General features: G+C 70.4%; 56 protein-coding genes, 1 tRNA gene and 2 pseudogenes. 40 read left to right on the top strand and 19 right to left on the bottom strand.

Going from position 1 to position 57,671, the window contains the following annotated elements:
- The first annotated feature begins 54 nt into the window (after positions 1-54).
- From STRAU_RS41935 to STRAU_RS32850, 5 genes are read left to right on the top strand one after another with little or no spacing between them, the layout of a single operon-like run.
- On the top strand, positions 55-867 hold the full coding sequence (locus STRAU_RS41935) for a hypothetical protein (RefSeq protein WP_158692183.1): 813 nt from the start codon (positions 55-57) through the stop codon (positions 865-867).
- Entirely contained in the window at positions 864-1,670 is an 807-nt protein-coding gene (locus tag STRAU_RS32865; protein WP_016644734.1) for a zinc finger domain-containing protein, read from the top strand. Before STRAU_RS41935 ends, STRAU_RS32865 begins: the two co-directional genes overlap by 4 nt.
- Positions 1,667-1,993 carry a hypothetical protein gene (locus STRAU_RS32860; protein ID WP_016644732.1) on the top strand — a complete coding sequence of 109 codons (327 nt, stop codon included), beginning with the start codon at positions 1,667-1,669 and terminating at the stop codon, positions 1,991-1,993. The genes STRAU_RS32865 and STRAU_RS32860 overlap by 4 nt, the downstream gene beginning before the upstream one ends.
- The gene (locus STRAU_RS32855; RefSeq protein WP_016644733.1) at positions 1,990-2,334 is read left to right on the top strand and encodes a hypothetical protein; all 345 of its coding nucleotides are present in this window, start codon (positions 1,990-1,992) and stop codon (positions 2,332-2,334) included. Before STRAU_RS32860 ends, STRAU_RS32855 begins: the two co-directional genes overlap by 4 nt.
- Positions 2,331-3,119, top strand: a complete 789-nt coding sequence (locus tag STRAU_RS32850) for a hypothetical protein (protein WP_016644731.1) — start codon at positions 2,331-2,333, stop codon at positions 3,117-3,119. Before STRAU_RS32855 ends, STRAU_RS32850 begins: the two co-directional genes overlap by 4 nt.
- 73 nt (positions 3,120-3,192) lie before the next feature.
- Here STRAU_RS32850 and STRAU_RS32845 read toward each other — a convergent pair whose 3' ends face one another.
- The gene (locus STRAU_RS32845; protein ID WP_052029385.1) at positions 3,193-4,566 is read right to left on the bottom strand and encodes an ATP-binding protein; all 1,374 of its coding nucleotides are present in this window, start codon (positions 4,564-4,566) and stop codon (positions 3,193-3,195) included.
- Between the two features lie 58 nt (positions 4,567-4,624).
- The gene (locus tag STRAU_RS40925) at positions 4,625-5,530 is read right to left on the bottom strand and encodes an SRA domain-containing endonuclease (RefSeq protein WP_259300045.1); all 906 of its coding nucleotides are present in this window, start codon (positions 5,528-5,530) and stop codon (positions 4,625-4,627) included.
- A 318-nt stretch (positions 5,531-5,848) separates the two neighbouring features.
- Here STRAU_RS40925 and STRAU_RS39365 point away from each other — a divergent pair, with 318 nt between their 5' ends.
- From STRAU_RS39365 to STRAU_RS32705, 31 genes are all read left to right on the top strand, one after another.
- Positions 5,849-6,295, top strand: a complete 447-nt coding sequence (locus tag STRAU_RS39365; protein ID WP_016644729.1) for a helix-turn-helix domain-containing protein — start codon at positions 5,849-5,851, stop codon at positions 6,293-6,295.
- On the top strand, positions 6,295-7,527 hold the full coding sequence (locus STRAU_RS32835) for a PBSX family phage terminase large subunit (RefSeq protein ID WP_037663464.1): 1,233 nt from the start codon (positions 6,295-6,297) through the stop codon (positions 7,525-7,527). The genes STRAU_RS39365 and STRAU_RS32835 overlap by 1 nt, the downstream gene beginning before the upstream one ends.
- Before the next feature lie 44 nt (positions 7,528-7,571).
- Complete coding sequence (locus STRAU_RS32830) at positions 7,572-8,015, top strand: HNH endonuclease signature motif containing protein (RefSeq protein ID WP_016644727.1); 444 nt, start codon at positions 7,572-7,574, stop codon at positions 8,013-8,015.
- Entirely contained in the window at positions 8,002-9,480 is a 1,479-nt protein-coding gene (locus tag STRAU_RS32825; protein WP_037663461.1) for a phage portal protein, read from the top strand. The genes STRAU_RS32830 and STRAU_RS32825 overlap by 14 nt, the downstream gene beginning before the upstream one ends.
- Positions 9,481-9,840: 360 nt before the next feature.
- Positions 9,841-10,170: a hypothetical protein gene (locus STRAU_RS42625; protein ID WP_158692182.1), complete on the top strand. Its 330-nt coding sequence runs from the start codon at positions 9,841-9,843 to the stop codon at positions 10,168-10,170.
- Between the two features lie 25 nt (positions 10,171-10,195).
- Positions 10,196-12,427, top strand: a complete 2,232-nt coding sequence (locus tag STRAU_RS32820; protein ID WP_037663458.1) for a phage minor capsid protein — start codon at positions 10,196-10,198, stop codon at positions 12,425-12,427.
- Positions 12,428-12,445: 18 nt separating this feature from the next.
- Positions 12,446-12,634: an Rmf/CrpP fold protein gene (locus STRAU_RS44545; protein ID WP_078621681.1), complete on the top strand. Its 189-nt coding sequence runs from the start codon at positions 12,446-12,448 to the stop codon at positions 12,632-12,634.
- A 181-nt stretch (positions 12,635-12,815) separates the two neighbouring features.
- On the top strand, positions 12,816-13,334 hold the full coding sequence (locus tag STRAU_RS42620) for a hypothetical protein (RefSeq protein WP_158692181.1): 519 nt from the start codon (positions 12,816-12,818) through the stop codon (positions 13,332-13,334).
- A 100-nt stretch (positions 13,335-13,434) separates the two neighbouring features.
- Complete coding sequence (locus STRAU_RS39360) at positions 13,435-14,142, top strand: hypothetical protein (protein WP_016644724.1); 708 nt, start codon at positions 13,435-13,437, stop codon at positions 14,140-14,142.
- A 16-nt stretch (positions 14,143-14,158) separates the two neighbouring features.
- On the top strand, positions 14,159-15,010 hold the full coding sequence (locus STRAU_RS32810) for a phage major capsid protein (protein ID WP_016644723.1): 852 nt from the start codon (positions 14,159-14,161) through the stop codon (positions 15,008-15,010).
- 167 nt (positions 15,011-15,177) lie between these two features.
- The gene (locus STRAU_RS32805) at positions 15,178-15,567 is read left to right on the top strand and encodes a hypothetical protein (protein WP_016644720.1); all 390 of its coding nucleotides are present in this window, start codon (positions 15,178-15,180) and stop codon (positions 15,565-15,567) included.
- Positions 15,564-15,881, top strand: coding sequence for a hypothetical protein (locus STRAU_RS32800; protein ID WP_016644721.1), 318 nt, complete (start codon positions 15,564-15,566; stop codon positions 15,879-15,881). Before STRAU_RS32805 ends, STRAU_RS32800 begins: the two co-directional genes overlap by 4 nt.
- Complete coding sequence (locus tag STRAU_RS32795; protein WP_016644719.1) at positions 15,878-16,228, top strand: hypothetical protein; 351 nt, start codon at positions 15,878-15,880, stop codon at positions 16,226-16,228. The genes STRAU_RS32800 and STRAU_RS32795 overlap by 4 nt, the downstream gene beginning before the upstream one ends.
- Positions 16,225-16,656: a minor capsid protein gene (locus tag STRAU_RS32790; protein ID WP_016644718.1), complete on the top strand. Its 432-nt coding sequence runs from the start codon at positions 16,225-16,227 to the stop codon at positions 16,654-16,656. The genes STRAU_RS32795 and STRAU_RS32790 overlap by 4 nt, the downstream gene beginning before the upstream one ends.
- 12 nt (positions 16,657-16,668) lie before the next feature.
- On the top strand, positions 16,669-17,214 hold the full coding sequence (locus STRAU_RS32785; protein ID WP_016644717.1) for a phage tail tube protein: 546 nt from the start codon (positions 16,669-16,671) through the stop codon (positions 17,212-17,214).
- Positions 17,214-17,684, top strand: a complete 471-nt coding sequence (locus STRAU_RS32780) for a DUF7426 family protein (protein ID WP_016644716.1) — start codon at positions 17,214-17,216, stop codon at positions 17,682-17,684. Before STRAU_RS32785 ends, STRAU_RS32780 begins: the two co-directional genes overlap by 1 nt.
- Before the next feature lie 53 nt (positions 17,685-17,737).
- Positions 17,738-17,878, top strand: a complete 141-nt coding sequence (locus tag STRAU_RS32775; protein ID WP_016644715.1) for a hypothetical protein — start codon at positions 17,738-17,740, stop codon at positions 17,876-17,878.
- A 55-nt stretch (positions 17,879-17,933) separates the two neighbouring features.
- Entirely contained in the window at positions 17,934-19,991 is a 2,058-nt protein-coding gene (locus tag STRAU_RS32770) for a phage tail protein (RefSeq protein WP_016644714.1), read from the top strand.
- Positions 19,988-22,147, top strand: coding sequence for a hypothetical protein (locus tag STRAU_RS32765; protein ID WP_158692180.1), 2,160 nt, complete (start codon positions 19,988-19,990; stop codon positions 22,145-22,147). The genes STRAU_RS32770 and STRAU_RS32765 overlap by 4 nt, the downstream gene beginning before the upstream one ends.
- A gap of 898 nt (positions 22,148-23,045) precedes the next feature.
- Positions 23,046-24,641: a right-handed parallel beta-helix repeat-containing protein gene (locus STRAU_RS32760; RefSeq protein WP_016644712.1), complete on the top strand. Its 1,596-nt coding sequence runs from the start codon at positions 23,046-23,048 to the stop codon at positions 24,639-24,641.
- A gap of 67 nt (positions 24,642-24,708) precedes the next feature.
- Entirely contained in the window at positions 24,709-25,575 is an 867-nt protein-coding gene (locus STRAU_RS32755; protein ID WP_016644711.1) for a peptidoglycan-binding protein, read from the top strand.
- 51 nt (positions 25,576-25,626) lie between these two features.
- Positions 25,627-25,860: a hypothetical protein gene (locus STRAU_RS32750; protein ID WP_016644709.1), complete on the top strand. Its 234-nt coding sequence runs from the start codon at positions 25,627-25,629 to the stop codon at positions 25,858-25,860.
- Entirely contained in the window at positions 25,857-26,114 is a 258-nt protein-coding gene (locus STRAU_RS32745; protein WP_037663452.1) for a hypothetical protein, read from the top strand. The genes STRAU_RS32750 and STRAU_RS32745 overlap by 4 nt, the downstream gene beginning before the upstream one ends.
- Before the next feature lie 112 nt (positions 26,115-26,226).
- Positions 26,227-27,411 (top strand): helix-turn-helix domain-containing protein, encoded by a 1,185-nt coding sequence (locus tag STRAU_RS32740; RefSeq protein ID WP_037663449.1) that lies wholly within the window; start codon positions 26,227-26,229, stop codon positions 27,409-27,411.
- 281 nt (positions 27,412-27,692) lie between these two features.
- Positions 27,693-27,929 (top strand): DUF7848 domain-containing protein, encoded by a 237-nt coding sequence (locus STRAU_RS32735; protein ID WP_106968120.1) that lies wholly within the window; start codon positions 27,693-27,695, stop codon positions 27,927-27,929.
- The gene (locus STRAU_RS39355; protein ID WP_016644705.1) at positions 27,926-28,498 is read left to right on the top strand and encodes a hypothetical protein; all 573 of its coding nucleotides are present in this window, start codon (positions 27,926-27,928) and stop codon (positions 28,496-28,498) included. The genes STRAU_RS32735 and STRAU_RS39355 overlap by 4 nt, the downstream gene beginning before the upstream one ends.
- Positions 28,495-28,791 carry a putative ATP-grasp-modified RiPP gene (gene tgmA, locus STRAU_RS32725; protein WP_016644704.1) on the top strand — a complete coding sequence of 99 codons (297 nt, stop codon included), beginning with the start codon at positions 28,495-28,497 and terminating at the stop codon, positions 28,789-28,791. The genes STRAU_RS39355 and tgmA overlap by 4 nt, the downstream gene beginning before the upstream one ends.
- A 7-nt stretch (positions 28,792-28,798) precedes the next feature.
- A complete protein-coding gene (tgmB, locus tag STRAU_RS32720) occupies positions 28,799-29,764 on the top strand; it encodes an ATP-grasp ribosomal peptide maturase (RefSeq protein WP_037663447.1) in 966 nt (321 codons plus the stop codon).
- Positions 29,761-30,942 carry a methyltransferase domain-containing protein gene (locus tag STRAU_RS32715; protein ID WP_259300044.1) on the top strand — a complete coding sequence of 394 codons (1,182 nt, stop codon included), beginning with the start codon at positions 29,761-29,763 and terminating at the stop codon, positions 30,940-30,942. Before tgmB ends, STRAU_RS32715 begins: the two co-directional genes overlap by 4 nt.
- An 87-nt stretch (positions 30,943-31,029) precedes the next feature.
- Complete coding sequence (locus tag STRAU_RS39350; RefSeq protein ID WP_016644701.1) at positions 31,030-31,332, top strand: hypothetical protein; 303 nt, start codon at positions 31,030-31,032, stop codon at positions 31,330-31,332.
- Positions 31,333-31,534: 202 nt separating this feature from the next.
- Entirely contained in the window at positions 31,535-32,317 is a 783-nt protein-coding gene (locus tag STRAU_RS32705) for a hypothetical protein (protein ID WP_037663445.1), read from the top strand.
- Positions 32,318-32,320: 3 nt separating this feature from the next.
- On the opposite strand, the gene STRAU_RS32700 is transcribed toward STRAU_RS32705, so the two are convergent.
- On the bottom strand, positions 32,321-32,488 hold the full coding sequence (locus STRAU_RS32700; RefSeq protein ID WP_016644699.1) for a hypothetical protein: 168 nt from the start codon (positions 32,486-32,488) through the stop codon (positions 32,321-32,323).
- Between the two features lie 365 nt (positions 32,489-32,853).
- Between STRAU_RS32700 and STRAU_RS32690 the strand changes: the two genes are divergently transcribed.
- Positions 32,854-33,642: a hypothetical protein gene (locus tag STRAU_RS32690; protein WP_158692179.1), complete on the top strand. Its 789-nt coding sequence runs from the start codon at positions 32,854-32,856 to the stop codon at positions 33,640-33,642.
- Positions 33,639-35,393, top strand: coding sequence for a tyrosine-type recombinase/integrase (locus STRAU_RS32685; RefSeq protein WP_078621679.1), 1,755 nt, complete (start codon positions 33,639-33,641; stop codon positions 35,391-35,393). The genes STRAU_RS32690 and STRAU_RS32685 overlap by 4 nt, the downstream gene beginning before the upstream one ends.
- 42 nt (positions 35,394-35,435) lie before the next feature.
- Here STRAU_RS32685 and STRAU_RS32680 read toward each other — a convergent pair.
- The 11 genes from STRAU_RS32680 to bldG all read right to left on the bottom strand — a co-directional run bounded on the left by STRAU_RS32680 (position 35,436) and on the right by bldG (position 52,286).
- A tRNA-Thr gene (locus STRAU_RS32680) sits at positions 35,436-35,509 on the bottom strand.
- A gap of 131 nt (positions 35,510-35,640) precedes the next feature.
- A complete protein-coding gene (locus tag STRAU_RS32675; protein ID WP_016644696.1) occupies positions 35,641-37,242 on the bottom strand; it encodes an alpha/beta hydrolase in 1,602 nt (533 codons plus the stop codon).
- Positions 37,243-37,447: 205 nt separating this feature from the next.
- Complete coding sequence (locus STRAU_RS32670) at positions 37,448-38,653, bottom strand: DNA polymerase III subunit delta' (protein WP_016644695.1); 1,206 nt, start codon at positions 38,651-38,653, stop codon at positions 37,448-37,450.
- Positions 38,654-38,900: 247 nt separating this feature from the next.
- Positions 38,901-42,107 (bottom strand): dTMP kinase, encoded by a 3,207-nt coding sequence (gene tmk, locus STRAU_RS32665; protein WP_016644694.1) that lies wholly within the window; start codon positions 42,105-42,107, stop codon positions 38,901-38,903.
- A 141-nt stretch (positions 42,108-42,248) separates the two neighbouring features.
- Positions 42,249-45,080, bottom strand: coding sequence for a type I DNA topoisomerase (topA, locus tag STRAU_RS32660; RefSeq protein ID WP_016644692.1), 2,832 nt, complete (start codon positions 45,078-45,080; stop codon positions 42,249-42,251).
- Positions 45,081-45,476: 396 nt separating this feature from the next.
- Positions 45,477-45,674: a hypothetical protein gene (locus STRAU_RS32655; RefSeq protein WP_016644691.1), complete on the bottom strand. Its 198-nt coding sequence runs from the start codon at positions 45,672-45,674 to the stop codon at positions 45,477-45,479.
- Positions 45,675-45,881: 207 nt separating this feature from the next.
- Complete coding sequence (locus tag STRAU_RS32650) at positions 45,882-47,411, bottom strand: DUF7059 domain-containing protein (RefSeq protein ID WP_016644690.1); 1,530 nt, start codon at positions 47,409-47,411, stop codon at positions 45,882-45,884.
- A 201-nt stretch (positions 47,412-47,612) separates the two neighbouring features.
- Positions 47,613-48,203 carry a hypothetical protein gene (locus tag STRAU_RS32645; protein ID WP_016644689.1) on the bottom strand — a complete coding sequence of 197 codons (591 nt, stop codon included), beginning with the start codon at positions 48,201-48,203 and terminating at the stop codon, positions 47,613-47,615.
- 217 nt (positions 48,204-48,420) lie between these two features.
- Entirely contained in the window at positions 48,421-50,823 is a 2,403-nt protein-coding gene (locus STRAU_RS32640; protein WP_016644688.1) for a sodium-translocating pyrophosphatase, read from the bottom strand.
- A 548-nt stretch (positions 50,824-51,371) separates the two neighbouring features.
- A complete protein-coding gene (locus STRAU_RS32635) occupies positions 51,372-51,791 on the bottom strand; it encodes an ATP-binding protein (RefSeq protein ID WP_016644686.1) in 420 nt (139 codons plus the stop codon).
- A gap of 153 nt (positions 51,792-51,944) precedes the next feature.
- Positions 51,945-52,286, bottom strand: coding sequence for an anti-sigma factor antagonist BldG (gene bldG, locus STRAU_RS32630; protein ID WP_016644685.1), 342 nt, complete (start codon positions 52,284-52,286; stop codon positions 51,945-51,947).
- A gap of 81 nt (positions 52,287-52,367) precedes the next feature.
- On the opposite strand from bldG, the gene STRAU_RS32625 reads away from it, so the two are divergent.
- Positions 52,368-54,821: a DEAD/DEAH box helicase gene (locus STRAU_RS32625; protein ID WP_037663436.1), complete on the top strand. Its 2,454-nt coding sequence runs from the start codon at positions 52,368-52,370 to the stop codon at positions 54,819-54,821.
- 74 nt (positions 54,822-54,895) lie between these two features.
- On the top strand, positions 54,896-55,108 hold the full coding sequence (locus STRAU_RS32620) for a hypothetical protein (protein WP_016644684.1): 213 nt from the start codon (positions 54,896-54,898) through the stop codon (positions 55,106-55,108).
- Positions 55,109-55,148: 40 nt separating this feature from the next.
- Here the strand turns inward: STRAU_RS32620 and STRAU_RS40915 are convergent.
- From STRAU_RS40915 to STRAU_RS32595, 5 genes and pseudogenes are all read right to left on the bottom strand, one after another.
- Positions 55,149-55,364 (bottom strand): annotated as a pseudogene (locus STRAU_RS40915) (Rv3654c family TadE-like protein); the annotation flags it as partial.
- A gap of 107 nt (positions 55,365-55,471) precedes the next feature.
- Positions 55,472-55,868: pseudogene (locus STRAU_RS32610) on the bottom strand (TadE family type IV pilus minor pilin).
- Positions 55,846-55,983, bottom strand: coding sequence for a DUF4244 domain-containing protein (locus STRAU_RS44130; RefSeq protein WP_016644681.1), 138 nt, complete (start codon positions 55,981-55,983; stop codon positions 55,846-55,848). The pseudogene STRAU_RS32610 and the gene STRAU_RS44130 overlap by 23 nt, the downstream one beginning before the upstream one ends.
- Positions 55,984-56,275: 292 nt before the next feature.
- Positions 56,276-57,163 (bottom strand): type II secretion system F family protein, encoded by an 888-nt coding sequence (locus STRAU_RS32600; RefSeq protein ID WP_016644680.1) that lies wholly within the window; start codon positions 57,161-57,163, stop codon positions 56,276-56,278.
- A partial coding sequence (locus tag STRAU_RS32595) for a type II secretion system F family protein (protein WP_037663434.1) occupies positions 57,160-57,671 on the bottom strand: 512 nt, incomplete at its 5' end. The genes STRAU_RS32600 and STRAU_RS32595, both read right to left, overlap by 4 nt.

Here is a 57,671-nt window from a genome sequence, read left to right as displayed (position 1 = left end):
TCGCCGGACATCCCGAGACGCCCGGGGCACCAACACCAGTGAGGAGACGGGTCGTTGAGCCGCGCCGCGACGGATTGGGTGTGGGACCACGCCACCGCCCGAGGCACCGCTCGCACGGTGCTGCTCGCCATAGCTGACAAGGCGAACACGGACGCCGTCGCCTACGCCGGTACCGCGATGCTCGTGCAGCGCACCCGTGCGGCCCGCTCGACCGTGCGCGACGCTGTCGACGCGCTGCTCGACTCGGGCGAGCTCGCCGTCGTCCAGGGTGTCACGGGGCCCCGCGGAGAAACGGTTTACCACCTACCGCTCGTCGCAGACCACACGCGCACAGACGGGGCCGAAAAACGGTCCGGGCCGGATTCTGGCCCGGACCGAGGACCGGCCCCCTGGGGGCCGGAATCCGGTACGGAAGAGGGCTGGAATCCAGCCCGAGGGGGAGCGGGAACCGGCCCCCAGAACAAGAAGAACAGGAAGGAACGAGAAGCACAGCAGCAGCCGCGCGCGAACGCTCCTGCCTGCTCCCTGCTGATTTCCGAACTGCACCCCCTCGGCGCCGCCCTCGCCTCCGCTGGCGTCGCCGTCCGCTGGTCCCTCGGACTCGGCGAGCAGCGCGACGTCTGGCGTCTTGTCCAGCAGCACGGCGTCGAGGCCCTCGTCGAGCTCGCCGCCCGGCGCACCCAACCCGGTACCGAGCCGAAACCGGCCCGCTACTGGATGCGCGTGTGGGGCGACCTCAACCGCGCACCGTCCGCCCACCCCGGCTCCAACGTCGTGGCGCTGCGCTCCCCGGGCCCCGCCGCCTACACCGACAACCTCGCCGCCGGCCTCGCCCTGCTGAAAGCCCAGAAGGAGGGCACCTCATGATCGACGAACACATCGCCGCCCTACTCGCCTACGCCGGCCGCCTCGACTCCCGCGTGCGCCGCGCCCTCGCCGACCCGCAGCAGTCTGCCCGCACCATCGCCGATTGGACGACCGTCCTCGCCGACGTGCCCGCGACCCTGACGGACACCGGTTGGGACGCCTCGCAGGCTGTGCGCCGCTACTACGAGCAGCGCGGCGGCGACCGCTCGGCGCAGTTCCGCGCGGTCGAGCCACACGACGTGCTCGCCGCATGGGCGCCCCACCGCGCCGAGCTCATGAACCGGCACACCGACCCCGTACCGGCCGCCGACCCCGACGACCCGGAAGCGTGGCGCGAGGAACTGCTCGGCACCCGGGCCGCGGTCGCCCACGGGCACACCCCGCCCGCGCAGTACCGCGCGGTGATCGATCCCGCAGGGCAGAAACGTCTCGCCGTCCTCATGGCCCAAGGCGACCACGGCCCCCGCCGCTACCTGCCCGAGCACGTCGCCGCCGAGCTCGCGCCGTTCCGCCCCGCCCAGGCCCGGCGTGAGGCACTCGTCGCAGAGGGACTGCCCGACCCACTCGGCGCCAAGTGCCCGCACTGCCGCGCCGAGACCGGCAAACGCTGCCGCAGCGGCTACCGCCGACACCGCGAGATCAGCGGCGTGCACCCCTCTCGCATCGAGGTCGTCGTCGCCCAACTCGGCGACCAGGACGACCAGGACGACGCCGAGCAGGTCCGCCTCGCCCGCCTTATGTGCCAGCCCCCCACCCCGCGCGAACGCCGCGCCCGCCACACCTCCGGAGGCACCCACCGATGACCCCGGCCGCAGCGCGCGCCACGATCGCCGCCCACCTCACCGACGAACTCGACGTGCCACCACACCTCGCCACGCTCACCGCCGCATCCCTCGCCGACCGCCTCGCCATCGAGGGATGGGAGATCACCAGCACCACGCAGCCACGACCGGTCGCGCCTCGCGCGCGGGAGACCTCGCGCGCTCGGCGCCTCGCCGCCCACCTGACCCGCCGTGCCCGCGCGGACCGCTCAGGACTCCGACGACCGCACGCGTCCGGCACCCGCGGCGCGTGCCCGCCGCACTGCGCCACCTGCACCGCACTGAACGAGGGGGACGCACGATGAACACCCACGCCCGTACCGATTCCCGCCGCGGACGCCGCGAGCAGCGCGACAGCCAGCGGGAGGCCCGACGTGCCCGCTTGCACGTCCTGCTCACCCGGGCCGATCGGGGCGTGCTCACCGCGGAGGAAGCCGCTCGACTGCGCGCAGACGTCGAGGCCGAGGTCGCCGAGTGCGACACCTACCGCCGTAGTGCCGGCGGACAGCAGGCAGCAGCCATGCGCTTGCTGCGCCGGGTCGAGGCCGCCGAGCAGTGCATCGCCGAGACCGAGGTCGAGCGCGACGAGTACGCCGCCAAGGCCGAGGACCTGCGCGGCCACACGGCTATGGCGGGGCGCCGATGAGCTACGCCACCGCCGTACACGAGACCGTCGCCGCCCTGCGCACCATCCGTGAGCAGTGGGGCGAGTTGCTGCTGGCCATCGAGACCCCGCCCGCGGACGTGTGGCCGCCGCGGCAGCTCGCGCACACCCTGCGCACCGCAGGTGACGAGCAGCTCGATGTCGTCGACCGTGACCCGCTCGTGCTGCGCGAGCACCCCGCCCCGCTGAACGTGGATGCGCTCGACACCGGCCTCGCTATTGAACGCGCCGTGTTCGCCCTCGCCGACACCCTCGCCGCCGGCGTCCAGCACGCCGAGCACGGCGACCCGCGCCGGTGGGAGTTCCAGAACCCGGGCGCAGCAGGCGCGCGGAGCGCGGCAGGGTCGCGGGCACACGGGGTGCACTTCGCGTGCGTGTGGGTCGAGGGCCGTGTGCGTGACGAGGACACCGGACCCGAGCGGCAGCTCGACGGCGCCCTCGGCGCGCCGCCGTTCGCTCCCCTGCCGCCGCATCTGCTGCACGAGGCGCGGCGTACGGCACGGGTCGCGGAGGGTCGACTGCTGCGGACGCTCGGCCTCGACCCACGCAGCACGCCCCTACCGGGTCGAGCATGTCCGTGGTGCGCCGGCGAGCTCGAACTGCACACCGGCCCCCAGCAACCTCCGACTGTGACCTGTTCGACCGGGCCCGATTGCACCGCGACAGTGGGCCTCGACGAGCACGGTCGGCGCAACTGGCCCTGGCCTGACCTGCTGCGCCTCCTCGCCGCTCTCGACACGGGGTATCACCAGGGAACCAACATCTGAGCAACTTGAGTGGCTGAGCGGTAGATGCCCACGAGCTAGTGACGGACTTCTATCGCTGTCCGCTCTGGCCTCGCTATTTCCGGCGGATCTGATATGCGTAACCGCGACCTGCCGTTCCAGGCTTGTGCTCAATTTCCTTCGCCTTAATTAGGCTTTCGAAGATTTTTTTCATTTTGCTCTCACTATCAACACCCGTCATTTTACGAGCCTGCTCGTTGCGAATGGAGTCATTCGACTTTAGGAAGTCGACCACCTGCTGAGCGGGCGACGCGAGGCTCTCGTGCCGAACCACCACTAGGACAGCGTTGTCCGTCTCGCTGATTTCGGGTGATTTAAGATTCAGCTTCTTCATGGACTCGAACGCAGTATTGAGCCCTTCGCCGACATCTTTATTCGGGGGGTTCGGAAATCGGTTCAGGTGGCGGACCAAGTAGGGGTTCCGACTGAGCCGCTCGTCCAGAATGTTATCTACGGTGATATGCCCAGGGAGGCGCCCCGGGCTTTGAATTTCGATCCTATTCTCGAAGATCCGAACGTGCACGTCGTCCGTGATGGAGTAATCACGGTGCAGGACAGCATTAGTGATGATCTCGTGGAGAGCTTCATGCGGATACCGCACGCTGCGCAGGCCGTCTTCATCGAGGAAGGCGGCAGCAGCTACGATATCAACGGTTCGATCAACAGCGTCGTAGATCTGCTTGTACAGAGGACCTTCGATCGTGGCCGGATCTTCAACGAGGCGATCGCGAGATTGCTCCTCGCTACTGTACCGATAGATCTTGATCCCACACCGCTTAGGAAGGCATGCCTGCGGCTCGTCCGCGAACAGCAACGCAGCTGCCACAATAGGCTTCCCGGCCACGGTGAGGTGCTGCTTGTGGAGGTACGTTTCCGGCTCTCCGACCGGGACGGCCGTAAGGAGGTACTCGATGATCGCCTCAGAGTTGGTGACGACCCTCAGGTCGATCGGCAGCGTCTCGGTCTCGAAGGACTCGATTCCCTTCTGGCGGCGGAGGGCAAGCACTTGCTCATCCGACACAACCGGAACGTTCTGCGCACCAAGACGCTTGTAGATCTTCCCGTCCGGGGCCCTCCTGATGACGCGAGACTTACGGGAATTAACATGCAGGACGAATCCACTCTCGCCTTCGACACTGAGGAACTCCCCATCGATGTCTGTACCGAATGGAGAGACCTCCTCCAGTACGTGCACAAGCTGATTTGCGTCTTCAGGATCCGGGAATCCGTCCCACGTGAAGCTTCCACCGGCAGACGACTCAGAAACCCCGATGTACAAGTCGCCACCGTCTGCGTTACAGAACGCAGAGACCGCCTTCGCAACCTTGGCTGGAGCAATCCTCCGATCCTTGAAATCAAGGAAATGCCCCTCGTGCTGGCTGAGTAGACGCTGCTTCTCGTCCAGCGAGATGTTTACCGCGTCGAACACCGATCCCCCTCTTTGGCAAATTCCCCTGAATTGCCGATTCGTTACCCTGGTGGCCCACTCAACCAGAGGAGCTTACGTAGTTGTCTCCATCCGGCCAGATCACAGAAATTTGCACATCGCCGCACAAGTTAATCAAATCCTGCCTTGGCCTTGACGGAACAAGCAGTTCAAGCGATGGGCGGGGATTAATATGTCGGCGATAGTCGAAGAGTTGTCCGATCGCTGTCCGCACAGCCTCTCTCGTCACCGACCCTTTAGCCTCAATCAAGACATTTTCGGTCGCATCAAAGATGTCCGTATACAGTGGCTTGAGCTCGCCCGGGGGAGTAATCCGCTGCCGCACAATCTTGTGGCCCAGCAACCGAAGATGTTCTGCATAGGCGAGGGCTAGCGCCGCTTCTCGACGCTCGGCCTCATACGGCTCTCGTGCCGGGTCTACGAGAGATCGCTCTGTGTGCTGCTGTTCAACATCCACTTCGTCCACTCGCAGTTCAGGCGGCGGCGTGTATGGCAACTGCACCCCTTCCCGGGGTGCGGCATCGATGGGCCGCAAGCGGAACATGATCACGCTTCGAACCGGCCCATCGCCCGTTTCTGGAGCGTCAGTTAGGTACCACGGACGCTCGGCAGGCAGGGTGAACTGTCCCAGGTACTGACACACGCCAGACGAGACTCCGCGGAAGAGGCGCAGAGCACGGCCGTCCCGCTCGTGATTGAAGATCGCAAGGTTCCCTTGCGTCATCTTCTGGTCGCCCACCTGCCCCTCACCTGCGTAGTGGTAGCAACCGTCATCTCCCCATCCGTCGAAGTAGCCATGCCTGTGCCCCTTGGCCGGATCAGTGAACAGCAGGACGTTCGGCGTGACACGCGACGGTCCGATCCCCCCTTGTCTGCGCCCGCCGTACTCCTCATGGATCGCCACCCGTTTGAGCTGCTCTCCGACCTCGATGTTCCAATCCGTCACGCGCAAGCCTCCGAAAATTTTAGGGCAGATTCCGACCCTAAATATGGAGGCTACCGCCCATCGCGGCGCGGGGTCCACCACTTTGCGCGCCGAAACCCTGAGCCAAGGGGGTTTGCCCCAGCGGTACGCCTGCCCCCGGGTCAGCGAACCGCCCCGCCAGCACGAGAGGCGCGACCCCACGGTTGCGCCGTTATTGTTTCGTGACCTAATGTTGGGGGCGCCTCCGGCGTGCCCGGAATCAGGCCCCTCCTCTCGCCCCGCCGCGCTCCCCCCTCCTGCGGCGGGGCCTTTGCATGTCCGCCCGCGGGAGGTGATCTCGTGGCCGAGCCGATCACCGACCGCGACCGCACCCGGGTCCGGGAACTGCACAGTCAAGGCAAGACCCGTAACGCCATCGCCCGCGCCATCGGCCGCAGCCCGTCGAGCGTCTCGAAGATCGCAGCCGACCTCGGCCTCGCCTTCGCCGGTGGCGCCCGCGTCGCCGCTGCGACCGAGGCACACCGGGCCGATGCCGCCGCACGGCGCGAGCAGCTCGCCGACGACGCCCTCGACGGCGCCCTCGGCCAGGTCGAGCGCACTACGGCCGCGGACAGCGCACGCGATGCCCGCGACCACGCCACCGCTGCCCGCGCTCTGACCGAAGTACACGCTCGCGTCGCCGAACTCGCCCGCCAGAGCGGGACCGGCAGCAAGGGCACCGCGATGCTCGACCGCCTCGCCGACGCCCTGATCGGTCCGGCCGGAGGTGACCGCGAGGGGGAGTGATGTCCGCCCCTCTCCCCCTGTCCGACAAACAGCTCGACTCCATCCGCCAGGCCCGCGCGCGCATCAACATCTGGCACGGCTCGGTTCGCTCCGGCAAGACCATCGCGAGCCTGTTGTGCTTCGTGCTGCTCATCCGCCGCGCGCCCGCAACGGGCCTGATCGTCATCTGCGGGCGCAGCCTGCAAACGATCGAGCGGAACATCATCGAGCCGTTGCAGGATCCCGCCCTGTTCGGGGACGTCGCCGACGAGGTGCGCCACACCCGCGGTGCGACCACAGCGGTCATCATGGGGCGCGTCGTCCATCTGATCGGCGCGAGCGACGCACGGGCCGAGGGGCGGCTGCGCGGCCTGACGGCCGCGCTCGCCTACGTCGACGAGATCACCCTGCTGCCGGAGCCGTTCTTCGTGCAGTTGCTCGCCCGTCTTTCCGTGCCCGGCGCCAAGCTGCTCGGCACCACGAATCCGGACTCGCCGCGGCATTGGCTGCGCACGGACTACCTCGACCGCGCGAACGAACTCGACCTCGCCGCCTGGCACTTCAAGCTCGCCGACAACCCGTCACTGTCACCGGCCTATGTCGCGTCACTGACCGCGGAGTACACAGGTCTTTGGCGCCGCCGCATGATCGACGGGGCGTGGGTCGTGGCCGAGGGCGCGATCTACGACATGTACGACGAGGCCCGGCACGTCGTTGACGAACTGCCCACCGTGACCCGGCACTGGGTGGGTGTTGACCACGGCACGTCGAACCCCTTCGCCGCCGTACTGCTCGGCCTGGGCGACGACAACCGGCTGTACGTCGTGGCCGAGTGGCGCCACGAGGCGCGCAAGGTGCACCGACAGATGACCGACGCGCAATACTCCGCCGGCCTACGCGCGTGGCTGGCCGACCTCGGCGTCGAGCCGGAGTGGACGTTCGTGGACCCCAGCGCCGCCGCCTTCTCCGTGCAGCTCTGGCACGACGGGCACCCCGGCATCGCCAAGGCCAGCAACGCCGTCATCGACGGGATCTGCTCGACCGCGACCGCCCTCGACTCCGGTCTGCTGCGCATCCACCGCTCATGCACGGGCCTGCTCGACGAGCTGCCCGGCTACGTGTGGTCCGAGGAGGCCGCCGAGCGCGGCGAGGACAAGCCCGTCAAGCGCGACGACCACAGCCTCGACGCCCTGCGCTACGTGGTGCACAGCACTGCCCAGGAGTGGCGTCCCCTGCTGCCGCAGGCCGCCTGACGCCGGCGCACCGGCGCCCGATCTGAGATAGCCGCGGGGGGGCCGTGCCGGACCTGTGGACCGACCGATTCCTCGCCCGCCTCATCGGCACCGACAGCGGATGCTGGCAGTGGACCGGCCATATAGCCGCCAACGGCTACGGGCAGTTCTGGCTCGACGGCCGTACCCAGTACGCGCACCGCGTCGCGTACACCGCTGTCCGCGGGCTGATACCGGCTGAGCTCGAACTCGACCACCTGTGCCGCAACCGGGCGTGCGCCAATCCCGACCACCTCGAAGCGGTCCCGCACCGCACCAACGTCCTGCGCGGCGTCGGATTCTGCGCCCACAAGGCACGACAGACGCACTGCATTCACGGCCACGCATTCACCACGGCCAACACCTACCGCGACCCCGCCAACGGCACCCGCAAGTGCCGCACCTGCCGGGCCGCCGCACGTGCCCGCTCACGACACCGACGACGGGGGGTGCACCGTGCCGCTGCCTGACTCTGGCACCCCGTGGCCACCCCCTGAGTTCGCCGCCCAGCTCGCGGAAATGCGCATCAACGACGCGTGGTACACCGGCGACGCCCGCCGCCTGGCCCGCGTCTACACCCACCACCAGCGGCCCGCCGAGCGGCGCCGTCTGTGGGGCAGGAAGTCGGCCGAGCACCGCGTCGGCCGCAGGGACCACCGCTTGCACGTCCCACTCGCCGGCGACATCGCGAGCACCTCCGCCGACCTGCTGTTCGCGGACATGCCGACGATCACCGTCGGCGACACGGCGACTCAGGCCCGCCTCGACGAGCTGCTCGACGAGGGCCGCGCCCAACAGACGTTGCTCGGTGCCGCCGAGCAGGCCGCCGCCCTGTCCGGGGTGTTCCTGCGCGTCACCTGGGACCGCGAACTCGCCGACCGCCCGCTCATGACCGTCATGCAGCCCGACGCAGCGTTGCCCGAGTTCCGGTGGGGCATGCTGCGGGCCGTGAGCTTCTGGCGGGAGCTTCCCGGCAGCACCGACGCGACCGTGTGGCGCCACATCGAGCGGCACGAGCCGGGCCTCATCCTGCACGCCCTGTACGAGGGCACCGCCGACAACCTCGGCCGCGCCGTCCCCCTCACCGAGCACTACGAAACCGCGAGCCTGGCCGACTCCCTCGGCCAGGACGGCGTCAGCATCGCCACCGGCATCCGCGACCTCACCGCCGCGTACGTGCCGAACATGCTGCCCAACCGGCTGCACCGCGGCTTCGACATCGGCCGCAGCGACTACGCCGCCCCGATCTACGACCTGTTCGACGCGCTCGACGAGACATGGACCTCGTGGATGCGCGACATCCGCCTCGCCCGCGCCCGCCTGATCATCCCGGACGGGTACATGCGCGACGAAGGCCCCGGCAACGGCGCCTCGTTCGACGACGACCGCGAGGTCTGGCAGGCCCTGAAGATGCCGCCCAACGACGGCGCGAGCATCACCCTGGCCCAGTTCGCGATCCGGGTCGAGGAACACCGCGTCACGGCCGAGTCCCTGACCCGGCAGGCAGCCCAGGCCGCGGGGTACTCGCCGCAGTCGTTCGGCCTCGACGGCGAGGGCCAGGCCGTGACCGCGACCGAGGTCGACAGTCGCGACCAACGGAGCATGGTCACCACGCGCAAGAAGGCCGGGTACTGGCGTCACGGCATCGCCGACATGACGCACGTGCAATTGCAGCTTGATGCCGTCCAGTTCGGCCGCCGCATCACACCCGAGCGTCCACACGTGGAGTTCGGCGACGGAGTCACCGAGTCCGAGCAGGCCCGCGCGACCACACTCGACCTACTCAGCCGCGCAGGCGCCGTCTCCACGGGCACGAAGGTCAAGATCCTGCACCCCGACTGGGACGACACCGCAGTCAAAGCCGAGGTCTCCGCAATCCTCGCCGAAACCGGAGCAGCCGTGCCCGACCCCGTCGGAACTTTCCCGCACATCTAGCGTGCGTTCGGCTGTACTTTGCGCCACCCTGCGCCATCATCGTGAATGACGCTCGTCACTGGGGGGCTCCATGGAGTGGTGGCAGTGGATCATCAGCACCGTACCTGGAATGGCGATCTTGCTACTCACAGGGCGCCGTTCGGTGGTCCGTTGGATCGCACGCGAATCACTAGAAAGCCCGCGCAGCAGGTCTCAGGCCAATGTTGCGCTAGGTGACTCGTCGACCGGCATAAAATTCGGCGAAGTTTCCGGCACAGTTCGCATTCACCAATCGGGCAAGGAAAGTCACAGAGACGGCGCCCATGACCCATTACCCCCAAAGCCGGGTGGTTCAGCACGCGGCCAGGGCGGGGAACCAGAATGACCTCGCCGTCGGGCCCTCAGCCCCAGCCAGATGAAACAACTGGTAGCTCTGCGCCTACCGGTGAACAGCTTCCACAACCAGGACCGAACGGCGACCCAACCGCCGGGGCACTCATTGCCATCGACGCCCACTTCAAAATGATCTTCATCGTCGTCGTAGCCTTTACCGCGGCATTCTGGTTGGGCTACTACGGCTTGATTATTTTCGGCTCCGAGAGCGAGACAACAAAGAACGCCGCAGACACCCTCAAAACGGCGGCTAGCTCAGGTGTTGGCAGCATATTTGGGCTACTCGGTGGAGCCGCAACCGGACGTGGCGGCGCCTGAACCAGCATCATCAGGGGGTGAGCGGGTGCCGATTCACCCCGGCATGGTCGAACCCCTCGCCGAACGCGCCCGCGCCCTGTACGAGCAGGCAGAGCTACGGCTACTGGGCATCATTGCGCGCCAGTTGGCCGACGGCCTCGATGCTCCGGGGTGGGTCGAGCGAAAGCTCGCCGCCGTCCAGTCACTGCGCCGCGCCTCTCAGGGTGTAGTCGATGAGTTGGGCAAGGCCATGCAGCTCGGTGTGTTCGACGTGGTCGCCGAGGCGTACAACGTCGGGCACCGCGCCGCAGTCGCCGAGCTCGGCGCCCTGTCCGACGAGGCGCGCGCCCTGGTCGACGACGTCACGCCGAATGCACAGGCTGTGGACCGGCTCGCCGCCGAGACCATCGACCGCGTCACCTCGACACACCGCTCGATTCTGCGGGCCGTCGTCGACACCTTCCGCGCCATCGTCGCCGAGGTCACCGCCACGCCCCTGCTCGGCATCGGCACCCGCCGCCGGGCCACCCAGGACGCCATGCGCAGGTTCGCCGACGCGGGCATCCGCGCGTTCACCGACCGAGCCGGCCGCCGGTGGCAACTCACCTCCTATGCCGAGATGGCTGTCCGCACGAGCGTCGGCCGCGCGGCGACCGAGGCGCACATGCGGACCCTGTCCGACGCCGGTGTCGAGTTGGTCGTCGTGTCCGACGCGCCGCGCGAGTGCCCCCTGTGCCGACCCTGGGAAGGCCGCGTGTTGGCCATCGAGGGGCCGACCGGTGAGCGCACGGTCGAGGTCGAGCACGCCCTCAACGACGGCCGCATGATCCCCGTGCGCGTGGCCGGGACGCTCGACGAGGCCCGCCTCGCCGGATTTCAGCATCCCAACTGCCGCCACAGCGTCAGCGCCTACACCCCGGGCCTCACCCGCACTGAGGCCGCCGAGAGCGACCCCGCCGGGTACGAAGCCGGGCAGCGACAGCGCGCCATCGAGCGCCGCATCCGGCAGTACAAGCGGCGCGAGGCCGCCGCGATCACGCCCGAGGCGCAGCGCGCGGCCCGCCTCAAGGTCCGCCAGTGGCAGGGCGCCATGCGCGACCACCTCGCCGCGCACCCCGACCTTCGCCGTCTGCGCCACCGCGAGCAGCCCGGCGCATCGAACTTGCCGGAGCCGCGCCGCGAGGCCACGCCCGAGCAGGTGGACGCCGCCCGCCTCTGGTCAGGCGACGAGCGGACGCCGCGGGAGATGAGCGACGAGCAGCTCGCCGCCGCCGAAGGCTCCCGCCTGCTCGACGACCGGGCCCGCGCACGGGTGGAGGCCGAGGCCGACCGGCGCGACCTCGACGACCTGCTCGCCCGCATCCGCCTCGGCGGCAGGCTCGCCGGCGACCTGCTCGCGTTCAGCGACCACGAGCTCGCCACCGTCTTCGGACACCTCGACGACGGCGACACGCTACGGGTCATGGCGGAGATGGACCGGCGCGACGTCGCCGCCCGCCTTCCCGAGGCCCGCGCGGACCTGGTCGGCCTGTCCGAGGCGCAGCTCGCCGACCGTGCCCGCAACGTCGACGACGAGGCCGAGCGCTTGGCCATCGCCACCGAGGCCCACCGGCGCCGCCTGCTCGCCGACCTGTTCCCCGGCGGGCACCTGGCCGCTGATCTGTCCGGCGTCGGCGACGAGGTCCTCGGGTGGGCGCTTCGCTACACGCAGCCGCACGAGGCCGAGCGCATCGCCGCCGAGCTCGACCGCCGGTATCCTGCGGAGCTGCCCGAGCCGAGCAACGCGACCGGGCCCGAGGCACAGCTCGCCGACGCCCGTGCGATCGACGAGGCCCTCGCGCCGGCGCCCGGCGCCGCCGCGTGGGCCGTGGTCTTCTCTGACCCGCCCGACGACCCGTACGTGGGCATGACCGCCACCGAGCGTTGGATCGCCGAGCGGGAAGAAGCACAGCAATCGGCGCAGGCGGCATACACCCGGGCGGAGATACGGGAGTTGTACCGGGAGCACTGCTATCGGCAGTGGCTTGCTGCCGAGGACTGGTGTCGCGGGTACCTGCTCAATCGACGCGCCCAGGCGCAGGGGATCGACCCTGAGTCGTTGTTCTCGGGGCCGGCGCACGTCGCGTTTGCGCGGGCCTCGGAAGAGCTCAGACGGTATTGGTCCGAGGTCGAGCCGCGGCTCACCTTGGCCGAATACACTGAGAAGCTCACCGGGGTACGTACCGCTGAGGGCGACCGTGCACGGCGAAGCCTCGGCGATCAACAGAACCGATTTTGAGCAGGAGGCACCCGCTCTATGGGACCGCGGCAGCAGCTCGTACACGCGATCAACGAAGGCCAGCAGGCCGGACGCGACCGGCAGCCCGTGACCGCTTGTCCCTACCCGGCCAGCGACTTGCGCCGCCCCGCGTGGGTGCGCGGATACACCGCGGGCCGCCGGTCATCGGTAGCTACGAGCTCTCAGATCCCACGCCCGAGGGCGTGAACGAATCCGACAAGCACAAGCCACAAGAGGCCGGGAAACCGTAAGTTAAGTGGTCATGACCATGGACCCTGGTAGCTCCGCGTCGCGCACTCCTCCCGCGCCGCCTGCGCCCCCGCTTCCTTCTCCGCCCCCGCCGCACCAGCCCCGGTGGGCATGGTGGTTTATCGGGATCGTGATTCCCGTGGTGGGAATCATCGTGACTGTACTGGTCAGCCGGGGGTCGTCCTCTGCGGACTCGGAACCGTCCGGCGGGAGTGCCCCAGGCAAGCAGGCAACGCCTTCTGCAACGGTCAGCAACGAGGATGAGGGAGCCGCTCCGAAGGTCAGGTACACAGGAGGCATCCGCATCGCGTTAGACAGCGGTGGCGGAGACATCGACCTCGATTCCAAGCCGCCTCTAGTCGGCCCGTCTAACGAGGGTTCAGACATTTTCATCGGCGCTAACACTGACGGGCCGGACATCGGCACCGAAGACAGCTCCCTGACCATGGCACTGCTTCCCGGGTCTGGTCCGGCTCCCAGTGAGCGGGAGTGCAACGAGAAGATCGAAAAGAACGGCATCTACAACACCCCATTGGCCCGGGGCGCCCGGTTGTGCATCCAGAGCAAAGAAGGCCGAACTGCTTATCTGCGCACCGTGGCCGCTCCGACAGCTGGCCCTGTGCAGTTCGCCGTAACCGTATGGGAGCAGCCAAGCTAGTTTCCGATCTCCATGTAGGGCCCGCCGCTGGCGGGCCCTTTTGCATACCCGCACGCGCCCGCGAGGAGCGGGCGCCCACTCGCACCAGGAGTGCACCCGCATGAGCGACACCTCGACGAGCAGCACCCCCGCCGGCGCCCCGCAGGGAGCTCCCGCCGCCCCCAGCGGGCCGGATCCGACGCCCGCCACACCGCCGACATCGGCGCCCGATCCGGCCACGCCCCCGGCACCGGCCGAACAGGGGCACAACGACAGCGCGGCCACCATCGCCCGTCTCGAATCTGAGCTCGCCGCCGCGCGCGCCGAAGCCGGCAAGAGCAGGGTCACGGCCAAGCAGAAGGCCGCCGACGACGCGGTGCAGCAGCTCACCCAGGACATCGGCAAGGCCCTCGGCCTGATCAAGGACGACGAGCAGGCCACGCCCGAGCAGCTCACCCAGCAACTCACCACCGCGCAGGAGCAGGCCCGCGCGACCGCCGTCGAGCTCGCCGTCCACCGCACCGCGCCGAGCGCCGGCGCCAACCCCGACGCACTGCTCGACTCCCGCGCGTTCGCGACGGCGGCCGCCACCCTCGACCCCGCCGACACCGACGCCGTCACCGCCGCCATCAAGGCCGCCGTGACGGCGAACCCGCGCCTTGCCGCCGAGGCCCAGCACACCGGCGCGCCCCGCGGCGGCGCCGAGTTCACCGGCCCCCCGTCCGGGGGCGTCACCCCGGCGCAGTTCGCCGCCATGGACTACGCCGCGCGCGCCGCGCTGTTCCAGTCCGACCCCGACACCTACCGGCGCCTTGCCGGTACCCCGTAGCTAGGAGAGCCCCTCAGTGCCCACCACCATTGCCGCCAACCTGATCGTGCCCGAGGTGTGGGCCGACCTGGCTCAGGCCAAGTTCACCGGCGCCGTCCGCGTCCTCAACTCCGGTGCCGTCCTGACCGACGAGACCCTCGTCGGCCAGCCCGGCGACTCCATCGACTTCCCCAAGTGGACCGCATTGGGGGAGCTCGATGACCTCGCCGAGGGCACCGCCATGGGCACCACGGTCATGGGCCAGGAGTCCAGCAAGGCCACCATCAAGGAGGCCGGCAAGGCCGTCGAGATCACCGACAAGGCCCTCTTGACCGGTCTCGGCGACCCGCGCGCCGAGGCCCAGCGACAGTTCGGCATTCTGGCCGCCCGCAAGGTCGACGCCGCCCTGATCGTGCAGGCGCAGGCGGACGAGACCGCCCAGGGCGGCGGCCTGCCGTACAAGTACGCCGCCCCCGCGGGCACGACCAAGTTCTCCTGGCCGACGCTGGTCGCGGCCATCGCGATGTTCGGCGACGAGTGGGAACCGTCGGAGTTTGCCGGCGTGTTCCTCAACTCCGCCCAGCAGGCCGAGGCTTACGCCGACCCGCAATTCATCGATGCCTCAAAGCTCGGCGCCGAGACCCCCGTCCGCACCGGGCAGATCGGCGCGATCGCGGGCGTGCCGGTGTTCGTCACCAACCGCATTGCCGCGAAGACGTTCATGGTGCTGAAGAACAACAGCCTCGGCGCCCTGTACAAGCGGCGTCCGATCGTCGAGACGGACCGCGACATCCTCAAGCGCACCACGGTGATCACCACGAACGTGCACTACGCCGTCAAGCGCCTGGACGACAAGGGCGTCTGCGTCGGCACCCTCGCCGCCACCTAATCAGAAAGGGGGCGCGCGTCATGATGTTGCGCCGCTACCACCAGCCCGCCCCGGGCAGCGATCCGGATACCGCATCCGAGCCCGACCAGGACGCCCCGCAGCCACCGGCCGCGGGGCGTTCGTCGTCCCGGGGCAAGACAGCCACCAAGCGACGAGAGGGGTAGCCGTTGGGCCGCGTCTACGCCACCCCCGAGCAGCTCGCAGCGTGGACCGGCCGACCGGCCCCGGCCGATGCCGAGCGGCTGCTCGCCCGCGCGTCCGAGGACGTCGACGACACCCTGCGCACCGCCGTCTACCTCACCGACAACGCGGGCATGCCCACCGACCCGCCCACCGTTGCCGCGCTCCGGCACGCCGTCTGTGCTCAGGTCGAGTACCAGCTCGCCACGGGCGACGACGGCACCGGAGCGTCCGGCCGCTGGGACTCCGTGAGCATCGGCCCCGTTTCCCTCTCCGGCCGCAAAGACGGCCCCCAGACACCCGACGACCTCCACCTCGCCCCGCGCGCGCTCCGCGCCCTCACACGGGCCGGACTGCTTCCGGGGGTGATCTGGTGAACCGCGTCCCCGGGTGGCTGCTCCGCCACGAGGTGACGGTCGAGCCCTACCTCGGCACCTCCGCCTACGGGCCCCGCTACGGCCCCGCAGTCACCGCCCGCGCCCTGGTCGCCGCAACCGTCAAACGCGTGCGCGACCGCACGGGCGCCGAGACCGTCTCCACCGCGCAGATCATCGCCGCCCCCGATCTGGCCTGCCCGAACGGCTCACGCATCACGCTGCCCGACGGCCGCCGCACCACCGCGCTCACCGTCGCCCACCACACCGCGCCGGGCCTGCCCGTGCCCGCCAGTACGGAGGTGATGTGCGAATGACCCAGCGCGCACGCCTCCGCTGGAACGGCGACGCCGCCCTCGCCGCAACCCGCCAGGGCGCCGCCCGCGGTCTGCGGCTCGCTGCCGAACACGCCCTCGAAGTCTCACGCCGCCGCGTCCCGATCGAAGAGGCCACCCTCGAACGCTCCGGGACGGCGACCGTCGACGAGAGCGCCCTCACCGCCGCCGTGTCCTACGACACCCCGTACGCGGTCCGCCAGCACGAGGAGATGACCTACCGCCACGACGCGGGGCGCACCGCGAAGTACCTCGAAGGCCCCATGGTCGAAGAGGCCGACACCGTCGCCGAGATCATCGCCGCACAGGTCCGGCGGTCCCTGCGGTGACCTTTCTCCCCGACGTCGTCGAGGGCCTGGCCCGACTGCTCGACGAGCACGGCGTCGGCACATACCGGCCCGACGGCGTATACGCCGCAAGCGAGACCGCCATCACCGACACGGTCATGCCCGAGGCGCCCGACCGCGCCATCGTGCTCACCGCGTATCCGATCGACGAGTCGGCCGCGCTCACCGACACCGTGCTCGCCGTGCAGGTACGCACCCGCGCCGGACCCGACCCGCGCGAGGTCGCCGCCCTCGACGACGCGGTATTCGCCGCCCTGCACGCCAGCGGCCGGCTCACCCTCGGCACCGCCCGAATCACGCTCATCTACCGCTTCTCGGCTGGCTCGCTCGGCGCCGACGCCAACGGCCGCCAGGAGCGCACCAGCAACTACCGCGTGCGCGCCAACCGCCCACACCCTCACCTCGATTAGGAGGGCCCGCCCTTGAGTACGCCCACGCCCCCGGCGGAGACCGAGACCGCACTCGCGAGGCGCTACCGCCTCGAACTCAACACCGGCACCGACGCCACCCCCGCATGGAGCCTGGTCCCCGGCATTCAGGAATTCGCCCCCAAGGTCGAACCGACCCAGCAGAAGAGCACCACCTATGACGACGAGGGGTGGGCGGACTCCACCGTGACCGAGCTCGCGTGGTCCGTCGAGATCAAGCTCGCCCATCGCTGCCACCCCACGACCGGGGCTTTCAACGCCGCGCAGGAAAAGCTCAGGCTCGCGTCCGAGAACTTCGGCAGCGCCTCGCGCGTGCACGTGCGCTACTACGACCGTGAGGGCCGCGACGAGGCGTACGAGGGCCGCGCCCTGGTCACCTGGGAGGCGGACGGCGGCGCCGCCGACGACCTCGACACCGTCAAGGTCACCCTGACCGGCAAGGGCAAGCGCACGAAGATCGCCAACCCGGCTGCCTCTGCGGGCGGCGGCACGCTCGCCCTCGCCGTCACCGACAAGCCCCTCAAGGAGGTGGCCGCGTAATGGCGTTCGAGGCCCTCGACGAGCTGCTCGACGAAACGCTCATCCTCCCCATCGGCGGACGCCGCTACACAATCCCCGCGCCCTCCGCGGACACCGGGTTGCGCGTACAGACCATCGTGCAGGCCGCCGCGGTCGCCGCGTCCGGCGGACAGGTCGACGAGGAAGCCCTCGGCGACGCCGCCGAGGGCGACCTGTACCGCGACCTGCTCGGCGACGCCTACGACGAGATGCTCGACAACGGCGTCACCTGGCCCGCCCTCAAGCACGCGGCACGCACCGCCATTGCGTGGGTGGTGCAGGACAAGGCCGCCGCCGAGCGCGTGTGGTCCTCCGGTGGCGACCCTTCTCGGCTGGCCCCGAACCGGCAGCAGCGCCGATCGGGCGGGGCGAATACGACGAAGTCAGCGGCCTCTTCGAGTGGTACGAGTGGCCGCCCGGCACCGGCCCGCGCACGGCGCAAGCGTCGCTGACCTGGCCCCAACTCCTCGACCAATGGCCGCTCATCGAGGCTGATCTCCACGAGGTGTACGGCGTCGACGTCGGCGACCGGCGCCTCATGCGCAACCGCTCCTGGCGATGGCTGCGCGTACGGATCTTCGGCCTGCTCTCGGCCGAGAGCAGGCTCGTGCGCCACTTCGCACCACCTGACACACCCCCGCGGTAGTCCGCCGCTGTAGCGGCCCGCGCCCACCACCGAGCACGACAGGAGGTGGGCACCTGTGGCACTGCGCGTCGGCGAGCTGGTCGGCTTCATCGACCTTGACGACTCCCGGGCACAGGGGGGCATCACCCGTACCGAGGCGGGCCTCGCCGGTCTCGCCCGCACCACCGATGGCCGCTTGCGTGACCTGCGCGGGCGTTTCGTCGCCCAGTCCGCGGCGATGGGCGGGGCGCTCGGCGACGGCGTCCGTTCCGGGGCTGTCCGCGCGGCCAAGGGGCTGGCTCTGGTCGGCGGTGCGGTCCCGCTCGTGGCCGCCGGAACGGCCGCGCTCGGCGGTCTGGCCGCGGGCGCCGCCGCGGCGGCGCTGGCGGTCAAGGCGTTCTCTGCTGCGGTCGGGCCGCAGATGGAGGCCGTTAGCGAGGTCGCCAAGCTCGCCGAGGAAGCGGAGAAGGCCGCGGCCGAGGGCGCCGCCGACGCGGCCGAAAAGCAGGCCGCGTACACCGACACGCTCGCCCAACTCCCGCCCGCTACACGGGATGCGGCCACCGCGTTCATCGGCCTGAAGAGCGATTATCAGGCGTGGTCGGACTCGCTTTCGACCACGACCATGCCCGTGGTTACCAAGGGCATTCAGCTCTTGCGCGATTTGTTGCCCACTTTGACGCCTTTCGTCGAGGGCGCGGCGACCGCGTTCGGCGCGTTCTTCGACGACGTCTCGGCAGGCATCAAGTCGGCGGAGTTCAAGGAGTGGGCAAGCGAGGCGAGCGCGGTCGCCGGGCCCGCGCTGCGCGACATCCTCGACATCGTCAAGAACTTCGCGGTCGGCTTCGGCGGTCTGCTGCAAGCGTTCCTGCCTGCCTCCGCCGGGGTCACGGGCGGTCTGGTGACCATGTCCCAGGCGTTCGCCGACTGGGGCAGCAACCTCGACGACAGCGAGGGGTTCGCGCAGTTCCTCGACCTGGCCGACCAGGGCGGCGAGACTCTCGCAGACCTCGGCGGCGCGGCGATCGCGCTCCTGGTCGCGCTGTCGCCGTTGATCGGTGTCGGGACACAGCTCGTTCTGGTCCTCGCGCAGATCATCAGTGGCATCCCCACCCCGGTACTCACCGGGTTCGCGATCGTGCTCGGATCGGTCACCGTGGCCACGAAGGCATGGGCCCTGGCCCAAGCGGTCGTGGCCGCCCGTAACCGCATCTGGACGGGCACCCAATGGGCCCTGAATACCTCGATGTTCGCAAGCCCCGTGTTCTGGATCATTGCCGCCATCGTCGCCCTGGTCGCCGTGGTCGTGCTGATCGCTACCAAGACGACGTGGTTTCAGACGGCCTGGTCCACCGCGTGGGGCTTCATCAAGTCGGCCACCGATACGGCTGTGTCCGGCATCGGCACCGCGCTGAACTGGTTTGCTTCCCTGCCCGGCAGGCTCGGTGGTTGGTTCGGCAGCGCCAAGGACGCGGCCATAGCCAGGCTGAGTGAGCTGCGCTCCTGGCTCGCCGGGTTCCCCGCCCGTGCGGGCGGAGCTCTGGCCACGCTGCCGGGCGCGTTGCGGCAGCGTGCCGTTGCCGGCTTCTCCGCCTTCCGCAGCGCCGCCGGACAGCAAGCCGCCACCTTCCTTGCCTGGGTGCGCGGCTTCCCCCGCCGCATCGCAAGCGGCGTCGGCAGCCTGGGCGGTCTGCTCACCGGCCACGGCCGCGACGTCGTGCGCGGTCTGTGGGCGGGCATCCGCTCCATGGGCGGATGGCTCAAGAGCACGATCACCGGATGGGCCAAGTCCGTCATCCCGGGCCCGGTCGCGCGCGCCCTGCGCATCGGCAGCCCCTCGCGCCTGATGGCCGATGAAGTCGGGCAGTGGATTCCCGCGGGCATCGTCGAGGGCATCGAGTCGGGCCAAGGCGCGGTGGACCGCACCATGCGCAACCTCGTCACCACCCCCACCCCCGGGCAGGCCACTGCCGCCGCCATGGCCGCACAGACCAGCACGCCCACCGGCGGCGCGGGCGGCGGCGGGCGCCTGGTCCTGGACGTGACCGGCGCCGACGCCGAGTTCAAGCGCCTGATCCGCCGCATGGTCCGCGTCGACGGCCGCGGCAGCGTACAAACCGCCTTCGGCACATGAGCGGGGGTGAGCCTGTGGCCTTCCCCGACACCCCGCTCGGCGTCCGCGTCGAGCTGCTGCTCGACACGGTGTGGGTGGACATCACCGCCGACGTCTTCACCCAGTCACCCATCGCCATCACGCGCGGGCGCCCCGACGAAGGCGCCCGCACGGATGCGAGCACCTGCTCGTTCGTCCTCGACAACCGCACCGGACGCTACAGCGCTCGCAATCCGCGCTCGGACCTGTACGGCGTGCTGGGCCGCAACACCCCCGTACGCGTCTCCATCCAGCCCGACCCCGCGGGCGAGCGCCTGGTGCGCTTCGTCGGCGAGGTCCCGGCCTGGCCAGTGCGCTGGGGCACCCCGCACGACGTCACCGTGTCCGTTCAGGCCGCGGGCATCCTGCGCCGCCTGGGCCAAGGCGCCGCGCCCTTGCACTCGACGATGCGCAGGGAGTTCACCCACCCGTCCCGCACCAGCATCGTGGCCTACTGGCCCTTGGAAGACGGGTCGGGAGCAACCGAGTTCGCCTCCGCGTTCCCCTCTGCCCCGCCCATGCGAATCACCACGGCGGGCGTGCGCCCGGCCGCGTACAGCGCCTACGCGGCATCCGACGCCCTGCCTACCCTCGGCACCGGTTCGCTGACCGGCGTGGTGCCCCGCTACCCGAGCACCGGAGAAGTCTCCCTGCGCCTGTTCGTGGCCATCCCCGAGACCCCGCCCGAGGCCGAGATCCCGCTGTGCACGCTCGCCGGCACCGGCCTGATCTCCCGCTGGACCATCGCCCTGCGCACCGACAACCGTCTGACCCTGTACGGGCGCATGACCAGCGGGCACGAACTCGTGCGCGTGATCGGCGGTGGTGACTTTCTGGGCGGGCGGCGCCTCAGCCTGGGCCTGGAACTGACCGAGGGCGCGGTCGCCAAGTACCGCATGTACTACCTCGACATCGACGCCTACACCCTCACCGGCGGGGGCCTCATGCCGAACTGGGAGGGCTCCGTCGTAGGCGGCGCGGTCGGCCGCATCACCCACGTCACCGTGGGCGGCGGCACCTCCGGCGAGGTCGCCGTCGGACACGTCACCCTCGCCAACCGACTCTCCGCCTACGCCAACACCGGCTCCGCGATGATCGGATGGCAGAGCGAGAACGCCCACTCTCGGATACGCCGCCTGGCCAGCGAGGAACAGATACCGCTCGCCTACACCGGCAACCCCACGGCGACGCCCACGAGGATCGGCGCGCAGTCGGTCGCCACCCTGCTCGACCTCATACAGGACGCGGCCGACGCCGACGAGGGCCGGTTCTACGAACCGCGCGACCGCCTCGGCCTGGCCTTTCGTACCCGTGCCACCCACTACACCCAGGCCACCACGCTCACGCTCGACTACACCGCGCGCGAGGTCGTCGCCCCGCTTGAGCCCCTCGACGACGACCAGGCCGTACGCAACGACATCACCGTGCAGCGGTCTGGCGGCTCCTTCGCCCGCGCGGTCTGCGAGAGCGGACCGCTGTCCGTGCAGGCCCCGCCCAACGGCATCGGCCGCTACGCCGAGCAGGTCACCACCAATCTCGCCACCGACGAGCAGTGCACCCCGGTGGCATGGTGGCGCCTGCACCGCGGCACCTGGGACGCCCCGCGCTACCCCGCCGTGACCGTCGCCCTGCACGAGGCCCCGCACCTGACCGGGCCCGCGGCCGCGGTCGACGTCGGCCATCGCCTCGCCATCACCAATCCGCCCCCGTGGCTACCCCCTGAGCGCGTCGAGCTGCTGGTCGAGGGCTACACCGAAACCCTCGGCATCCGAACCTGGGAGATCACATTCGGATGCTCGGCCGGCGGCCCGTGGCTGGTGGCCACTACCGACCACGCCGAGTACGCCACCGCCGGACCCGACGACTGCGCCCTCGCCGCGCCGCTGGACGCGGACGCCACGACGGCCGAGGTCACCGCCACGACGGGCCCGGCCTGGCCTCTGAGCAGCAGCCACCCGGACCTGTACCCGATCGCGGTGCGCATCGGCGGCGAAGAGCTCGTCGTCCTGGCTGTCACAGCAGGCCCGCGGGCCGGTGTGCAGGTCCTGACAACTGTCCGTGGAGCCAACGGGGTTCGTTTACCGCACCCCGTAGGAACCGCCCTGAAGCTCGCCCGCCCTGCCCTCGCCGCCCTTTGAAGGCCATCCGTGGACGCCCGCTCCCCTGGGCACGTTGCGCTCAATGTCAGTGCCGGCTCTGCCACCAGATGATCAAAGCGGACAGCACCGCGCTGCCAGAGGCGTAGGCAGCACCCCTGGCAGCATGAGCAATGAGGTCTAGAGCTCGACGCTTCCACGCCGGATGTCGCGACAAGCGATCGGTATCCGTAGACTCGCTCATGGGAGTACTCCTCACTGGTTACAGGTGGAATCCCAGCAATGGCCCTCACCGTGCCGAAGGTTGCGAGCCACGAGGCACGGTGTGGGCTCTTTTGCTGCATGACAGGGAAATTGTCGCCACGTGCGAAACGACCGGTTGAGTGTTTCTCGGTCCCTCGTCTTCCGTCTCAGACGCTTTGCGGCTCGAACTCCCGTTACTGCTCCCGAGGTTATCGCGTACTGGGTGGCATCCGTCACGAGCCGGTTGTGTACAAAGCATTGCAGCGGTATTTGACAGTTTGGACAACGCGCCCTGAGGGTCTGGCCCCTTCGTCTCATTGCTGCACTAGGGGCAAACCGGCTCACCTGCTGTGAAGCGCCGATATCAGTTGCGCCGCTAGTAGGTGCACGGTTCCGCCACCGAGGTTCCATGCGGCTTGTCTGCCCCGCCCTTATGCGACGTGCAGCGGCCCTCTCCCGATTCAGCCACTCCGAAGCCCTGGCTAGCGAGTCAGGTTTCGCCCTCTGACCTGGATCAAGGTGCTGGTGTCGCCCAACAGCGTGCCGTTCCAGTCCCAGAAGAAGTGGCCCGAGGAGCGCTACGGCCTCCACACCACAGCCCTCACTGACTCTCTGCACCCAAGCGCAGGCGAATCATCGCCCTCATTGCTCATCAGGAGGCCCTCTGTCTACGCCCGTTGCTCAGTGGCTGCCAGGCATGCAGGTGACCGCCGGGCGCCTTCAGTACATGCTGGAGCGGCTGTCGGAGTCGATCACTGTCACCTCATACGGAGCCGTCGGCGACGGCACCACCGACGACGCACCGGCCATCCAAGCCGCCCTGAACGCCGTAGAGAAGTTGGGCGGCGGCTGGGTCATCGTCCCGCCCGGCACCTACCTCCTGGCCACCCTGCCGCTGCGCGGCAACGGCTACACCCGCTTGACGCTGCTGCCCGGTGCGCGGTTCGTGCGCGGGGCGGCCGAGACGATGTTCGTCAACGGCGACCAAGGGCAAGGGTTCGGCGGCTACACCGGGCACGGCAACATCATCATCGAGGGCGGCGTCTGGGACTGCCAGGGCGCCGCCCCGGGGCTGACGGCCGCGGCCATGTGCATCAGCATCGGCCACGCCCGCGACATCACCATCCGCGACCTCGAAATCCGCGACGTCTCCGGCTACCACGCCATCGAGCTCAACTCGACCAAGCGCGCCACCGTCGACAACTGCCGCTTCCTCGGCTACCGCGACCCCGGGCAGCGCGACTTCAGCGAGGCCGTGCAGATAGACCTCGCCAAGTCCTCAGGAGTTTTCGGGCAGTTCGGCCCGTACGATCACACGCCCTGCGAGGACATCGTCATCAGCCGCTGCTACTTCGGCCCGAGCGGCACCGCGGGCACGACGGCATGGCCGCGCGGTGTGGGCTCGCATTCCGCGACGATCACCCGCTGGCACCGGCGGATCACGGTGGACGACTGCTCGTTCGAGGACATCACCCAGTACGGCGTCAGCGCCTACAACTGGGAAGATTCCACGATCGCCAACTGCCACTTCCACGGGTGCGGTTCCGGGGTGCGCCTGCGCACCGTCATCCTCACCGACACCGAGGACACCAAGCTGCCCGACGGCACGCAGACCAGCGCCTCGCAGGACCTGAGGAACGTGGCCGTCACCGGCAACACCATTCGGGCCGGCACCGGCTATGACGACGCGATCGTCGCCCTGGGGGAGACCTCCGGCCTGATCTTGAATCTGACCGTCGCGGGTAACACCATCGACGGCAACGCCAGGGGGCAGAACGGCATCCGGTTGCAGCGCGTCAGCCGCGCCACCATCGGCACCAACGTGATCACCAACGTGTCCGGCACCGGCATCTCCACCGGGGACAGCGGGAACCTGACCGTCACCGGTAATCAGGTGTGGGGCGTCGACTCCAACGGCATCACGTTCACCCGCTGCGATCACTCCAGCGCCGTTGCCAATCAAATTCGCGAGCCCGGCCAGACGGGAATCCTCGTCTCGGACGGCAACGACATCCACCTCCGCGACAACTACGTGCGCGCGCCCGGACGGGCCACCAACGCCAAGTACTACGGCATGCGCCTCTCCTCCCCCGCCTCGTCAGTGTCCGTCACCGGCAACAAGGTCCGCCCCTACGGCTCCGGCGCCGAGGCCATCCACGCGTTCTCCGCCGAAACGGGCGTGACGTTCGTACACCGCTATGGCAACGACTTCCGCGGCTCGACGTGGACCGGCAACGCCGCCATGAACGACAACTCCACCACCCCGAACACCTCGGCTGCCGACCTCACCTGACCTCGCACTGCCCCGTACGCCCCGCGCACCGCGCCGGGGCTTTTCTCATGTCTGGAGACACCCCTTCATGGCCCCTCCCCTCACCCCGAGCCGCCTCGTCAAGATCCTGCGCGCCGAGGGCGTGACCGTCGTCGAGCACCATGGTTGGCGCACGCACAACCGCAACCACAAGGGATCCTTCGACCAGATCCACGGCGTGATGATCCACCACACCGTGACCAGCGGCACCGACAACAGCGTGCGGATCTGCCACGACGGCTACGCCGCCCTGCCCGGCCCGCTGTGCCACGGCGTCATCGCCAAGAACGGCACCGTCTACCTGATCAGCTCCGGCCGCGCCAACCACGCCGGCGTGGGCGACGACGAGGTCCTCGCCGCCGTCCGCGCCGAGCGCACCCCGCCGGCCCCCAACGACGGCGACGCCGACGGCAACCGGCACTTCTACGGCTTCGAGTGCGTGAACCTGGGCAACGGTGCCGACCCCTGGCCCGAGCCACAGCTCGACGCCATCGAGCGCGTCTCCGCGGCCATCTGCCGCGCCTACGGCTGGTCGGCCGCATCCGTCATCGGCCACAAGCAGTGGACCAACCAGAAGCAGGACCCCCGCGGCTTCTCCATGACCACGATGCGCGAGCGCATCGCCCACCGACTCGGCACCAAACCCGGAAAGCCCGTCCCGGCCCCGAAGTTCGAGCCCTTTCCGGGCGTCGACTTCTTCAAGCGCTACCCGCGCTCGCCGATCGTGACCGCCATGGGCAAGCGCCTGGTCGCCGAGGGCTGCTCGGCCTACGCCAACGGCCCGGGGCCGCAGTTCACCGCGGCCGACATCCGCAGCTACGCGAAGTGGCAGCGCAAGCAGAACTTCACCGGCCGCGACGCCGACGGCTGGCCCGGCCGCACCACCTGGGACGCCCTGAAGGTCCCCAAGGTCTAGCGCCGCCCCACCACCCTTCCCGCAGCACCCAACCCCAACGAAAGGCACCTCATGAGCACCTCCACCAAGCGCACCATCCGCACCCTCATTCAGGGCATCGTCGCCCTCGCCGTCGCCCTGCCCGGCATCATCGACGCATCCGGCATCCCCGCCACCCTGCCGTGGGTCGCCGGCGCCCTCGCCGCCGCGGGCGGCCTCGCGCGCGTGATGGCCCTGCCCAGCGTCGAGGCCCTGCTCGACCGCATAGGACTCGGCCTCGTCGACCAGGAGGACACTCCGCAGTGACCCACCCGCCCTCGCCCGAGCCTTCCGTCGCAGTCGAGCTTGAACGACTGCGCGGGACCATGGCCGAGGGGTTCGCCCGCGTCGACGGCTCCCTCGCCCTCCTCGTGCAGCGCGGCGAGCAGACCGACCGCGCCCTCGACGACCTCGACACCCGTGTCGAGGCCCTGGAGCGGGCCCGCTGGCCTCTCCCCTCCATCACGGCCATCGTCGCCGTGATCAGCCTGTCCCTGACCGCCTGGCAACTCCTCCACTGAACTAATGCCCCCTCCGCCTTTGGGCGGAGGGGGCCTTTTGCTGTGCTGGCAAGTCCCCTGTGGAGCTGAACGGGTACCGTTCAAGTGTCGAGTCAGACAGGAGCCAGCCAGCATGCACGCTCTACCTCATGACCACACCGGCACGCGCATCAAGCGCCTGCGACTAGAGCGCCATCTCACTCAACGCGCCCTTTCAGACCTCTCTCAGGTGCCATACAGCACGCTCACCAAGACCGAGCAGGGCGTCATCGCTGCCAGCCCGCACGTGATCGCCAGCGTGGCCCGCGCCATGCGTGTGGACGTCTCCACCATCACCGGCCAGCCGTACATGACCGAGCTGCGAGCCGATGAACTAGACGTGTTGATACGCCCCATTCGAGAGGCACTGGACGTATATGACCTAGGGCCTGACCCGGACATTCGCCCGCGCCCTCACCAACTTCTCGCTGACGATGCCGAGAAGCTTCTCGTGGCGGTCCGTGCTGGAGAGATCAAGCACGTTGCCAGCCAGGTGGCAGGGCTGATTCAGGAAGCCACCACCGCGGCGCACAGCGCTGCCACTTCAGAGGGGTGGTTGCTCCTCGCGAGCACCTACCGCACGGCCTATGACGTCGCCACGAAACTGGGCTTCGCCGACCTCGCCGCGATCGCCCTGTCCCGTATGGACTGGGCGGCCCACCGCGCCTCGGACGCCGTATTCGGCGGCATGTACCGCTACATGCGTGCCCTGACCTACCTGCGCGAAGGACAATTCCGCACGGGGGAACGCCTAGTCGACATGGGCCTGAACATCCTTGAGCAGGCCGACCCCGGCCGCGAGCGCGACGTCGTTACCGGCCAACTGCACCTCGGCGCAGCGGTTATGGCAGGACGGGCACACGACAGAGGGCGCGCAGAGGGGCACTTGGCTGAGGCTGGGCGCATGGCCGACCAGACCGGCGAGGCTGTCAAGGTGCACTGGCTGAGCTTCGGGCCGACCAACGTCGCGGTTCACCAGGTGAGCGTCGCCGCCGAACTCGACGAATACGGGGATGCCGTCAGTGCCGGCCGTACCGTCCGCTTCCCTAAGAACTGGCCAGCCTCGCGCCGCAGTCACCACCATGCCGAGCTCGCTCGCGCGCAGATGTGGACGGGGGACATCGACGGCTCGTTCGCCAACCTCCTAGCCTCGCGCAAGGCTGCGCCTCAACAGGCTCGGTACCACCCAACAGTCCGGGAGACGTACGCCGGGTTGGAAGCCGCGAAGCGTCAACTACCGGACAGCTTCCTCTCATACGGCTCCTGGCTGGGCGCATAACCCGCCGTCACCCTTTGGCCCTGACTATCAACACCCTGTGATAGTCAGGGCTTTTGTGTGGGTCCAGCATGCGATGGCAGCCACTCCGAAACGGAGCGGTGTTGATGCCCGCCCAGCTCACCTGTTGAGGGGCCCCGCATGTCGACGGACCAGGATTCGGCCGAGCAGACCGCGCCCAGTACCTCGCCGGTCTCTACCGATGAACTCCTAGCGCGGTCTGCTGAGTTACAGCGGCAGCTTGAGGCGCACTCGGCGCTGTTGCGCGGCGAGGAGCGGAAGTGATGCGCGCCGTTCACCGCTTCCGTGAGCACACCATCGCGCCGAACCGGGGGCCGGACGCCGAGCCGATCACGGGTGCACTGGAGTGCATGGTGTGCGGCGCGATGAGCCCGGTCAGCGAGGACCGCGTGGAACCCCAGGACTGGGCTTTGGGGCACGTACGCGAGCATCCCGCGCACCTCGACTACCGCGAGCACGTCACCCTGCCCTACCGCGTCCACCCGGGGAACTGGCTGTGAACGGCGCGGGTCTGCTGACGCCTCCCGCGCCATCGGTGCGGCCCGTGACGGTGTGGTGCGAGTGCACGATCGGCGGGGCACCCAGCAACACTGCCGCTCGCGAGTGGCTCCTCGACGGCTATGCCGCGCCCTCCCCGCGCCTCGCCATGAGGTGGTTCGACGTGTGGGCGCCGCGCCTGGCCGACCGCATCGATCCGCCCCTCGACGCCGTGTGGCTCGAAGGACCCCACAAGGTCGGTGCGGTACGCGTGGTCACGCACGATCCGGCCGACCCCGTGGCGCCCCTGCGCGCCTGGCCATACGACATCGAGGAGCACGAGCAGGCCCTCACCGCGCTCTGCGACGGCACCGTCTACCGCCTCGCTGTCACGGATCGGCACGGCTGCTACAGCCTCTCGGCCCGCCCACTCCTCACCCACGCCGGCCTCCACGGGCCCGCGCCCTACGCCCCCGCCCCCTGTCGCGGACGACCTGTTGCGGCTTCCCCCACGTTGCCCGACAACCCACGGCAGGGGCGCGGGTCCACACCACACCCACCCGTTACCGGCTGTGAAGGGACCTCTCAATGACGAGCCTGGCCCACCCGCGCGAAGCGTTTCCGCTCGCCCCCGCAGACGGGAGAATCCCCCGCAGTTCCGAGCCGCCCAGCAGCACGGCCACCCGTCCGTGGATTCTCCGCTTCGCCCGCACCCCCGACGCCACCCAGGCCACCACCATCCCGCCCACGATCTACGACCCGGCGTTGCAGATCTCCGTCGGTCTCTACGAGGGCCCGCTGCCCTTCATGGAGACCCACAACCCCACCGTCCCGGACGGCAACGTGACGAACCCGCCGCCGCTCGATGAGGGCGCCAAGGACTGATCACGTGATGGCCTGCATTCTCGTCATCGCCGCTCAGGACGACTGGCCGACCGACCGCGTCGTCAACGTCCTGACCGAGCGCGGCGCCCAAGTGTTCCGCATGGACACCGCCGAATTCCCCCAGGACCTCACCCTGGCTGCCCGTCTGGATGCCGTCCATGGCTGGCACGGACGGCTCACCACCGCGCACCGGTCCATGCGCCTGGCCGAGGTCACCGGCGTCTACTACCGCTCGCCCAACCACTTCACGCTGCCCGCGGGCATGTCGGAGGCCGAGCAGCGCTTCGCCGCCGCCCAGGCGCGCGCCGGACTTGGCGGCGTGATCACCGCGCTGGACTGCCGGTGGGTCAACCACCCGGCCGCGATGTCCCGCGCCGAGTACAAGCCCCTACAGCTCACCGCCGCCCGCACATGCGGCCTCGCGATCCCGCCCACGCTGATCACCAACGATGCGGACGCCGTGCGCGCGTTCGCCTCCGACATGCACCGGCCGCTGATCTGCAAGCCCGTCGCGTCCCCCGTGTTCATCGAGGAGGACACCCTCAAAACCGTCTACACCCGCCGCCTGGCCGAGGACGACCTCGCCGATCTGAGCGGCCTCGACACCACCGCGCACCTCTTCCAAGCCTGGATGGACAAGGCCCACGAGGTACGCCTCACCGTCGCCGGTGACCGGCTGCTCGCCGCGGAAATCCACGCCGGCAGCCAGGCCGCGCACGTCGACTGGCGCAGTGACTACAACTCGCTCACCTATCGCGCCACCGAAACCCCCGACCACGTCGCCGCGGCGGTGCGCCGCTTGATGGCCCACCTCGGACTGCGCTTCGCTGCCCTGGACTTCGTCGTCTCCCCCACCGGCGAGTGGACGTTCCTGGAGGCGAACCCGTGCGGTCAGTGGGACTGGATTCAACACGCCACCGGCCTGCCCATCGCGGAAGCCATCGCCGATGAACTGCAAGGAGTCCGACCGTGAGCGACCTTGACCTCGATGCCGCCCGGCCCCACATGACCCAGCTCGCCGACACCCTGCGCAGCGCCGGCATCATCCACACCCCGCAGTGGGCTGATGCGTTCGCCGCCGTCCCCCGCCACCACTTTGTGCCCACGTGGTTCGAGCAGGAGACCAACGCCAAGGGCATCACCGTCTGGCGCCAGCAGCGGGCCCGCACCGACGACAAGCACCTCGCCGCCGCCTACCGCGACGTCACCCTCGTGACCGCGCTGGATCCCTCCACCGCCGAGCAGGTCGACGACACCGCCTGGACCGGCTTCCCCATCTCCTCCAGCACGCTGCCGAGCCTCATGGCTGCCATGCTCGAAGATCTCACCGTGCGCAAAGGACTCCGCGTCCTGGAAATCGGTACCGGCACCGGCTACAACACCGCGTTGCTGTGCGCGCGCCTGGGTGACCGGCTCGTCCACTCCATCGACGTCGACCCCGACCTCGTCGACATCGCCCGCACCCGCCTCCACCAGGTCGGCTACAGCCCCCACCTGGCCACCGGCGACGGGCGGAAGGGCTTCCCCGAGGCGGGCGGGTTCGACCGGATCATCGCCACCTGCTCGGCGCCCGCCATCCCCGAAGCATGGGTCGAGCAGGCCAGGCCCGGCGCCATCATCCTCACCGACATCGCGCTCGGCATCGCCGGCGGCCTCATCCGCCTCGGTGTCGACGACCACCGTCGAGCCGTCGGCCACTTCACGGCCACAACGGGCAGTTTCATGGCCGCCCGCACCGACGCACACGTCTACCCACAGCCCCAGCGCCCCGAGCGCGCCCCCGAAGCCGAGACGCGCCCCACCGCGCTCACCGCCGCGGACATTCAGGCCCACTATTCGCTGCGGCTCCTGCTCGCCTTCCACCTGCCGGATACCGAACTCGTCTATCACCTCGACGACGACACCGGCACCACCAGCATCCAGCTCCAGCGCGGCGACGGCGCATGGGCCCGCGTCCCCTTCAGCGACGCGCGGACCGTCACCTATGGCGGCTCCCCCGACCTGTGGAGGCAGGCCGAGGCCGCATGGCGCTGGTGGAACACCCGCGGCCGGCCCGCTCAGGACAACTTCGGCTACGGCCGCGAAGCCAACGGTGACGCCTCCGTCTGGTACATCCCCGACGGCACCCGCTGGCACCTCACACCGCGCTGACCGCGCACCCACACGACAACGCCTCGGCGACCGCTTAGGACCGGCCGCCGAGGCTCACGCCACCAGCTAGCCAGGAGCTGACGACGCATGCGCGACCTTATCGCCCTGCTCTGCCACGCGCTGAGACTCGTGATCACCGGCCGCACCCCCAGACACCGCGCCCGGGCCCACCCCGCACCTCACACGGCGCCCGCACCCACCCCGCGCTCCGTGCCCCGCCACGTCCAGGAGCTCCGCCACCCCCTTACTGGCGAAGACGTCGCCCTCATCCGCCCCTACCTTCTGGCGCACGAACGCCACCGCGAACACCGCCTCCAAAAGGAGCGCCGCACGGCCGCAGCCCTGGCCAGTATGGGCATCGACTACGACGTCACCGCCCTGGCGATATGAGCGCCGCCTGTTGCGGCTGCGGGCGCTTCACCGCCGCTGCTGTGCCCGTGCGCGACATCGCCAGCCCCAGCGGCCAGGCCGTGACCCAGTTCGCGTGCCCGGACTGCGCACCCCACCTCACCCACGGCCCCCTCGCCGCAGACCTCCCACCCCACCGCCAGGGCCCCCACGCGCCCACACCGCCTCGGAAAGGAAACCTCCCTTGAAGCGCTCCAAGCGCGACCCCAGGCACACCCATTGGGAATTGATCGGCGCCCCCATCACCCCGCAACAAGCCTTCAACAGTCCCATACATGGCCGCGTCACCCACGAACTCAACAACCACCACGACATACAGTTCTGCGTCGCCCCACGCCTCTTACGCCCCATGCTCTACGACCTCGCCGCCACCGGCCTATGGGAACGCCACACCACACGCGGCCACTACCGACTCACCGACGAGCAGTGCCACACCTTCGAATGGAACAACACCGGCACCATCGTCCAGCACTACAAAGCAGGCCACCCCGACAACCAGTGCCCCAAGCTCACTGACCCACCGCACGAAACCCGCGCGTGGCTCCCCCACTTCGACAACCGCCCGCCCCTCCCCACGCCCGGCACACCGCACGGATGGCGCGGCATCCTCCGCCGCGCCACCACCCTCCCCATCACCTTCCTGCCACCCGCCGTCGCCTTCTACGGCCGCTATCACTTCGGACACCAAAACATCGGCGCCGCGAACTTCGCCCACACCTTCCACGCCATGGCCGACGAAGCCCTGAGCGTCTACGGACGCTGGGAAAACACACCAGGCCACCACTTCGTGAGAGACGGCTCCGGCCTGGTCTGGAGCATCACGACGGCACCCAGCGAGGACAGCGCGAAACCCGCGGTCATCGGCATCTACACACGCCGCGGTGAAGCCGCCGACCGCCCCGAACACCAGCGCGCCACCCGCGCCCCCGGCTCGTCCACCCTCGCCACACGACAGCGCCCGAGGTAGCCGCTACGCGCTCGGCTCCGGCCCCCAGCGTTCAGGGCCGCCACCACGCCACTCAATCAACGTGGGGTCCGACAACTCGACGAGGTCCGGATCGAGGCCAGCGCGGCGCAAGAACTCGAAGAGGTCGGCCGGCCCCATGGCCAAACCCGCGATCTGATCGCCGATGGTCACCCGCCGCCCCCCGGTGGGGGACGGCGGGTGGACAACCACTGGAGGATGCTCGGCCATACCTCCAGCATCATCGGTCACCGCGGAACCTGCACCCTTGAGGTTCGTCTACGCGGCCTCGGACGACCGGTCCATTCCTTCTGACACTGCAACACCGAGGTAGCGGTGCAGGTGGTAGCGAGAAACGACGTAGCCGCGTCGCCCAGGAAGGAGAGGGACGGGGTACAGACCGCGCTTGGCGAGGCTGTATCCGGTCGTCCTACCGATCATGAGAGCTCGGTTGGCTGTCTCCAGGGGGAACGTCACCGGGAGGGCCATCAACTCTTCGTGGGTCATGCCTTCATTGCTCAAGGTCAACCCCCTTGGTCGTGATCGAGACCGTACGGGAACCGTTGACATTGCGCAACAGGCATAGTGCACTGTGCGATATGCACAACGCTACTTCCGCGAGCGACACCATCGCCGCTCAAGTCCGCCGACACCGCACGCGCCTCGGCATGACCCGCGAGCAGCTCGCCGCCGAGTGCGAACGGCTCGGAGCCGTCGATCTCACCTATGCGGCAATCGTCAGCATCGAGACAGGCCGGCGAAAGCCAGACGGCCGACGTCGCCGTGAGGTGACCGCCGACGAGCTGCTCGCGCTCGGCCTCGCCCTCGCCGTGCCGCCGCTGCTGCTCATGCTCCCTCTCGGGCGCGAGCAACAGGTGCCCACCGTCCCGGGCCGCGCCCCCCGCGACCCGTACACCGTGTGGAAGTGGTGGACCGGTGAGGAAACGCCGACGCTCGACGGCCCCATCGACGGGCGGTACGTACCCGAGACACAGCCGATCGGCGAGGACGGGCCGAAATGGTCCGCTGCATGGGCAGAGAGCGCCTATCCGGCCTCCCTGTACCCCGAGTTCGAACGGCGCCGTCAGGCAGTCCACAGGGCGTACCTGCGGGCCGAGGCCGCAGGCAAGCGCAAGGCCGACAAGAGGGGCCACACCGAAGCATGGGCCGATTACACGCAGCGTCTTGAAGAACTCGCCAACCACATCGAGGACATGGCGCGCGCGGGCCTCCAAATCCCCGAGCTGCGACCTGGCTTGATCGAAGACATGTTGGGGCTCGACATGCTGCGCGACCCCTCCATCATCCAACCGAGAGGTACTGAGTGAACGGCTCTACGACGAAACGCTGCTACTGCCGCAGCGAGGAGACAGGCAGACCGCTGGGCACTGTCTGCCCGAAATTCAATCAGCGCAAGCACGGGGTTTGGTCCGTGCGGCAGGAACTGCCGCTGAACAAGGACGGGGAGCGGCGCATCTTCCGTCGCTCCGGCTACGACACCAAGACCGATGCGCAGGCCGACCTCGATAAGGTCCGGGCTCTGCTCAACATCGCGGGCAAGGAGGACACGGAGGGCCGGCGTCGTCTCGGCGACCTGCTCGAAACCGTCGGGGCGAGTAAGGATCCTCTCCCCAACTACGAGGAGACGAAGCGCAAGTTCGCGACCGGACAGTCGCTCACGGAGCACATGACCGTCGGCGAGTGGCTCGAACTGTGGCTTGCCGGTAAGAAGGGGCTCCGCACGAGCGGGAAGAACCGGTACGACACCGATATCCGCGTGCACCTCATACCGCGGATCGGGCACATCCGACTCGACCGGCTCACCGTCGCGCACCTCGACGAGATGTTCGAGGGCATCGCGGAGACGAACGAGGAGATCCGCGACGGGAACATTCTGCGCCGTACCGCGCTCGACGAGCTCAAGCTCATTCCGTGGAAGGGACTTGAGAACCGGCGCCGCCGCAAGGCGATCAAAGACACCATCGCGGCGATGGACCCGTTCCGGCGGACCACTGGCGTTGCGACGCAGCACCACATCAAGGCGACGCTACGCGCTGCCCTGAACGTCGCCATCGCGCGTGGGCTGATCGTCTTCAACGCCGCCGCGCATGTTGAGCTCGAAGAGCACCGCCGCCCCAAGGCCCTTGTGTGGACCGACGAACGCGTCGCCGAGTGGCTGCGGACGGGCGTCAAGCCGTCCCCGGTCATGGTGTGGACTCCGGAGCAGGCGGGGGAATACCTCGATTTCCTCGTCGACAGGAAAGAGCGCCTGTACGGGCTCTATCACGTGATCACCTTCCGGGGCCTGCGCCGCGGCGAGTCGTGCGGTCTGCGCCGTACGGACCGGAATCGCGCTGCGAAGACGCTCACTGTTGCGACACAGCTCGTGCAGGACGGTTGGGAGGTCATCGAGAACGCGCCGAAGACCGACAGCGGCGAGCGCGTGATCGACCTCGACGAGTACACCGACGAGATCCTCGACGACCAAGCCGCGCAGCAAGATGCCGAGCGCCTCGCGTACGGCGAGGCGTGGATCGACTCGGGGCGCATGTTCACCATGCCTGACGGGTCGTTCATTCACCCCGGATGGCTGACCGATCAGTTCGAGCGGCTGGTCGAGCTCTCGGGGCTGCCGCCGATCCGGCTGCACGATCTGCGGCACGTCGCCGCCTCGCTCATGCTCGCCGCCGGCGTCGACATCAAGATCGTGTCTGAGACCCTCGGCCACAGTGAGAGCCGGATCACCCGGGACATCTATCAGTCGGTCATGCCCAAGGCTGCCCGAGAGGCTGCCGAGGCAACGCTCGCGATGGTGCCGCGCGCGGCTCGACATCCCGAGCCGGAGCCGACCGCGCCCGCCCTGGAAGGAGTCGAGCAGACGGCGGTCGACCGCCTTATCGCTCAGATCATGGCGGCGGCGGAGCAGGACGGGCGCCCGGTCGAGGAAGTCGCCCGTATGGCTCTTGCTCATGTATCCGGGCGGGCAGTCGAGCCAGTCGCCGACACCGATGGGCACGCAACGGGCACGCAGGAGGACGCGAAGATCATCGCGTTCCGTCCCCGCCGAGTCCCGGCATAAAGAAAGCCCAGGTCACGGGCTATGTGACCTGGACTCTCAAAGAGCCGCCTTCGGGATTCGAACCCGAGACCTACGCATTACGAGTGCGTTGCTCTGGCCATCTGAGCTAAGGCGGCGCGCTGCCCGCACCTATGGTGCGATCAGCAACGACGCCAAGTCTACACAGTTTCGGAGGGTGCTCCGTACACGCCTCCGGGGCGGTCCGGGGGTGCGGCGGGAGCGCGGCGGGCAGGGCCGTGAGCTGGGGTTATGTGCAGCGCTTGTCCTTCTTGGGGGCCCGGCCCTCCAGGAGGTACGTGTTGATCGTCCTGTCGACGCAGTCGCTGCCGCGGCCGTAGGCGGTGTGGCCGTCGCCCTCGTAAGTGAGGAGGCGGGCCGAGGTGAGCTGGGAGGCCAGGGCCTTGGCCCAGCGGTAGGGGGTGGCGGGGTCGCGGGTGGTGCCGGCCACGATGATCGGGGCGGCGCCCTTCGCCTCGATGCGGCTCGGCTTGCCCGTGGCCTTCGCCGGCCAGTACGTGCAGTTGAGGGCCGACCAGGCCAGGCCCGCGCCGAACACCGGCGACGCCTTCTCGAACTCGGGAAGCGCCTTGCGCACGTCCTCGGCCGAGGTGAAGGACGGCGGCAGGTCGAGGCAGTTGACCGCGGCGTTGGCGAACATCAGGTTCGAGTACGCCCCGTCCCCGTCGCGTTCGTAGTAGCTGTCGGACAGGGCGAGCAGCGGCGAGCCGTCCTTGTTCTTCATCGCCGTGGTCAGCGAGTCCCGCAGCTCCGGCCACGCCGCCTCGTCGTACATCGCCGCGATCACGCCGGTCGTCGCCAGCGCCTCGCCGAGCTTGCGGCCGCCGGACCGGCCGGTGTCGTCGCCCGCGGGGAGCGGCGCGCGGTCCAGGTCCGCGAAGAAACGCTTCAGGCGCTTGCCCGCGTCCGCGGCGCTCTTCCTGCCGAGCGGGCAGTCCCGCTCGCGCACACACTCCCGCGCGAACGCCTGGAACGCCGTCTCGAAGCCCGCCGTCTGGTCGAGGTTCATGCGGCGCGCGCTGAGCGACGGGTCCATCGCGCCGTCGAGGACCAGGCGGCCCACGCGGCCGGGGAAGAGCCCGGCGTAGGTCGCGCCGAGGAACGTGCCGTACGACGCCCCCACGTACGTCAGCTTCTTGTCGCCCAGCGCCGCCCGCAGGATGTCCATGTCCCGCGCCGACTCCACCGTGGAGACATGCCCGAGCAGCTTGCCGGACCGCTTCTGACAGCCCGCCGTGAACTTCTTGTACGTCGCCGAGAGACGGCCGACCTCCCGCCCGTCGTCGGGGGTCACGTCCGTCTGCGTGTAGGCATCCATCTCATGGTTGTTGAGGCACATGACCGGCTCGCTGCGGGCGACGCCACGCGGGTCCATCCCCACCATGTCGTACCGGGCGCGGACCTTGTCCGGATAGCCGAGCGCCGCGTACGCCTGGAGATATTCGACCGCCGAGCCGCCCGGGCCGCCCGGGTTCACCAGCAGCGAGCCGAGCCGGCGCTCCGGCTTTCCCGTCGCCCGCTTCCGCGACACCGCCAGCTTCACGTCCCCCGCGTCCGGCTTGTCGTAGTCCAGCGGCGCCCTCATCGTCGCGCACTGGAAGCCGGGGACCCCGCACGCGCGCCAGCGCAGCTTCTGGCCGTAGTACGGCGCGAGATCCTTCGGCGTCGCGCTCGGCAGCTCGGCCATCACCACGTCCGTCGACGAACTCGACGAACTCGCCGACGAGCAGCCGGAGATGAGCAGGCCGGCGGCCAGCAGGGCCAGGCAGCCACGGCGAAGTGACTCTCCCGCTCGAGCGGGGACGTGGGCCCGGGGAAGGGGGGTTTCCATCTCGCGAGAGTAGCTCTGTGGAGTTGTCGGATCACATTTCGTGCCCGTATGAGGGATACGGTCAACCAGAAGTCATGCGGTCACTCTTTGGGGGCGGGGCCCAGGGTGCGGGCGGGCCCTGCGTGCGGGTGGGCCCGGGGTGCGAGTAGGCCCGGGTGCGGGTGGGCCCCGAGCGCCGGACGCCCCCAGGCCCGGGACGGGTTCCTCAGCCCGCCCGCAGCGCCACCGTCATCGCCTCCACCGCGAGCAGCGGCGCCACATTGCGGTCCAGCGCCGTACGGCACGCGCCGATCGCCTCTATGCGGCGCAGCGTGCACTCGGGCGACGTCCCCCGCGCCAGGCGCTCCAGCATGTCCTGCACCTCCGTGTTGGCGAGCGGCACGCGCGAGCCCAACTGCAGGGCGAGGACGTCCCGATAGACCCCCGTCAGGTCGATGAGGGCGAGGTCCAGGCTGTCCCGCTGCGTACGCGTCTTGCGGCGCTTCTGCTTGTCCTCCAGGTCCTTCATCGCGCCCGCCGTGCCCCGCGGCATGCGGCCGCCCTGGGCCGCGCCGAGCGCCGCCTTCAGGTCCTCCGTCTCCTTGACGTCGACGTCCTCGGCGACCTGCTTGGCCTCCTCCGCCGCCGTGTCGATCAGCTCCTGCGCGGCCCGCAGGCAGCCGCCGATCTCCTCGACGCGCAGCGGCAGTTTGAGGACGGCGGCACGCCGCTCCCGCGCGCGCTGGTCGGTCGCGAGGGCGCGGGCGCGGCCGATGTGGCCCTGCGTGGCACGGGCGGCGGCGGCCGCGGCGGCGGGCTCGATGCCGTCGCGCCGCACGAGCATGTCGGCGACGGCGTCCACCGACGGCGTACGCAGGGTCAGATGGCGGCAGCGGGAGCGGATCGTGGGCAGCACGTCCTCCAGCGAGGGCGCGCAGAGCAGCCACACCGTGCGGGGGGCGGGCTCCTCCACCGCCTTCAGCAGGACGTTGCCCGCGCCCTCCGTGAGGCGGTCCGCGTCCTCCAGGACGATGACCTGCCAGCGGCCGACGGCCGGTGAGAGCTGGGCGCGGCGGACCAGGTCACGGGTCTCCTTGACGCCGATCGACAGCAGGTCGGTGCGGACGATCTCCACGTCGGCGTGCGTGCCGATCAGGCTCGTGTGGCAGCCGTCGCAGAAGCCGCAGCCCGGCTCGCCGCCCAGCGCGCGGTCGGGGCTCACGCACTGCAGGGCGGCGGCGAAGGCACGGGCGGCGGTGGCCCGGCCGGAGCCGGGCGGGCCCGTGAACAGCCAGGCGTGCGTCATCTTGGACGACTCGGGCAGCGGGGTGTCGGCCGCGACGGCGGTGACCAGCGCGTCGGCGTCACGGGCGGCCGCGCCGAGCTGCCCGCTCACCTTCTCCTGGCCCACCAGGTCGTCCCATACCGGCATGGGTCACCGCCTTTGCCCTACCCGACGCACGCCACGCTCGGCGCGCGTCCCATTTCGCGCTGTCGGAATTCATTGTGGGGCACCCCACTGACAACGCCGCCCACGACTGCGCTGAGCACGTAGTCAGCCCCTCCGGCGATTGAGGAGCGGGGTCTGGGGCGTGAGGAGCGGGGTCTGGGGCGGAGCCCCAGTTTCGGGAAGCGGTGGGACTGGGGAGCCCCCAGCCGGGCCCACCCGCACGTACGCCTCAGCGCCTGCGCCGCCCCTTGTCCGCCTCGTCCGCCACGTCCGCACCGTCGGAACCGTCCGCACCGTCGCCCTCATGCGACCCGAGCAGTTCGTCCGCCAGCGACGGCAGGTCGTCCAGCGGTGTCTCCTCCGCCCAGTCGGGGCGCGGGCGTTGCCGCGGCGTGCCGTCCTCGTCGACCTGCGGCAGCTCCCGCGTACGGTCGTCGGGGCCGGGCCGCTCGTCGCGGAAGTACCCCGGCGGCACCTTGTCCGCCGCGTTCCCGCCCCGCGCCGCGGGCTCGTTCCCCACGGCCGGAAGGACCGCCGTCTCGTCGGCCGCGCCGGGCACGGACGCCTTCGGCAGCTCGGCGGTCACGTCGGACGCCGCGGTGTCGCCCGCCCCGGGCTCCGTGACCTGCGGCAGCACAGCCGTCTCGTCGGCGGCACCCGGAACTTGCGGGTTCACGACCGGCGTGGGCACGGTCGCGGTCGTCTCATTGTCGGGCGAACCCGAGTCGGCCGACTCGGGAGGCGCAGCAGGCGCGGAAGGCGCAGCCGACGCCGGCGGCGTGGACGGCGTGGCCGGAGCGGCAGCCGCGGGCGCCCCCGAAGGAGCAGCCGGCGCGACCGGCTCCTCCGCGGAACCCGCCGCCGCCTCCGCCAGCAACCGCGCCTTCTCGGCCCGCCGCAACGCCTCCTCGGCCTTGCGCTGCTTCTCCAGGCGCCGTGCCTCGGCCTCCGCGCGCAGCCGGGCCTCCTCCTCGGCCGCCCGGCGGCGCCGCTCCTCCTCGGCGGCGCGGGCCTGCTCCTCGGCGAGGACCCGGGCGCGCTCCTCCTCGGCCTTGCGGCGGGCCTCCTCGGCGCGCTGCCGGGCCTCCTCGGCCTGGCGCTCGGCCTCGCGGCGCTGGGCCTCCTCGATCTCGCGCCGCTTGCGCTCTTCCTCCTCCGCGCGGAGCTTGGCGAGCTGCTCCTGGCGCTCCCGCTCCAGGCGCTCCTCCTCGGCCTTGCGCGCGGCTTCTTCCTCGGCGCGCCGCCGCGCCTCCTCCTCGGCCGCCTTGCGGGCCTCCTCCTTGGCCTTCACCTCGGCTTCGGAGAGGGGCAGTACGACATCGAGCCGGTGCCGGATCACGGTCGTGACGGCCTCCGGCTCCTGGGCGGCGTCCACGACCAGATACCGCCCGGGGTCCGCGGCGGCCAGGGTGAGGAAACCGGAGCGCACGCGCGCGTGGAACTCGGCGGGCTCGGACTCCAGCCGGTCGGGCGCCTCGGTGAAGCGCTCGCGGGCCGCTTCCGGCGACACGTCGAGCAGCACCGTCAGGTTCGGGACGAGTCCTCCGGTGGCCCACCGGTTGATGCGGGCGACCTCGGTCGGCGACAGATCGCGGCCCGCGCCCTGGTAGGCCACGGACGAGTCGATGTACCGGTCGGAGATCACCACGGCCCCGCGCGCGAGGGCGGGGCGTACGACGGTGTCGACGTGCTCCGCGCGGTCGGCGGCGTACAACAGCGCCTCCGCGCGGTGCGACAGACCGGCCGACGACACGTCGAGCAGGATCGAGCGCAGCCGCTTGCCGACCGGCGTGGCGCCCGGCTCGCGCGTGACGACGACTTCGTGGCCCTTGGCGCGGATCCACTCGGCGAGCGCCTCGGCCTGCGTGGACTTTCCGGCGCCGTCGCCGCCCTCCAGGGCGATGAAGAAGCCGGAGTCGGCGGGAGCCTGCACCGGGTCGTCGCCGCCGCGCAGCGCGTCGCGCAGGTCGTGGCGGAGCGGCACGCCCTGGCGGTCGTCGGCCTTGGCCAACACCAGTGCGGCCACCGGCAGCAGCAGCGCGCCGACCAGCATCAGCGTGAAGGACGCGCCGCCGTGGTCGAAGACGAACTTGCCGTTGACCATCCGGTGCGGCCCGATGACGGCCGCGAGCAGCGGCGCCACCAGCGCGGCCAGCGCCACGAAGAGCCGCACGACCGCCTGGAGGTGCTCGGTGGTGCGCGCCCTGCGGTAGTCCTCGACCTCCTGGTCGAGCAGCGCGTGACCGGTGTTCGCGGCGATGCCGGCGGCGAGGCCCGCGAGCCCGAGGATCAGCAGGACCGTCGTCACGTCGGGAACCAGACCGGCCGCGAGCAGCGCGACACCGGTGACGGTGATCGCGAGCGCCAGCAGGCGGCGGCGCGAGAGCGACGGCAGCAGCGCGGGCGCCGTACGGATGCCGGCGACCGTACCGCCGGTCAGCGCGAAGACGAACAGGCCGTACGTGACGGGCCCGCCCTGGAGGTCCTTGGCGTGCAGCACGGCGACCGCGACGGCCGCGGCGACCGCTCCGGCGACGGCGGTGCAGGCGGCCACGAGCAGCGGGATGGCCCCCGTGCGCCCCTTGTCGGTGCCGCTGCCCGTACGCGGCCTGCGCAGGCCCTCCAGGGGGCTGCGCGGGCGGGGCGTGTGCGTACCGGGAAGCTCGATGGCGTACGTGATCGACAGGGACGCCGCGAACAGTCCGGCGGCGAGGAACGCGGCGAGGCCCGCCTGGTGCTGGTCGAACCAGTCGACTCCGGAGCCGAGCAGTATGCCGCCGAGGCTGACCGCGACGAGCGCGACCGCCGCGAGGGGCACCGCCACGAATCCCGTACGCAGCGACAGGCGCCGCAGGGCGTCCATGTGGTCGGGCAGCGGGCGCACCGTGGCGCCCTCCAGGGGCGGGGCGGGCAGCAGGGCGGGCGCGGCGCTCTCGCGGGCGACCGTCCAGAAGCGCTCGCCGACACCGATGACGAACGCGGTGACCAGGAGCATCGCGAGAGCGTTGGCGGGCGTCCAGTCGATCCACAGCGGCGCGCAGATCAGCAGCGCGGCGCGGACCCCGTCGGCGCCGACCATGGTCCAGCGGCGGTCCAGCGGGCCGTCGGGCGACGTCAGGGAGGTCAGTGGGCCGAGCAGCACCGCTCCGAAGAGGAGGGTGGCGAGAACGCGCGCTCCGAAGACGGCGGTCACGGCGATGGCGACCCCGCGGTAGCCACCTCCGAACGCGCCCTCGGCGATGGCCGCTTGAAGCGCCAGCATCACCAGCACGAGCAACGCGAGCGCGTCGCCGACGCTGCCGACTAGATGCGCGCTCCACAGGCGCTTGAGCTGCGGTACGCGCAGCAAGGAGCGCACGGCGCGCTCGCGGGAGTCCGCGAGCAGGGCGTCGTCGGGGGCCGTGTTCATGGCGGGTGGCTGCTCGGCACGCGTCATCCGTCCAGCCTATCTGGACGCCCGCGTTCCCTGCGGGGCCCGTCCGAACATACGGCCACCGCGCCGGGGCTCCCGTGGTGGGAGGGCCCCGGCGCGGTGGCCGGTTCGGTGTGCGCCGCCGATGCGGACCGCTGCCGCGGCTCAGTCGTCGGCCGTGGCCTTCGAAGCCGTCGTCTTCTTGGCAGCGGCCGCCTTGGTGGTGGTCTTCTTGGCCGCGGTCGTCGTCTTCTTGGCTGCTGTTTTCTTGGCGGCAGTCTTCTTAGCCGTCGTTTTCTTCGCCGGGGCCTTCTTGGCCACCTTCTTGGCGGTCTTCTTCGCGGGCCCCTTGGCGCGCTTCTCGGCGAGGAGTTCGAAACCCCGCTCGGGGGTGATCTCCTCGACGCTGTCGCCGGACCGCAGCGTCGCGTTGGTCTCGCCGTCCGTCACGTACGGACCGAAGCGGCCGTCCTTGACGACGACGGGCTTGGCGCTGACCGGGTCCTCGCCGAGCTCCTTCAGCGGCGGCTTGGCGGCCGCGCGGCCGCGCTGCTTCGGCTTGGAGTAGATCTCCAGGGCCTCGTCCAGCGTGATGTTGAAGAGCTGCTCCTCGGTCTCCAGGGAGCGCGAGTCCGTGCCCTTCTTCAGATACGGGCCGTAGCGACCGTTCTGCGCGGTGATCTCCACGCCTTCGGCGTCCTTGCCGACGACGCGCGGCAGCGACATCAGCTTCAGCGCGTCCTCGAGCGTCACGGTGTCCAGGGACATGGACTTGAAGAGGGACGCCGTGCGCGGCTTGACCGCGTTCTTGCCGGTCTTCGGGGTGCCCTCGGGGAGCACCTCCGTCACGTACGGACCGTACCGGCCGTCCTTGGCGATGATCTCGCGGCCCGTCCCCGGGTCCGTGCCGAGCGCGAAGTCGCCGCTGGGCTTGGCGAGCAGTTCCTCCGCGTACTCGACGGTGAGCTCGTCGGGCGCCAGGTCGTCGGGGACGTCGGCGCGCTGGTGGCCCTCGGAGTCGCGCTCGCCGCGCTCGATGTAGGGGCCGTAGCGGCCGACGCGGAGCACGATGTCGTTGCCCACGGGGAAGGACGACACCTCGCGGGCGTCGATGGCGCCCAGGTCGGTGACGAGTTCCTTGAGGCCGCCCAGGTGGTCGCCGTCGCCGTTCCCGGCGTCGGCGGCGCCTCCGGAGGGCTCGCCCTCGCCGAAGTAGAACCGCCGCAGCCACGGCACGGCCTGCGCCTCGCCGCGCGCGATGCGGTCGAGGTCGTCCTCCATGCGGGCGGTGAAGTCGTAGTCGACGAGCCGCCCGAAGTGCTTCTCCAGGAGGTTGACGACGGCGAAGGAGAGGAAGGACGGCACCAGGGCCGTGCCCTTCTTGAAGACGTAGCCGCGGTCGAGGATCGTGCCGATGATCGACGCGTACGTCGACGGGCGGCCGATCTCGCGCTCTTCCAGCTCCTTGACCAGCGATGCCTCGGTGTAGCGGGCCGGCGGCTTGGTCGCGTGGCCGTCGACCGAGATCTCCTCGACGGACAGCGCGTCGCCTTCGGAGACCTGCGGCAGCCGGCGCTCGCGGTCGTCCAGCTCGGCGTTCGGGTCGTCCGCGCCCTCCACGTACGCCTTGAGGAAGCCGTGGAAGGTGATGGTCTTGCCGGACGCGCTGAACTCGGCTTCGCGGCCGTCGGCGGTTCGGCCGCCGATCTTGACGGTGACCGAGTTGCCGGTCGCGTCCTTCATCTGGGAGGCGACGGTCCGCTTCCAGATCAGTTCGTAGAGCCGGAACTGGTCGCCGGTCAGGCCGGTCTCGGCGGGCGTGCGGAAACGATCACCCGAGGGGCGGATCGCCTCGTGCGCCTCCTGCGCGTTCTTGACCTTCCCGGCGTACGTACGCGGCTTGTCCGGCAGGTAGTCGCCGCCGTAGAGCTGCGTGACCTGGGCGCGGGCCGCGGTGACGGCCGTGTCCGACAGCGTCGTGGAGTCCGTACGCATATAGGTGATGAAGCCGTTCTCGTACAGCTTCTGCGCCACCTGCATGGTCGCCTTCGCGCCGAAGCCGAGCTTGCGCGAGGCTTCCTGCTGGAGCGTCGTCGTACGGAACGGGGCGTACGGAGAGCGGCGGTACGGCTTGGACTCGACGGAGCGTACGGAGAAGTCGGTGTTCTCCAGGGCGGCGGCCAGCGCGCGGGCGTTGGCCTCGTCCAGGTGCAGGGTGTTCTGGCTCTTCAGCTGGCCGAGCGAGTCGAAGTCGCGGCCCTGCGCGACGCGCTTGCCGTCGACCGTCGTGAGGCGGGCGACGAGCTGGGAGGGGTCGCTGGAGTCACCGGGGCGGCCGGTGCCGAAGGTGCCGGTGAGGTCCCAGTACTCGGCGGAGCGGAAGGCGATGCGCTCGCGTTCGCGCTCGACGACGAGCCGGGTCGCGACGGACTGCACGCGGCCTGCCGACAGCCGCGGCATGACCTTCTTCCACAGCACCGGCGAGACTTCGTAGCCGTACAGACGGTCCAGGATGCGGCGGGTCTCCTGGGCGTCGACCATGCGCTGGTTGAGCTCGCGCGGGTTGGCGACGGCGCCCTGGATCGCGTCCTTGGTGATCTCGTGGAACACCATGCGCTTGACCGGGACCTTGGGCTTCAGGACCTCGAGGAGGTGCCACGCGATGGCTTCGCCCTCGCGGTCCTCATCGGTGGCGAGGTAGAGCTCGTCGGAGTCCTTCAGGAGGTCCTTGAGCTTCTTGACCTGCGCCTTCTTGTCGGCATTGACGACGTAGATCGGCTGGAAGTCGTGCTCGACGTCCACGCCGAGGCGGCGCACCTCGCCCGTGTACTTCTCGGGGACCTCCGCGGCGCCGTTGGGGAGGTCACGGATGTGCCCGACGCTCGCCTCGACTACGTATCCGGGGCCGAGGTAGCCCTTGATCGTCTTCGCCTTGGCAGGCGACTCGACGATGACGAGTCGGCGGCCGCCATGTGCGGTCTCGCTGGTCGGGGACAACTTCGCTCTTCTCTCCGGTCGACGCTCGGTGGCAGTGCTCGGTGCATCGGCAGTGCGGTGCCGGCGCCTGGTGGGGCGCCGTAACTGCGCTTGCGGTTGCGCTGACGCTGCGGAGTGTGACGGTACATCCCGCCCCCGTGTCAAACGGGAAAAGCCCGCAACGGCCACTCGAACGGTAACCCGACTACCGCCATTCCTGCCGCCTGGGCTGGCCCCGGGGCCTTGAGCGGTGTTGGGTCGGGTCCTTTTTATTGTTGCCGTCGGCCTGGCTTGCCGTCCGTCGCGCTGCGCGCTCGTCCTCAAACGCCGGACGGGCTTTCTCTCCCACCCACCCGCCCTTTTTGCGCTGCGGCGGCCTGCCCGGGCCGTTCTTCTACGGCTTTCCCGCGCCGGGCCTCACAGACGTGTGAAGCACCACACCGCCAGGGCCAGGGCGCCGGATCCCGCCAAGGTCGCGAGGGTGGCGGCGGCGGTGGGGTGGACGCCGTGGGCCACGGGGGCGCGGTGGGCGACGCGGGTGCCCGTCCAGAGCAGCAGTCCGGCCCCGAACAGCGCGAACACCGTTCCGGCGAAGATCGCTGGTCCGCTCTCCATGCCCCTGGCCTCCCGTGCCGTCCGTGCGCGGCACCTGTCGGGTACCCCGGCTGCGGAGGCTGGCACGTCCGGACGGCGGAAGCGCGAAATCCGGGTGAACAGGGAGCGGCGGGCAGGGCCCACAATGGCTGGTTTCCCTCCAGGAGGGGCTGATTTCCCTCCGCGAGGGGTTGATTTCGCCCACTCCGTCAGTCACCCCTGGCGCCCCTACCGCCCCACGGGCTCCAGGAACCCCTGCTCCACCAGGAGCCGGATCTGGGCCGGGGTGCGGTCGCGGAGCAGCACCGGGTCCTCGCCCATGAGCTGGGCGATGGCGTCCAGGATCCGGCCGGCGCTCAGCGAGCCGTCGCACACGCCCGCGAAGCCCGCGCCCACCGTGTCCACCTGGGTGGCCCGCCGCATGCCGCGGTGCTGGCGCAGCACGACGTGCTCCGGGTCCTCGGCGCCGGGCAGGCCGACCTGCTCCTGCACCACTTCACCGGCGAGCTTGAAGTGCGCGGCGAGCAGCGCGGCGTCGTCGTGGTCGCGCAGATAGTCCTGCCGCTCGAAGAACTTCTGCACCGCCTCGCCGAGTGGCTGCTCGACGGGGTGCGGCCACTCCTCGACGGTCACGGACGGCTCGGCGGCGCCGGACTTGCGCAGGGTGATCCAGCCGAAGCCGACGCCCCGGGTCTTGCGGGCCTCGAACTCGTCCAGCCACGCGTCGTACCGCGCTGCGTACTCGGCCGGGTCGGTGCGGTGGTCCCCGGCGTCCCTGAGCCACAGCTCGGCGTACTGCGTGACGTCCTGGACCTCGCGCTGCACGATCCACGCGTCACAGCCACGCGGCACCCAGGAGCGGAGCCGCTCGGTCCACTCCTCGCCCTCCACGTGCTGCCAGTTGGCGAGAAACTGTGCGTACCCCCCTTCGTTCAGCCGTGCCCCCGCCTCCTGAACGATCGAGCGGCACAGATCGTCCCCGCCCATGCCGCCGTCCCGGTAGGTCAGCCGGGCGCCGGGCGAGATGACGAACGGCGGGTTGGACACGATCAGGTCGTACGTCGCCTCGCCCACCGGCTCGTACAGGGAGCCCTCCCGCAGGTCCGCCTCAGGGGCGCCGGAGAGGGCGAGCGTGAGCCGGGTGCATTGCAGGGCGCGGGGGTTGAGGTCGGTCGCGGTGACGCGGGTGGCGTGCCGGGAGGCGTGCAGGGCCTGGATGCCGGAGCCGGTGCCGATGTCGAGGGCGCTCGCGACGGGCGCCCGCACCGTGATCCCCGCGAGTGTCGTGGACGCGCCGCCGACGCCGAGCACCACGCCCTCGTCCCGGCTCCCGATGCCGCCGGCCCCGCCGACCGCGCACCCCAGGTCGGACACGATGAACCAGTCCTCGCCGTCCGGCCCGCCGTAGGGCCGCACGTCCACGGTCGCCCTGAGCCCGCTCCCGGCGCCCCCGGCACCCTCGCCGCCCGCTTCTGCCGCCACGAGCCAGCCGCTCTCCAGGAGGGCGTCGACGGGCAGAACGCCGGCCACGCGCGCGTGGGGCACGGAATCCTGCAGCAGGAACAGCCGTACGAGCGACTCCAGCGTGCCGTCGCCCCGGGTGGCCCTCAGGGCGGGCACGGTCTCGCTGCGGGCGAGCGCTGCGTAGGCGGGCGCCCCGAGCAGTTCGAGCAGCCCGTCGGCGGTGAAGTCGGCGGCGAGGAAGGCTTCCCGCAGCCGCGCGGACACATCGGCACGGTCGGACGAGGGCAAGGGCATGCTGGCGATACTCACCCTCCAATTGTGACCCGCCCGCTCAAGACTGCGCCCCCGGCGCCACTGGGCACCGGGGGCAGACGGCCGTACGGATGAGCGGAACGGCGGGACGACCGGGCGGCGGGGGCGGCCTGACGGCCAGTCCGACGCCCGGCCGTCCGAACGCCCGGCCCGGCGCCCAGCCGTTCGCGGGCGGCGAGGCCCCTAGCTGTTCGCGGGCGGCGAGGAGGCCGCGGTCTTGCAGCTGTCCTGCTCGCGCATCGCCTTGCCCGCGTCACCCTCCTCCAGCTTCTTCTGTGCCGTGTTCTCGCTCTTGCTGAGCTTGCCCAGCTCCTCGGCGATCTTCGCGAGGTCGTCCGCGAAGGCCGACTGGTCCTTGGTGTCGAGCTTGTCGGTCTGCGTCTTCAGGTCGGCGTACGACTTGGAGAGGCCGTCCAGCTCCTTCACCGCGTCGTTGAGCTTCTTCTCGCCGTCGTCGACGGGCGGGGCGCCCGCCTTCTTCAGGGCGGTGGCGCGCTGGGCGTACGCGGTGGAGATGTCCCCGAACGCCTTGGAGTCGGTCGCCTTGACCTCGTCCGGCGAACTGTTGTCGGCGGTCTGCTTCTTGATCGCCGCGTTGGCTTCGGCGATCTTCTTCGACTGCGGCCCGACGGCCGTGTCGCAGACCTTCTTGGCCCAGTCGTCCAGCTTCTTGTCACCGTCGTCACTGCTGCATCCCGACAGCGCCAGTACCAGTACCGCACCGCCGGACAGTGCGGCCGCGAGCTTCTTGTTCACCGGATTGGTCCCTTCCATGGCTCTCGGCCCCGGAACTTACACGCCAACCGGGCGACAACCGCATGCCAGGGGTACGTTACGTCCGCTATTGAAGCCATTTGCACCAAGGTGCGGCGGACGAGAGAAGGCTCACGAGGGCCGCGCACGCGACCCCGCCGCACGCACACGCGGGCGGACGGCGCCTCAAAAAGCGCCGCCCGCCCGCGTGTTGAGCGGTTCCTGGTACCCGTCTAGGTCACGAAACCACCGCCGGGTCGGCCGAATTGGCCACCTTCCCCGGGTTCTCGTCGTCGCCCACGGCGATGCCGCGCCGCTTGGACACGTACACCGCCCCGACGATGACCGCGATGGAGAGCGCGGCGATCACCACTCGCATCCCCACGCTCTTGTCCTCGCCGTAGCTGAACTTGACGACCGCGGGCGCGATCAGCAGCGCCACCAGGTTCATCACCTTCAGCAGGGGGTTGATCGCCGGACCCGCGGTGTCCTTGAACGGGTCGCCGACCGTGTCACCGATCACCGTCGCGGCATGGGCCTCACTGCCCTTGCCGCCGTGGTGGCCGTCCTCGACGAGCTTCTTGGCGTTGTCCCACGCGCCACCGGAGTTGGCGAGGAACACCGCCATCAGCGTGCCGGTGCCGATCGCGCCCGCGAGGAACGAGCCGAGCGCGCCGACGCCGAGGCTGAAGCCGACCGCGATCGGCGTGAGCACGGCGAGCAGACCCGGCGTGGCGAGTTCCCGCAGCGCGTCCTTGGTGCAGATGTCGACGACGCGCCCGTACTCCGGCTTCTCCGAGTAGTCCATGATCCCGGGGTGCTCGCGGAACTGCCGTCGCACCTCGTAGACCACGGCCCCGGCCGACCGCGACACCGCGTTGATCGCCAGCCCCGAGAAGAGGAAGACGACCGCGGCGCCGAGGATCAGGCCCACCAGGTTGTTGGGCTGTGAGATGTCCATCACCAGGTTCATCGGGGCGCCGTCGCCGAGTTTCTGGCCGACGTCGTCCGCCGCCTCGGCGATCGCGTCGCGGTACGACCCGAAGAGCGCCGACGCCGCGAGTACGGCCGTGGCGATGGCGATGCCCTTGGTGATGGCTTTGGTGGTGTTGCCGACGGCGTCCAGGTCGGTGAGGACCTGCGCGCCCGCGCCCTGGACGTCGCCGGACATCTCGGCGATGCCCTGCGCGTTGTCGGAGACCGGCCCGAAGGTGTCCATGGCGACGATGACGCCGACCGTGGTGAGCAGGCCGGTGCCCGCCAGGGCCACCGCGAACAGTGCGAGCATGATCGACGTACCGCCGAGCAGGAACGCCCCGTACACGCCGAGCCCGATCAACAGCGCGGTGTAGACGGCCGATTCGAGCCCGATGGAGATGCCCGCGAGCACGACCGTGGCCGGGCCCGTGAGCGAGCTCTTGCCGATGTCCCTGACGGGACGCCGGTTGGTCTCGGTGAAGTAGCCGGTCAGCTGCTGGATCAGCGCCGCCATGACGATGCCGATGGCGACGGCCACGACCGCGAGGATCCGCGGGTCGCCGCCCTTGGCGAGGATCGCCTCGTCCGTGACTCCGTCCAACTCCGCGTACGTCGACGGGAGGTAGACGAAGACGGCCGCCGCGACGAGTGCCAGCGAGATGCCCGCGGAGATGAAGAAGCCGCGGTTGATGGCGGTCATGCCGCTGCGGTCGGCGCGACGGGGCGCGACCGCGAAGATCCCGATCATGGCGGTGATCACGCCGATCGCCGGAACGATCAGCGGGAACGCGAGTCCGGAGTCACCGAACGCCGCCTTGCCGAGGATCAGCGCGGCGACGAGCGTGACGGCGTACGACTCGAAGAGGTCGGCGGCCATCCCGGCGCAGTCGCCGACGTTGTCGCCCACGTTGTCGGCGATGGTCGCGGCATTGCGCGGATCGTCCTCCGGAATGCCCTGTTCGACCTTGCCGACCAGGTCGGCGCCGACGTCGGCGGCCTTGGTGAAGATGCCGCCTCCGACACGCATGAACATCGCGATCAGCGCGGCCCCGAGGCCGAAGCCCTCGAGGACCTTCGGTGCGTCGGCCGCGTACACGAGCACCACACAGGAGGCGCCGAGCAGACCGAGCCCCACCGTGAACATGCCGACGACGCCGCCCGTGCGGAAAGCGATCTTCATGGCTTTGTGCGAGACGGCGGTGAGATCCTTTTCGGGCTCACCTTCCGCGGGAGTCGCTTCCCGTGCCGCGGCGGCCACGCGCACATTGGCGCGTACGGCGAGCCACATACCGATATAGCCGGTGGTCGCCGAGAAGGCCGCGCCGATCAAGAAGAAGACCGAGCGGCCGGCTCGCTGATTCCAGTCGTCCGCGGGCAGCAGCAGGAGCAGGAAGAACACCACGACGGCGAATACGCCAAGGGTGCGCATCTGTCGTCCCAGATAGGCATTCGCGCCTTCCTGGACCGCTGCCGCGATCTTCTTCATGCTGTCGGTGCCCTCGCCTGCCGTGAGTACCTGGCGCACCAGGACCCAGGCGAGCACGAGCGCCGCGACCGCGACGGCCGCGATGACCATCACGATCAGGCGGTTGTCGTCGGTCAGTACCGCGGCTGCGAGGGTTGAGGGGTGGTCAAGCTGATGAGGGGTAGAAAGCCCCGCCATTCGTCCTCCTTGACGCTTGGGCTGAGCTCAAGATGTGGACGGATTGTAGGGAGCCTGACCTGATCAAAACAGTGCGCCGCCAACGGAATTGGCGCGCAAGTGCGTGTCCGCAAATGATCGCGCCCAAACTTTGACCCCGAAAGCGGTAATGCCCCAAAAGCATTGACGTCCGCTCTGGCGCCGGGATTGGCTCCTGATCACCGGGGTTTCTGCCCCCTGGGCCCACTAGTCACATTAAAGAAAACCCCGGACACCCGACACCGATAAACGGACGGACCCACGAGACGGGAGGAACTCGGCAGTGTCCAGCCCGTCCGGCGAAGGGGCTCGGCAATGTCAGCCCGTCCGGCGAAGGGGCTTGGCGATGTCAGCCCGTCCGGCGTTTGAGGACGAGGCCGCGGCGTTTGAGGACGAGGCCGAAGGCCGACAGGGGGGAGAGGGGCGAGGCCCGGAGGGGGGCGGATGGGCCGGGGGAAGCAAGCCCCCGGCGGGGCACGCCAAAGCTGCGGCAAGCACACTCACCGCACAGGAACAGCGCCCAGCGTCCCTCAGGGGGTGGTGGGCCAAGTCATCCGGATGGACCCACCGTTCTCCCCGGCGGTCACTTCCACGTCATCCACCAGCCCGCTGATGACCGCGAGCCCCATCTCGTCCTCCCCCTCGGCCTCGGGGTCCTCCCCGGGGCCGGCCCCGGGAGCACGCTCACCGGGCACGGAACGCGGAGCCTCGTCGCCGACCTCGATGGAGAACTGCTTCTCCTCCTCGATCAGAGCGACCCGCACCGGAGCGGGCACATTGGCCGCCTGATGCAGCCCCACGGCCCGGGTGCACGCCTCGCCGACCGCGAGCCTGACCTCATCGAGGACGGCCTCGTCCACTCCGGCCCTGCGGGCCACCGCCGCCGCCACCAGGCGGGCGGTCCGGACGTGCTCGGGCAGCGCGCTGAAGCGGAGTTCAACGGTGGCCATGCATCCCCCTCGGACATACGCGCGTGCTGTCAGGGGGCCCGGCCGTCGGCCCGGCCCCCTGCCGTACTGCCACTTCCGGGCCGCGGCCCGGAACCCCGGGGCGAGGCCCGGGAGATCCGGCCGCAGCCGGACTCCGGCTCAGTCGGTGGCCGCTCAGTCGGTGGCCGCGACCGCTTCCTCGACCGAGGTGTGGATCGGGAACACCTTGGTCAGTCCGGTGATACGGAAGATCTTGAGAATGCGCTCCTGGTTGCACACCAGGCGCAGCGAGCCCTCATGGGCCCGCACCCGCTTCAGGCCGCCGATCAGCACGCCGAGTCCGGTGGAGTCGAGGAAGTCCACGCGCTCCATGTCGACGACCAGGTGGAAACTGCCGTCGTTCACCAACTCGACCAACTGCTCGCGCAACTTGAGCGCGGTATATACATCGATTTCGCCACCGACCTCGACGACCGTACGATCGCCGACGGTACGGGTCGACAGAGACAGGTCCACGGATCCTCCAGCACCTTGCTATCGAGCGGTCGCCCCTCGGGACACCTCGGCCCACGCCCTCGGGACGGATCGCCAGCCGCGATGGCATTCAATCACTTACCGGCAGGCGTGCACGACGCCTTCGGACCATTGTCCATCCCGCCAGTGACACACTCGGTGCCGATGGCCAACTTTTCTCCTGCCGGAGGACCCTCGGCGGACACCCCGGCCCGCGTCTCCCCGCAGACGGTCCTTGACCGGCTGACCACGGGGCCGAGCCGAGCTGCGCGCATCACTCATACGGAGCACCTGCCCCCGCGTGCGGCCCGGTATGCAGTGTGGCCCGATCGCATCCGCCCGGAGGTGGTCGCGGCGGTGCAGGCGGCCGGAATCGATCATCCGTGGGCCCACCAGGCCCGCGCCGCCGAACACGCGCTGGACGGCGAGTCCGTCGTCGTCGCCACCGGCACCGCGTCCGGCAAGTCGTTGGCATATCTCACACCCGTCCTGTCGGCCCTGCTCGACGGCTCCGAGGCGCCCAACGGCCGCGGCGCCACCGCCCTGTACCTGGCCCCCACCAAGGCCCTGGCGGCCGACCAGCGCCGCGCCGTGCGCGCCCTGGCTGCGCCGCTGGGCACGGCGGTGCGATCCGCCGTGTACGACGGCGACACCCCCGTCGAGGAACGCGAGTGGGTACGTCAGTACGCCAACTACGTCCTGACCAACCCCGACATGCTGCACCGGGGGATACTCCCGTCCCACCCCCGCTGGTCCTCCTTCCTGCGCGCCCTGCGCTACGTCGTCATCGACGAGTGCCACACCTACCGCGGCGTCTTCGGCTCGCACGTCGCCCAAGTCCTCCGCCGGCTGCGCCGCTTGTGCGCCCGCTACGGCTCCGACCCCGTCTTCCTCCTCGCCTCCGCCACGGCCGCCGACCCGGCCCTGGCCGCCGGGCGCCTCACCGGCCTGCCCGTCACCGAGGTCGCCGACGACGCCTCACCCCGCGGCGAGGTCGTCTTCGCCCTCTGGGAGCCGCCGCTCACCGAACTGCACGGCGAGAAGGGCGCCCCGGTCCGCCGCACCGCCACCGCCGAGACCGCCGACCTGCTCACGGACCTGGCCGTCCAGGGCGTCCGCTCGGTCGCCTTCGTACGCTCCCGGCGGGGTGCCGAACTGATCTCCGTCATCGCCCAGGAACGCCTCGCCGAGGTGGACCGGTCCCTGGCCCGGCGCGTGGCCGCCTACCGCGGCGGCTATCTCCCCGAGGAACGCCGCGCCCTGGAGCAGGCCCTGCACTCCGGCGAGCTCCTCGGCCTCGCCGCCACCACCGCCCTCGAACTCGGCGTCGACGTCTCCGGCCTGGACGCCGTCCTCATCGCCGGCTACCCCGGCACCCGCGCCTCCCTCTGGCAGCAGGCGGGCCGCGCGGGACGCTCCGGCCAGGGCGCGCTCGCGGTGCTCATCGCCCGCGACGACCCGCTGGACACCTATCTTGTCCACCACCCCGAGGCCCTCTTCGACCAGCCCGTCGAGTCGACCGTCCTCGACCCCGACAATCCGTACGTCCTCGCGCCCCACCTCTGCGCCGCCGCCGCGGAACTCCCGCTCACCGAAGACGACTTCAAGCTCTTCGGCCCGGCCACCGGGGAACTGCTCCCCCAGCTCGAGGCCGCGAAGCTGCTGCGCCGACGCACCAAGGCATGGCACTGGACGCGTCGCGAGCGGGCCGCCGACCTCACGGACATCCGCGGCGAGGGCGGCAGGCCCGTGCAGGTCGTCGAGGAGGGCACCGGCAGGCTGCTCGGCACCGTCGACGCCTCCGCCGCGCACACGACCGTCCACGAAGGCGCGGTCCACCTCCACCAGGGCCGTACGTATCTCGTCCGCCGCCTGGACCTGGACGACTCGGCCGCCCTCGTCGAGGAGGCCGTCCCGCCGTACTCGACCACCGCCCGCGACACCACCGCCATCGCCGTCCTCGAGACCGACACCGAGATCCCCTGGGGTCCCGGCCGCCTCTGCTACGGCTCCGTCGAGGTCACCAACCAGGTCGTGTCCTTCCTGCGCCGCAAACTCATCACCGGCGAGGTGCTCGGCGAGACCAAGCTGGACCTGCCGCCCCGCACGCTGCGCACCCGCGCGGTCTGGTGGACGGTCACCGAGGACCAGCTCGACGCCGCCCGCGTCAATCCGGAGATCCTCGGCGGCGCGCTGCACGCCGCCGAACACGCCTCCATCGGCATGCTGCCCCTCTTCGCGACCTGCGACCGCTGGGACATCGGCGGCGTGTCGGTGCCGCTGCACCCGGACACGCTGCTGCCGACGGTCTTCGTGTACGACGGCCACCCCGGCGGCGCCGGATTCGCCGAGCGCGCCTTCCACACCGCCCGCCCCTGGCTCACCGCCACCCGTGAGGCCATCGCCTCCTGCGAGTGCGAGGCCGGCTGCCCCTCCTGCATCCAGTCCCCCAAGTGCGGCAACGGCAACGATCCCCTGCACAAGCGCGGTGCGGTGCGCCTTCTCACCACCCTCCTGAAGGACGCCCCCACGAGCTGAGTCCCCCACGCCGGGGGCGCGGGCCGGTGCCATGGGCCGGGCGGAGCCCGAGGGCCCTGCGGGACCCGAAGGCCATGCGGGACCCGAAGGCCATGCGGGACCTGAAAGGCGGGCGGGACCCGAAGGCCCTGCGACGCCCAGAGGCCAAGCTGGGCCCGCAGACCCTCCGGACCCCACAGACCCTGAAGGACCCGCCGACCCCGTCGGCCCCGTTCGCCCCGCAGACCCCACAGGCCCCACAGGCCCTGAAGGTCCCGTCGGCCCCGCAGGCCCCGCCCGCGACCTGACCTCCGTCACGAACGGCCCGAACTCCGCCGCCGCCGTGACATCCGACACCTCCCCCGCCACCTCGCACCGCACGATCCGCGTGCCCTGTGCCCGCGCCACCCGCTCGGCCCGGGCGCACGCCCCCGCACTCCCCTCCACCCAGTGGTCCGCCGCGGCCAAGGCCGCCAGGTCGGCCGCGCCACCCGCACGGTGGCGGGCCACCGTCGCCTGACCCATCGCAAGGACGGCCCCCGTGACCGCACACAGCACAGCCATCGCCACCACGGCCCAGACCGTCGCCGCACCCCTGTCCGCCTGCGCCTCGCACCCACGCGCGTCTGCCTGTCCCGGCCCCGCCCGCACGCCGTCCGCGTGATCGCCTCTCATGCCCCCACCCCCACCGTCTCCTCCGCCATCGCCACGGCCTCCGCCCTCAGCCGCAACCCGAGGCCCAGCGCCCGCGGGCCCGGCGACCGCGCCACGACCTCCACCCGGACCAGGTCACCGTCCCGGCTCACCGCCACGCTCGCGCCGCGCGGAGCCGCCTGCCGGGCCGCCGCGACCGCCGTGCCCCGCGGGTCCTGGCGGGCCATCGCGCGGGCCCCGGCCCGGGCCCCGTCCACGCTCCACGCACTGGATCTGCGCGGACGCGGCCAGCAGGGCCCACACGAGCGCCATCGTGAACAGCACCAGCGTCGGCAGCACCACCGCCGCCTCGGCCGTCACGTAACCGCCGTCACGCCGGGCCCGGCGCCCTTCAGAACTGGACGTCCAGCGCACTCTCCACCACCGCCTGCAGAGCCGCCTTGACCGGGCCGCTCGTCACGACTTTGAAGAGCAGCCCGGCGAACGCCACCGTCGCGATCAGGCCCATGGCGTACTCGGACGTCACCATTCCGGCGTCCCTCACGACCCCACGCATCTGACGCGCCGTCCACACCCGGGGGGCGAGCCACCCCTTACGCCCGCGCCACCCCGGACGCTCCCACCGCATCCACCGCGCCACCCGAGCCACGTACAGCCGAGCCCGCCCACGCACCTGTCCCCACATGTCAACCCCCATGGAATTTCCGTCTGTTGCTCGAACTTGTGAAACTGCTTGATCAAGGTCGGCCCGCGGGGCGCCCCCGATGTCCTGCCGGCCGTACGACATTTCGCCCAACCGACCACCTCACCCCCTCACCACTTCACCCCCCGCCCATCAGGCCCCCGGCCAGCCCGATCACCACCGGCAGCACCCCGACCGCGATGAACGCGGGCAGAAAGCACAGCCCCACCGGCGCCGTCATCAGGACGGCTGCGCGCCGGGCCCTGGCCGTCGCCCTGCGGCCCTGTTCGGCGCGGCAGTCCGCGGCGAGCCGGGCGACGGGGTCGGCCGCGGGTGCCCCGGACTCGGCGGCCTGCTCGAGGAGGCGGGCCAGCCCGCCGGCGCCCGGTATCTCGCCGACCTGCCGCCAGGCGTCGGCCGGTGCGCCGCCGAGCCGCACCTGTGCCGCGCCCCAGGCGAGCCGATCCCCGACGGGGCCTCCCAGGGACTCACCGACGGCCTGCGCCGCCACGACGGGCCCGGCCCCGGCGGCCACGCAGGCCGCCACCAGGTCCGCCGCCAGCGGGAGTTGCGCTTCGGCGCGGGCCGCGTCGGCCTCCTCCGTGCGGTCGCCGCCCGGCCACATCCGCCACACGCAGCACCCCGCGACCACGCCGACCACACATCCCGTGACCCCGCCGACCAGCGCCCACCCGGCGCCCACCACCGCGGCGACCGTCAGCCACTTCCGCGCGAGCTCCCGCCGCCCGGACAGCGCGCCACCCCACCGCCCGAGCCGGCCCCGCTCCTCGGACTCCCCGGCCCCGCCGCCGCGCCCCAGGCCCCATGACCGCCCCGGCCGCCCTCCGGCACCCAGCACGGCCAAGGCCCGCCGCCCCGCGATCCGTTCACGCCGTGCCGCCGCCACCGTCAGCACCAGCCACACCAGAGCGCCCGCCACCCACACGGCCACCCCCAGCCTGTGGAAAACTCCGGCGCCGCCAACCGGTCCGGACCCGCCCAGCAGGCCGGCGAACTCGCCCTTCATCGCCCCTCCGCCTTCCGCACGATCCGCAGCGCCCACCACACGCCCGCGCCTTCCAGCAGTCCGCCCACGAGCAGGCAGCCCAGGCCCGCTCCGGTGTGGAACAGCACCCGCAGCGGGTCGGCCCCGAGGGCGGCGCCCATCAGCAGGCCGAGGAGGGGGAGCCCCGCGAGCATCAAGGCCGTCGAACGGGAGCCGGCCAACTGAGCGCGCAGGTCGGCCCGTTGGTCCCGCTCCGCGCGCAGCGCCGCTTCGAGGCGGTCCAGGCCCGCCGCGAGGCCGGCGCCCCGGTCCACCGCTACCCGCCAGCACGCCGTGAGCCCGAGGAGCCCTTCGGCGCCCGGATCCCGTGCGGCCTCGCGCAGGGCAGCGGGCACGTCCCCGCCGAACCGCGCCGCCGCGAGCACCCCGGTCCGCGCCTCGCCGAGCCCCCCACCGGCGCCCCCACCGGCCTCCGCGGCCATCCGCAGCGCCTGCCCGGGCTGCCGCCCCGCCCGCACCTCACCGGCGA

Origin of the sequence: Streptomyces aurantiacus JA 4570 (assembly GCF_000414115.1) — a bacterium.
GTDB lineage: Bacteria > Actinomycetota > Actinomycetes > Streptomycetales > Streptomycetaceae > Streptomyces > Streptomyces aurantiacus_A.
Note: the sequence above shows the minus strand (reverse complement) of the source record. Positions and strands in the feature narration are given on the sequence as shown.

What these genes read in the sequence shown, in the direction of transcription:
- STRAU_RS44545 (WP_078621681.1), top strand. Translation starts at nt 12,446, where the DNA reads ATGGGACCGCGGCAGCAGCTCGTACACGCGATCAACGAAGGCCAGCAG.
- STRAU_RS42625 (WP_158692182.1), top strand. Translation starts at nt 9,841, where the DNA reads ATGACCTCGCCGTCGGGCCCTCAGCCCCAGCCAGATGAAACAACTGGT.
- STRAU_RS32650 (WP_016644690.1), bottom strand. Translation starts at nt 47,411, where the DNA reads ATGCCCTTGCCCTCGTCCGACCGTGCCGATGTGTCCGCGCGGCTGCGG.
- tmk (WP_016644694.1), bottom strand. Translation starts at nt 42,107, where the DNA reads ATGACGCGTGCCGAGCAGCCACCCGCCATGAACACGGCCCCCGACGAC.
- STRAU_RS32795 (WP_016644719.1), top strand. Translation starts at nt 15,878, where the DNA reads ATGACCCAGCGCGCACGCCTCCGCTGGAACGGCGACGCCGCCCTCGCC.
- STRAU_RS39350 (WP_016644701.1), top strand. Translation starts at nt 31,030, where the DNA reads ATGCGCGACCTTATCGCCCTGCTCTGCCACGCGCTGAGACTCGTGATC.
- STRAU_RS32865 (WP_016644734.1), top strand. Translation starts at nt 864, where the DNA reads ATGATCGACGAACACATCGCCGCCCTACTCGCCTACGCCGGCCGCCTC.
- STRAU_RS32655 (WP_016644691.1), bottom strand. Translation starts at nt 45,674, where the DNA reads ATGGAGAGCGGACCAGCGATCTTCGCCGGAACGGTGTTCGCGCTGTTC.
- STRAU_RS32640 (WP_016644688.1), bottom strand. Translation starts at nt 50,823, where the DNA reads ATGGCGGGGCTTTCTACCCCTCATCAGCTTGACCACCCCTCAACCCTC.
- STRAU_RS32860 (WP_016644732.1), top strand. Translation starts at nt 1,667, where the DNA reads ATGACCCCGGCCGCAGCGCGCGCCACGATCGCCGCCCACCTCACCGAC.
- tgmA (WP_016644704.1), top strand. Translation starts at nt 28,495, where the DNA reads ATGACGAGCCTGGCCCACCCGCGCGAAGCGTTTCCGCTCGCCCCCGCA.
- STRAU_RS32625 (WP_037663436.1), top strand. Translation starts at nt 52,368, where the DNA reads ATGGCATTCAATCACTTACCGGCAGGCGTGCACGACGCCTTCGGACCA.
- STRAU_RS32740 (WP_037663449.1), top strand. Translation starts at nt 26,227, where the DNA reads ATGCACGCTCTACCTCATGACCACACCGGCACGCGCATCAAGCGCCTG.
- STRAU_RS32855 (WP_016644733.1), top strand. Translation starts at nt 1,990, where the DNA reads ATGAACACCCACGCCCGTACCGATTCCCGCCGCGGACGCCGCGAGCAG.
- STRAU_RS32755 (WP_016644711.1), top strand. Translation starts at nt 24,709, where the DNA reads ATGGCCCCTCCCCTCACCCCGAGCCGCCTCGTCAAGATCCTGCGCGCC.
- STRAU_RS32645 (WP_016644689.1), bottom strand. Translation starts at nt 48,203, where the DNA reads ATGGAAGGGACCAATCCGGTGAACAAGAAGCTCGCGGCCGCACTGTCC.
- STRAU_RS32620 (WP_016644684.1), top strand. Translation starts at nt 54,896, where the DNA reads ATGCGGGACCCGAAGGCCATGCGGGACCTGAAAGGCGGGCGGGACCCG.
- STRAU_RS32835 (WP_037663464.1), top strand. Translation starts at nt 6,295, where the DNA reads ATGTCCGCCCCTCTCCCCCTGTCCGACAAACAGCTCGACTCCATCCGC.
- STRAU_RS32780 (WP_016644716.1), top strand. Translation starts at nt 17,214, where the DNA reads ATGGCGTTCGAGGCCCTCGACGAGCTGCTCGACGAAACGCTCATCCTC.
- STRAU_RS32675 (WP_016644696.1), bottom strand. Translation starts at nt 37,242, where the DNA reads ATGGAAACCCCCCTTCCCCGGGCCCACGTCCCCGCTCGAGCGGGAGAG.
- STRAU_RS32760 (WP_016644712.1), top strand. Translation starts at nt 23,046, where the DNA reads ATGCAGGTGACCGCCGGGCGCCTTCAGTACATGCTGGAGCGGCTGTCG.
- STRAU_RS32735 (WP_106968120.1), top strand. Translation starts at nt 27,693, where the DNA reads ATGCGCGCCGTTCACCGCTTCCGTGAGCACACCATCGCGCCGAACCGG.
- STRAU_RS44130 (WP_016644681.1), bottom strand. Translation starts at nt 55,983, where the DNA reads ATGGTGACGTCCGAGTACGCCATGGGCCTGATCGCGACGGTGGCGTTC.
- STRAU_RS32750 (WP_016644709.1), top strand. Translation starts at nt 25,627, where the DNA reads ATGAGCACCTCCACCAAGCGCACCATCCGCACCCTCATTCAGGGCATC.
- STRAU_RS32635 (WP_016644686.1), bottom strand. Translation starts at nt 51,791, where the DNA reads ATGGCCACCGTTGAACTCCGCTTCAGCGCGCTGCCCGAGCACGTCCGG.
- STRAU_RS32850 (WP_016644731.1), top strand. Translation starts at nt 2,331, where the DNA reads ATGAGCTACGCCACCGCCGTACACGAGACCGTCGCCGCCCTGCGCACC.
- STRAU_RS32670 (WP_016644695.1), bottom strand. Translation starts at nt 38,653, where the DNA reads ATGCCGGTATGGGACGACCTGGTGGGCCAGGAGAAGGTGAGCGGGCAG.
- STRAU_RS32600 (WP_016644680.1), bottom strand. Translation starts at nt 57,163, where the DNA reads ATGAAGGGCGAGTTCGCCGGCCTGCTGGGCGGGTCCGGACCGGTTGGC.
- tgmB (WP_037663447.1), top strand. Translation starts at nt 28,799, where the DNA reads ATGGCCTGCATTCTCGTCATCGCCGCTCAGGACGACTGGCCGACCGAC.
- STRAU_RS32765 (WP_158692180.1), top strand. Translation starts at nt 19,988, where the DNA reads ATGAGCGGGGGTGAGCCTGTGGCCTTCCCCGACACCCCGCTCGGCGTC.
- STRAU_RS39360 (WP_016644724.1), top strand. Translation starts at nt 13,435, where the DNA reads ATGAGCGACACCTCGACGAGCAGCACCCCCGCCGGCGCCCCGCAGGGA.